General features: G+C 51.5%; 55 protein-coding genes, 2 rRNA genes and 1 riboswitch (2 of these 58 cut by a window edge). Of the genes, 13 read left to right on the forward strand and 44 right to left on the reverse strand.

The window, feature by feature from the left end:
• The 3 genes from QU597_RS24670 to QU597_RS24680 all read right to left on the reverse strand — a co-directional run.
• Positions 1-1,205 (reverse strand): 23S ribosomal RNA (locus tag QU597_RS24670) (it extends 1,721 nt beyond the left edge of the window).
• 244 nt (positions 1,206-1,449) lie between these two features.
• Positions 1,450-2,997: ribosomal RNA gene (locus tag QU597_RS24675) — 16S ribosomal RNA — on the reverse strand.
• The 16S and 23S rRNA genes sit together here, the layout of an rRNA operon.
• A gap of 426 nt (positions 2,998-3,423) precedes the next feature.
• Positions 3,424-4,299 carry a nucleotidyltransferase-like protein gene (locus QU597_RS24680; RefSeq protein ID WP_310830234.1) on the reverse strand — a complete coding sequence of 292 codons (876 nt, stop codon included), beginning with the start codon at positions 4,297-4,299 and terminating at the stop codon, positions 3,424-3,426.
• 129 nt (positions 4,300-4,428) lie between these two features.
• Between QU597_RS24680 and QU597_RS24685 the strand changes: the two genes are divergently transcribed.
• Complete coding sequence (locus QU597_RS24685) at positions 4,429-4,788, forward strand: DUF2614 family zinc ribbon-containing protein (protein ID WP_310830235.1); 360 nt, start codon at positions 4,429-4,431, stop codon at positions 4,786-4,788.
• 116 nt (positions 4,789-4,904) lie between these two features.
• Here the strand turns inward: QU597_RS24685 and QU597_RS24690 are convergent, their stop codons facing one another.
• The 18 genes from QU597_RS24690 to uptA all read right to left on the reverse strand — a co-directional run bounded on the left by QU597_RS24690 (position 4,905) and on the right by uptA (position 19,275).
• Positions 4,905-6,626, reverse strand: coding sequence for a glycosyl hydrolase family 18 protein (locus tag QU597_RS24690; RefSeq protein ID WP_310830236.1), 1,722 nt, complete (start codon positions 6,624-6,626; stop codon positions 4,905-4,907).
• A gap of 207 nt (positions 6,627-6,833) precedes the next feature.
• Entirely contained in the window at positions 6,834-7,265 is a 432-nt protein-coding gene (perR, locus tag QU597_RS24695) for a peroxide-responsive transcriptional repressor PerR (RefSeq protein WP_054943413.1), read from the reverse strand.
• Positions 7,266-7,393: 128 nt separating this feature from the next.
• Positions 7,394-9,259, reverse strand: a complete 1,866-nt coding sequence (locus tag QU597_RS24700; protein WP_310830237.1) for a DUF4097 family beta strand repeat-containing protein — start codon at positions 9,257-9,259, stop codon at positions 7,394-7,396.
• Between the two features lie 41 nt (positions 9,260-9,300).
• Positions 9,301-9,771, reverse strand: a complete 471-nt coding sequence (locus tag QU597_RS24705) for a GNAT family N-acetyltransferase (protein WP_310830238.1) — start codon at positions 9,769-9,771, stop codon at positions 9,301-9,303.
• Positions 9,772-9,863: 92 nt separating this feature from the next.
• Complete coding sequence (gatB, locus tag QU597_RS24710; RefSeq protein WP_310830239.1) at positions 9,864-11,309, reverse strand: Asp-tRNA(Asn)/Glu-tRNA(Gln) amidotransferase subunit GatB; 1,446 nt, start codon at positions 11,307-11,309, stop codon at positions 9,864-9,866.
• Between the two features lie 43 nt (positions 11,310-11,352).
• On the reverse strand, positions 11,353-12,810 hold the full coding sequence (gatA, locus tag QU597_RS24715) for an Asp-tRNA(Asn)/Glu-tRNA(Gln) amidotransferase subunit GatA (protein WP_310833409.1): 1,458 nt from the start codon (positions 12,808-12,810) through the stop codon (positions 11,353-11,355).
• A gap of 23 nt (positions 12,811-12,833) precedes the next feature.
• Positions 12,834-13,121 carry an Asp-tRNA(Asn)/Glu-tRNA(Gln) amidotransferase subunit GatC gene (gatC, locus tag QU597_RS24720; protein WP_310830240.1) on the reverse strand — a complete coding sequence of 96 codons (288 nt, stop codon included), beginning with the start codon at positions 13,119-13,121 and terminating at the stop codon, positions 12,834-12,836.
• A gap of 317 nt (positions 13,122-13,438) precedes the next feature.
• On the reverse strand, positions 13,439-13,822 hold the full coding sequence (locus QU597_RS24725) for an ATPase (RefSeq protein ID WP_206102031.1): 384 nt from the start codon (positions 13,820-13,822) through the stop codon (positions 13,439-13,441).
• Positions 13,823-13,991: 169 nt separating this feature from the next.
• Entirely contained in the window at positions 13,992-14,762 is a 771-nt protein-coding gene (locus QU597_RS24730; protein ID WP_310830241.1) for an ABC transporter permease, read from the reverse strand.
• Positions 14,759-15,673 carry an ABC transporter ATP-binding protein gene (locus QU597_RS24735; protein ID WP_310830242.1) on the reverse strand — a complete coding sequence of 305 codons (915 nt, stop codon included), beginning with the start codon at positions 15,671-15,673 and terminating at the stop codon, positions 14,759-14,761. Before QU597_RS24735 ends, QU597_RS24730 begins: the two co-directional genes overlap by 4 nt.
• Positions 15,673-15,864, reverse strand: a complete 192-nt coding sequence (locus tag QU597_RS24740) for a PLDc N-terminal domain-containing protein (protein ID WP_310830243.1) — start codon at positions 15,862-15,864, stop codon at positions 15,673-15,675. Before QU597_RS24740 ends, QU597_RS24735 begins: the two co-directional genes overlap by 1 nt.
• Before the next feature lie 57 nt (positions 15,865-15,921).
• Entirely contained in the window at positions 15,922-16,143 is a 222-nt protein-coding gene (locus QU597_RS24745) for a hypothetical protein (RefSeq protein WP_310830244.1), read from the reverse strand.
• Positions 16,140-16,466 carry a YxlC family protein gene (locus QU597_RS24750; RefSeq protein WP_310830245.1) on the reverse strand — a complete coding sequence of 109 codons (327 nt, stop codon included), beginning with the start codon at positions 16,464-16,466 and terminating at the stop codon, positions 16,140-16,142. Before QU597_RS24750 ends, QU597_RS24745 begins: the two co-directional genes overlap by 4 nt.
• On the reverse strand, positions 16,456-16,989 hold the full coding sequence (gene sigY / locus QU597_RS24755; RefSeq protein WP_206102036.1) for an RNA polymerase sigma factor SigY: 534 nt from the start codon (positions 16,987-16,989) through the stop codon (positions 16,456-16,458). Before sigY ends, QU597_RS24750 begins: the two co-directional genes overlap by 11 nt.
• Positions 16,990-17,052: 63 nt before the next feature.
• On the reverse strand, positions 17,053-17,274 hold the full coding sequence (locus QU597_RS24760; RefSeq protein ID WP_310830246.1) for a hypothetical protein: 222 nt from the start codon (positions 17,272-17,274) through the stop codon (positions 17,053-17,055).
• A gap of 185 nt (positions 17,275-17,459) precedes the next feature.
• Positions 17,460-18,092 (reverse strand): MBL fold metallo-hydrolase, encoded by a 633-nt coding sequence (locus QU597_RS24765; protein ID WP_310830247.1) that lies wholly within the window; start codon positions 18,090-18,092, stop codon positions 17,460-17,462.
• A gap of 5 nt (positions 18,093-18,097) precedes the next feature.
• On the reverse strand, positions 18,098-18,664 hold the full coding sequence (locus QU597_RS24770; protein ID WP_236337004.1) for a thioredoxin family protein: 567 nt from the start codon (positions 18,662-18,664) through the stop codon (positions 18,098-18,100).
• Complete coding sequence (uptA, locus tag QU597_RS24775; protein ID WP_310830248.1) at positions 18,661-19,275, reverse strand: undecaprenyl phosphate transporter UptA; 615 nt, start codon at positions 19,273-19,275, stop codon at positions 18,661-18,663. The genes QU597_RS24770 and uptA overlap by 4 nt, the downstream gene beginning before the upstream one ends.
• Before the next feature lie 333 nt (positions 19,276-19,608).
• Here uptA and QU597_RS24780 point away from each other — a divergent pair, with 333 nt between their 5' ends.
• Complete coding sequence (locus QU597_RS24780) at positions 19,609-19,893, forward strand: autorepressor SdpR family transcription factor (RefSeq protein ID WP_310830249.1); 285 nt, start codon at positions 19,609-19,611, stop codon at positions 19,891-19,893.
• Between the two features lie 4 nt (positions 19,894-19,897).
• Positions 19,898-20,551: an SdpI family protein gene (locus QU597_RS24785; protein WP_310830250.1), complete on the forward strand. Its 654-nt coding sequence runs from the start codon at positions 19,898-19,900 to the stop codon at positions 20,549-20,551.
• On the opposite strand, the gene QU597_RS24790 is transcribed toward QU597_RS24785, so the two are convergent.
• The 3 genes from QU597_RS24790 to QU597_RS24800 all read right to left on the reverse strand — a co-directional run bounded on the left by QU597_RS24790 (position 20,526) and on the right by QU597_RS24800 (position 24,908).
• Positions 20,526-22,769, reverse strand: a complete 2,244-nt coding sequence (locus QU597_RS24790; protein ID WP_310830251.1) for an O-antigen ligase family protein — start codon at positions 22,767-22,769, stop codon at positions 20,526-20,528. The genes QU597_RS24785 and QU597_RS24790 overlap by 26 nt on opposite strands.
• A 196-nt stretch (positions 22,770-22,965) precedes the next feature.
• A complete protein-coding gene (locus QU597_RS24795) occupies positions 22,966-24,159 on the reverse strand; it encodes a class I SAM-dependent methyltransferase (protein WP_310830252.1) in 1,194 nt (397 codons plus the stop codon).
• A 71-nt stretch (positions 24,160-24,230) separates the two neighbouring features.
• Positions 24,231-24,908: a DUF6483 family protein gene (locus QU597_RS24800; RefSeq protein ID WP_310830253.1), complete on the reverse strand. Its 678-nt coding sequence runs from the start codon at positions 24,906-24,908 to the stop codon at positions 24,231-24,233.
• A gap of 288 nt (positions 24,909-25,196) precedes the next feature.
• Here QU597_RS24800 and QU597_RS24805 point away from each other — a divergent pair, with 288 nt between their 5' ends.
• Entirely contained in the window at positions 25,197-25,742 is a 546-nt protein-coding gene (locus tag QU597_RS24805) for a helix-turn-helix domain-containing protein (RefSeq protein WP_310830254.1), read from the forward strand.
• Positions 25,743-27,050: an MFS transporter gene (locus QU597_RS24810; protein ID WP_310830255.1), complete on the forward strand. Its 1,308-nt coding sequence runs from the start codon at positions 25,743-25,745 to the stop codon at positions 27,048-27,050.
• Positions 27,051-27,141: 91 nt separating this feature from the next.
• On the opposite strand, the gene QU597_RS24815 is transcribed toward QU597_RS24810, so the two are convergent.
• Both QU597_RS24815 and yyaC read right to left on the reverse strand, forming a co-directional pair.
• Positions 27,142-27,930, reverse strand: coding sequence for an alpha/beta fold hydrolase (locus tag QU597_RS24815; protein ID WP_310830256.1), 789 nt, complete (start codon positions 27,928-27,930; stop codon positions 27,142-27,144).
• Between the two features lie 70 nt (positions 27,931-28,000).
• Positions 28,001-28,531, reverse strand: coding sequence for a spore protease YyaC (gene yyaC, locus QU597_RS24820; RefSeq protein ID WP_310830257.1), 531 nt, complete (start codon positions 28,529-28,531; stop codon positions 28,001-28,003).
• Between the two features lie 196 nt (positions 28,532-28,727).
• On the opposite strand from yyaC, the gene QU597_RS24825 reads away from it, so the two are divergent.
• Complete coding sequence (locus QU597_RS24825) at positions 28,728-28,952, forward strand: DUF1128 domain-containing protein (protein WP_310830258.1); 225 nt, start codon at positions 28,728-28,730, stop codon at positions 28,950-28,952.
• Between the two features lie 103 nt (positions 28,953-29,055).
• Here QU597_RS24825 and QU597_RS24830 read toward each other — a convergent pair whose 3' ends face one another.
• Positions 29,056-29,775, reverse strand: a complete 720-nt coding sequence (locus tag QU597_RS24830; RefSeq protein ID WP_310830259.1) for a pirin family protein — start codon at positions 29,773-29,775, stop codon at positions 29,056-29,058.
• A gap of 467 nt (positions 29,776-30,242) precedes the next feature.
• Here QU597_RS24830 and QU597_RS24835 point away from each other — a divergent pair, with 467 nt between their 5' ends.
• Both QU597_RS24835 and QU597_RS24840 read left to right on the forward strand, forming a co-directional pair.
• Entirely contained in the window at positions 30,243-30,746 is a 504-nt protein-coding gene (locus QU597_RS24835) for a YtxH domain-containing protein (RefSeq protein WP_310830260.1), read from the forward strand.
• A 148-nt stretch (positions 30,747-30,894) separates the two neighbouring features.
• Positions 30,895-31,227, forward strand: a complete 333-nt coding sequence (locus tag QU597_RS24840; protein ID WP_206102052.1) for a DUF5665 domain-containing protein — start codon at positions 30,895-30,897, stop codon at positions 31,225-31,227.
• A gap of 254 nt (positions 31,228-31,481) precedes the next feature.
• Here QU597_RS24840 and QU597_RS24845 read toward each other — a convergent pair whose 3' ends face one another.
• From QU597_RS24845 to QU597_RS24890, 10 genes are all read right to left on the reverse strand, one after another.
• Positions 31,482-32,252 (reverse strand): sigma-70 family RNA polymerase sigma factor, encoded by a 771-nt coding sequence (locus QU597_RS24845; RefSeq protein ID WP_054943437.1) that lies wholly within the window; start codon positions 32,250-32,252, stop codon positions 31,482-31,484.
• Positions 32,249-32,701, reverse strand: a complete 453-nt coding sequence (rsbW, locus tag QU597_RS24850) for an anti-sigma B factor RsbW (protein ID WP_206102053.1) — start codon at positions 32,699-32,701, stop codon at positions 32,249-32,251. Before rsbW ends, QU597_RS24845 begins: the two co-directional genes overlap by 4 nt.
• A gap of 18 nt (positions 32,702-32,719) precedes the next feature.
• Positions 32,720-33,058 (reverse strand): STAS domain-containing protein, encoded by a 339-nt coding sequence (locus QU597_RS24855; RefSeq protein ID WP_310830261.1) that lies wholly within the window; start codon positions 33,056-33,058, stop codon positions 32,720-32,722.
• 104 nt (positions 33,059-33,162) lie between these two features.
• The gene (locus tag QU597_RS24860) at positions 33,163-34,827 is read right to left on the reverse strand and encodes a hybrid sensor histidine kinase/response regulator (RefSeq protein WP_310830262.1); all 1,665 of its coding nucleotides are present in this window, start codon (positions 34,825-34,827) and stop codon (positions 33,163-33,165) included.
• A gap of 17 nt (positions 34,828-34,844) precedes the next feature.
• The gene (locus QU597_RS24865) at positions 34,845-35,714 is read right to left on the reverse strand and encodes a CheR family methyltransferase (RefSeq protein ID WP_370656214.1); all 870 of its coding nucleotides are present in this window, start codon (positions 35,712-35,714) and stop codon (positions 34,845-34,847) included.
• An 84-nt stretch (positions 35,715-35,798) separates the two neighbouring features.
• A complete protein-coding gene (locus tag QU597_RS24870; RefSeq protein ID WP_310830263.1) occupies positions 35,799-39,467 on the reverse strand; it encodes a response regulator in 3,669 nt (1,222 codons plus the stop codon).
• Positions 39,464-40,636 (reverse strand): SpoIIE family protein phosphatase, encoded by a 1,173-nt coding sequence (locus tag QU597_RS24875; RefSeq protein ID WP_310830264.1) that lies wholly within the window; start codon positions 40,634-40,636, stop codon positions 39,464-39,466. Before QU597_RS24875 ends, QU597_RS24870 begins: the two co-directional genes overlap by 4 nt.
• 223 nt (positions 40,637-40,859) lie before the next feature.
• Positions 40,860-41,207: a YflT domain-containing protein gene (locus tag QU597_RS24880; protein WP_310830265.1), complete on the reverse strand. Its 348-nt coding sequence runs from the start codon at positions 41,205-41,207 to the stop codon at positions 40,860-40,862.
• 95 nt (positions 41,208-41,302) lie between these two features.
• Positions 41,303-41,836: a hypothetical protein gene (locus QU597_RS24885; protein ID WP_310830266.1), complete on the reverse strand. Its 534-nt coding sequence runs from the start codon at positions 41,834-41,836 to the stop codon at positions 41,303-41,305.
• Positions 41,837-41,894: 58 nt separating this feature from the next.
• The gene (locus QU597_RS24890) at positions 41,895-42,401 is read right to left on the reverse strand and encodes a DUF948 domain-containing protein (RefSeq protein ID WP_054943446.1); all 507 of its coding nucleotides are present in this window, start codon (positions 42,399-42,401) and stop codon (positions 41,895-41,897) included.
• A 186-nt stretch (positions 42,402-42,587) separates the two neighbouring features.
• Here QU597_RS24890 and QU597_RS24895 point away from each other — a divergent pair, with 186 nt between their 5' ends.
• Complete coding sequence (locus tag QU597_RS24895) at positions 42,588-42,755, forward strand: DUF1328 domain-containing protein (protein ID WP_082452101.1); 168 nt, start codon at positions 42,588-42,590, stop codon at positions 42,753-42,755.
• A gap of 374 nt (positions 42,756-43,129) precedes the next feature.
• Positions 43,130-43,507, forward strand: a complete 378-nt coding sequence (locus QU597_RS24900; RefSeq protein WP_310830267.1) for a hypothetical protein — start codon at positions 43,130-43,132, stop codon at positions 43,505-43,507.
• A 194-nt stretch (positions 43,508-43,701) separates the two neighbouring features.
• Here the strand turns inward: QU597_RS24900 and QU597_RS24905 are convergent, their stop codons facing one another.
• The gene (locus QU597_RS24905; protein WP_310830268.1) at positions 43,702-44,781 is read right to left on the reverse strand and encodes a C40 family peptidase; all 1,080 of its coding nucleotides are present in this window, start codon (positions 44,779-44,781) and stop codon (positions 43,702-43,704) included.
• Positions 44,782-44,991: 210 nt separating this feature from the next.
• Complete coding sequence (locus QU597_RS24910) at positions 44,992-45,816, reverse strand: cation diffusion facilitator family transporter (protein WP_370656282.1); 825 nt, start codon at positions 45,814-45,816, stop codon at positions 44,992-44,994.
• Positions 45,817-46,001: 185 nt separating this feature from the next.
• On the opposite strand from QU597_RS24910, the gene QU597_RS24915 reads away from it, so the two are divergent.
• Positions 46,002-46,187, forward strand: a complete 186-nt coding sequence (locus QU597_RS24915; RefSeq protein ID WP_054943450.1) for a hypothetical protein — start codon at positions 46,002-46,004, stop codon at positions 46,185-46,187.
• A 106-nt stretch (positions 46,188-46,293) separates the two neighbouring features.
• Here the strand turns inward: QU597_RS24915 and QU597_RS24920 are convergent, their stop codons facing one another.
• Both QU597_RS24920 and QU597_RS24925 read right to left on the reverse strand, forming a co-directional pair.
• Positions 46,294-47,919, reverse strand: coding sequence for an ABC-F family ATP-binding cassette domain-containing protein (locus QU597_RS24920; protein WP_310830270.1), 1,626 nt, complete (start codon positions 47,917-47,919; stop codon positions 46,294-46,296).
• A 119-nt stretch (positions 47,920-48,038) separates the two neighbouring features.
• Positions 48,039-49,034, reverse strand: coding sequence for an MBL fold metallo-hydrolase (locus QU597_RS24925; RefSeq protein WP_310830271.1), 996 nt, complete (start codon positions 49,032-49,034; stop codon positions 48,039-48,041).
• A 160-nt stretch (positions 49,035-49,194) separates the two neighbouring features.
• On the opposite strand from QU597_RS24925, the gene QU597_RS24930 reads away from it, so the two are divergent.
• Both QU597_RS24930 and QU597_RS24935 read left to right on the forward strand, forming a co-directional pair.
• Entirely contained in the window at positions 49,195-50,328 is a 1,134-nt protein-coding gene (locus QU597_RS24930; protein ID WP_310830272.1) for a virulence factor, read from the forward strand.
• Positions 50,329-50,430: 102 nt separating this feature from the next.
• A riboswitch (Lysine riboswitch) is annotated at positions 50,431-50,642 on the forward strand.
• Positions 50,643-50,804: 162 nt separating this feature from the next.
• Positions 50,805-52,283 (forward strand): amino acid permease, encoded by a 1,479-nt coding sequence (locus tag QU597_RS24935; protein ID WP_310830273.1) that lies wholly within the window; start codon positions 50,805-50,807, stop codon positions 52,281-52,283.
• 68 nt (positions 52,284-52,351) lie between these two features.
• On the opposite strand, the gene QU597_RS24940 is transcribed toward QU597_RS24935, so the two are convergent.
• From QU597_RS24940 to QU597_RS24950, 3 genes are all read right to left on the reverse strand, one after another.
• Positions 52,352-53,485, reverse strand: coding sequence for a transglutaminase domain-containing protein (locus QU597_RS24940; protein ID WP_310830274.1), 1,134 nt, complete (start codon positions 53,483-53,485; stop codon positions 52,352-52,354).
• 325 nt (positions 53,486-53,810) lie between these two features.
• Positions 53,811-56,195: a glycoside hydrolase family 95 protein gene (locus tag QU597_RS24945; protein WP_310830275.1), complete on the reverse strand. Its 2,385-nt coding sequence runs from the start codon at positions 56,193-56,195 to the stop codon at positions 53,811-53,813.
• A gap of 99 nt (positions 56,196-56,294) precedes the next feature.
• A protein-coding gene (locus QU597_RS24950) for an ABC transporter substrate-binding protein (protein ID WP_310830276.1) crosses the window boundary here: on the reverse strand, positions 56,295-57,401 show its 3' portion. The gene runs 645 nt beyond the window's last position; only the last 1,107 of its 1,752 coding nucleotides appear in the window; the start codon falls outside the window, past its right edge; the stop codon is at positions 56,295-56,297.

Raw genomic sequence — 57,401 nt, forward strand, 5'->3', positions numbered from 1 at the left:
CTTCGGTGGTGTGTTTAGCCCCGTTACATTTTCGGCGCAGAGTCACTCGACCAGTGAGCTATTACGCACTCTTTCAATGGTGGCTGCTTCTAAGCCAACATCCTGGTTGTCTGTGCAACTCCACATCCTTTCCCACTTAACACACACTTGGGGACCTTAGCTGATGGTCTGGGCTGTTTCCCTTTTGACAATGGATCTTAGCACTCACTGTCTGACTCCCGGCAAGAAGTTAATGGCATTCGGAGTTTGACTGAGCTTGGTAACCCTTGCGGGCCCCGCACCCAATCAGTGCTCTACCTCCACCACTCCATTCACCGAGGCTAGCCCTAAAGCTATTTCGGGGAGAACCAGCTATCTCCGAGTTCGATTGGAATTTCTCCGCTACCCCCACCTCATCCCCGTATTTTTCAACATACGTGGGTTCGGGCCTCCAGTGCGTGTTACCGCACCTTCACCCTGGACAGGGGTAGATCACACGGTTTCGGGTCTACGTCCACATACTAAATCGCCCTATTCAGACTCGCTTTCGCTGCGGCTCCGGCTTCTCACCTTAACCTTGCATGTTAAACGTAACTCGCCGGTTCATTCTACAAAAGGCACGCCATCACCCCTAAAACGGGCTCTGACTTTTTGTAAGCACACGGTTTCAGGTTCTATTTCACTCCCCTTCCGGGGTGCTTTTCACCTTTCCCTCACGGTACTGTTTCACTATCGGTCGCCAGGTAGTATTTAGCCTTAGCAGATGGTCCTGCTGGATTCATACGGGGTTTCACGTGCCCCGCACTACTCGGGATCCGTCTCGGAGAGAACACAGTTTAGGTTACAGGGCTTTTACCTCTATCGCGGGCCTTTCCAGACCTCTTCACCTACCATATTCCTTTGTAACTCCATGTGAGACGTCCCACAACCCCAAGGGGCAAGCCCCTTGGTTTAGGCTGTTCCGCGTTCGCTCGCCGCTACTGACGGAATCACTATTGTTTTCTCTTCCTCAGGGTACTTAGATGTTTCAGTTCCCCTGGTCTGCCTCTACACACCCTATGTATTCAGATGTGAGTAACTGCGAATTACCACAGCTGGGTTTCCCCATTCGGACACCCCCGGATCAAAGCTTGCTTACAGCTCCCCGAGGCAGTTTCGTTGTTCGCCACGTCCTTCGTCGGCTCCTGGCGCCTAGGCATCCTCCGTGTGCTCTTATTAGCTTAACCAATGCGTTCTCCCGAAGGAAAATCGCCAGCATCGCTATAATTGAAACTTGTTTACACAAGTTCAGCTTAAAGGAATATTCTAAAACGCAAATTCGTTTCGGTATCCAGTTTTCAAGGATCAAGGTACTGCTGAGAGCTTAAACTCTCAAAACTGACCAACGAGTGAGTAACAGGCCTAAACCTGAGTTTTGGAAGCTGAGCTTCCGATTTGAATGTTTCCGTTGCAGGAAACGATTCTCCATAGAAAGGAGGTGATCCAGCCGCACCTTCCGATACGGCTACCTTGTTACGACTTCACCCCAATCATCTACCCCACCTTCGGCGGCTGGCTCCCTTGCGGGTTACCCCACCGACTTCGGGTGTTGTAAACTCTCGTGGTGTGACGGGCGGTGTGTACAAGACCCGGGAACGTATTCACCGCGGCATGCTGATCCGCGATTACTAGCAATTCCGACTTCATGCAGGCGAGTTGCAGCCTGCAATCCGAACTGAGACCGGCTTTGCTGGGATTGGCTCCACCTCGCGGTTTCGCTTCCCGTTGTACCGGCCATTGTAGTACGTGTGTAGCCCAGGTCATAAGGGGCATGATGATTTGACGTCATCCCCACCTTCCTCCGGTTTGTCACCGGCAGTCACTCTAGAGTGCCCAGCCTTACCTGCTGGCAACTAAAGTCAAGGGTTGCGCTCGTTGCGGGACTTAACCCAACATCTCACGACACGAGCTGACGACAACCATGCACCACCTGTCTCCTCTGTCCCGAAGGCCGCCTCTATCTCTAGAGGATTCAGAGGGATGTCAAGACCTGGTAAGGTTCTTCGCGTTGCTTCGAATTAAACCACATACTCCACTGCTTGTGCGGGTCCCCGTCAATTCCTTTGAGTTTCAGTCTTGCGACCGTACTCCCCAGGCGGAGTGCTTACTGTGTTAACTTCGGCACCAAGGGTATCGAAACCCCTAACACCTAGCACTCATCGTTTACGGCGTGGACTACCAGGGTATCTAATCCTGTTTGCTCCCCACGCTTTCGCGCCTCAGCGTCAGTTACAGCCCAGAAAGTCGCCTTCGCCACTGGTGTTCCTCCACATATCTACGCATTTCACCGCTACACGTGGAATTCCACTTTCCTCTTCTGTACTCAAGCCATCCAGTTTCCAGTGCGACCCCAGGTTGAGCCCAAGGTTTAAACACCAGACTTAAATAGCCGCCTGCGCGCGCTTTACGCCCAATAATTCCGGACAACGCTTGCCCCCTACGTATTACCGCGGCTGCTGGCACGTAGTTAGCCGGGGCTTTCTTCTCAGGTACCGTCACTCCGGTAGCAGTTACTCTACCGGACGTTCTTCCCTGGCAACAGAGCTTTACGATCCGAAAACCTTCATCACTCACGCGGCGTTGCTCCGTCAGGCTTTCGCCCATTGCGGAAGATTCCCTACTGCTGCCTCCCGTAGGAGTCTGGGCCGTGTCTCAGTCCCAGTGTGGCCGTTCACCCTCTCAGGTCGGCTACGCATCGTCGCCTTGGTGAGCCGTTACCTCACCAACTAGCTAATGCGCCGCAGGCCCATCCCTTAGTAGCAGATTGCTCCGCCTTTCATCCTTTCCTCATGAGAGAAAAGGAATTATCCGGTATTAGCTACCGTTTCCGGTAGTTATCCCAGTCTAAGGGGTAGGTTGCCTACGTGTTACTCACCCGTCCGCCGCTAAGCTTACCCCGAAGGATAAGCTCCGCTCGACTTGCATGTATTAGGCACGCCGCCAGCGTTCGTCCTGAGCCAGGATCAAACTCTCCAAATTGGTATTTAGAAAGAGCGATTGCTCATTTTGAAACATCTGACGAGAATTTGCATTCTCTAATTTTGGATCTCACCGAAGTGATTTCCGATACTCACTCGTTGTTCAGTTTTCAAAGATCAAATTCTCTTTTTTTCGTTGTCGTTGCTTGTCAGCAGCGACCTTTATAATATATCATGCAGCCCTCGTTTTTGTCAACATCTTTTTTTGATTTCTTTTTTTCGTTGATCATCGTTTGCTTTTCAGCTTTACGATGTGTCGGAGGGACGAGTTATAATTTAACACAGTATTAACACAGGAGTCAACTCTAAATATTGCCAATGGTTATCTGCCCATTCTGGTTAAGGGCAAATAAAAAAAGAGAGCGAACATCCTCTCCTTATCTTGGCCTATTAAGCTTAATTAATTCCCTGGTGAGCTGCTATATATTTATAGTGTGTATCGAACCGTATGCCCTTCAGAAGCATCATCCGCCCAAGAGGTGATTTCCCTAATCAGGGAACGGGATACCATCTTACGAAGCACGAGCGGCAATTCGGCTCCAAGCGGGCTAAGACCTGAATGCTGCAGCAGTTCTTTGATACTCCATGACTCATTGCGGCTCCCGAGAATATCCAGCAGCATAGTACAACAGTCAGACATCTTCGACATAATTGCAAACTCACAGGCAAGCAGAATGAGCTCTACTCTTTGCTCAAGCGTTTCGGTGCTGACCGTCAGCTCTTCATAGAGCTTGTGAACGGAGGTATTCAGGCTTTTAACCTGCTCCCAAACTGCCGGATCGGGAAAACACCCCGCTTCACTGACTTCAATCCGGGCCCAATGATACAAAGCTATAAGTACACAGTTGTATGCATCCATGGTAAAGCCTGCTTCACTGTAACGCTTGGATTTCACATACATATGCAGGAAGCGGGCAAATTCCATAAATAAGACCCGTTCCTTGAGCGGTCCCTGGAATTGTGTGATCTCCCGGCGCATCTCTCCCAAAATCCCTTTGGGGTCCCAAATAACTTCTCCAGCTATAAGGCTGGTAAGGAGTTCATTATTATCACCCGCCATCACAGCCCGCTCCAAAGCAGATATACCGACGTGTACAGACTGTGTTCGTCTCTCACCGGCTATGGTATGGGTTATAACCCGTTCTTTCTCTTGTTCCTCGTGCAGCATCAATACCACCATATCAAAATCGTGGAGCAGCGCGCTCTGAAACGGAGCATTGCCCTTCTGCCGCAAAGCTACGGCCCCCAGAACATTCTCATCGAACGTTTCTCCACTCAATAGGGTCAAATTGGATAGTTCCATACTTCCCTCCATCAAATTTGGCGATTTTGCGTCCAGTCAGTTATAATTCTCTTAAATATTAATATTCTACATATTCATGGCAGTTCCTTCTGGACGTCCGAACTATATTTTAGTTAGGAGCAAATACTCATGAAGATGAAATCGGCTAAAATCAATGCTTTTCGCACTTGGGGATTACTGCTCACCATGCTTGGAATGGGCCTCATGATTCTTGGAACGGCCGGAATTGTATTCTGGGGCTCAGCAGGTAAAGTATTTGCTGCGGTAGGACTCGTTATCGGTCTGATTTCGATGATGGCCAGTCTGGCAATATACTTTTGGGCAGGTATGCTGTCTACGAGTGCGGTTCAGCTGGAATGCCCGGAATGCCACAAGCTGACCAAGATGCTGGGCAAAACTGACCGCTGCATGTTCTGCCACACCATCCTCACCCGCGATCCGGCACAGGCAACCATTACAGCAGAGCAGTTAGAGAGCCAGCAGCAATAATGAATCAGCATTATGCAAGTCCATCTTCAATATTATCTTCTCCTCCGCTGAAGAATCGCTGAATACCAAAAACAAGGGGCTCCGTTTCAGGAGCCCCTTGTTTTTTTTGAGAAACCCTATTTACTAATCTCCTGCAAAGCCTCCCACGCCTCAAGTGTCCCAAAGCTGCGGGTCCAGGATGCTACTCCCCCAAGTCCAAACGACTTAGCGAGCTCAACTCTCGATTTCAGGGACACCTTATCCTCAATCCAAATTTTGTGAAGCGCACCGTCTTCCTTGTATTCGACATAGTTCTGGCCAGAGTCATTGTCAAACTTAGGCGTCAGTTTTTTCTCGGACAGAATCTCCTGAACGGAAGACATGCCGACAGCCTTAGAGCTGACTTTCGTCTCTCCCTTTTCCGTGGTCTCTGTCCAGATGCGGGTATACAGCGGAACACCGAGAATCAGCTTCTCAGCCGGCACCTTATCTTCATCAAGAATGCGGCTTATAGAGCTCTCCACCCAAGGCAAAGATGCTACAGAGCCTGCTGTGGGGCTGGATGCCCAATGCTCGTCATAAGCCATTACAATGAGAAAGTCCGCTACCGAACCAAGCGCCTTCCGGTCCAGGAACAATGACCACATTTCACTGTTAGACTTGGGTGTGACGTCTATGGAGACAATCAGGTTTTTGGCCTGGGCCATCGGCTTCAGCTCCCGCATAAACTGCGTGACATTCTCTCCATCCTTCGTATAAACGTTCTCGAAATCAATATTTATCCCGTCCAGATCATACAGATCTGCATATTCCAGCATCTGAACGATTGTAGTCATCCGTTTCTCATAGGTTGATAACGCCTGCGTGGTAAGATCCGCCTCGAAACTGTTGCTCAGCAGTCCCCACACCTCCATACCTTGCTTGTGAGCCCATTGCACATAGGCACTATCCGCCTGGCTGCGTACATTACCCTTCACGTCTACAATCCGGAACCAGGTCGGGCTGACAACGTTAACTCCAGGCAGTTCACCGAAATTTGCAGGGTTAGGCTTGCGCTCATATACGGCCTCCCAGAACATGTTCACTGGTTTCCCTTTCCAGCTGCGCTCTGCACGGGAAGGCTCAGATACCTTCTGTTCCACTGTCTTCTGCCCGTCTGCTGTAATGTCGCCAGCCTTCACATACCCGGTATAACCGCTGCTCATCTGCACATACAGCCAGTCCTTATTATCCGCATTCCAGATTCTGACGATTGTTCGGGGGGCCATATCCGCAATAATTGGAGCGTGAATTGACGCTTCACTGCGCAGCGCCTTCGTCCGGCCGCCCTCCTCGCCTTTAACTGTGCCAAGCGGTACACTTTCTCCGGCAGTCATCAGCAGAACAGCACCTGTACTAGTATCTTCCTCAATTTCAAAGCCATACAATTCCTCAAGGGTATCGGCCGGAAGGTACGTCACTCCATCCTTTTCTTCAGGAGCAAGCCGGAGCTGGATCGGCTCATTATTCAGACTCGCGGAGGTTGAATCCTCTTGCATATACAGCAGGTCATTATCCGTAGAGAGAATAACCGACTTGCTGGCTTCCTCATACCGGATCGCCGAATCAACATATTTTTGTAAAAGGGGAAGCGGTAAAAGCAGACCGTCACCGGTCCCTGCGGCAGAATAGCCGGTTAGTTCACCCTTAACGAACACAGGCTTCTCAAGGCTTTTCCAATCCGGATCGATATGCGCACGGTTTGGCAGTACATAAAAAACAATCCAATAGGCGGCTGCGGCAATAATAACAAGCCCTAATAAACGGCGAAAGCGGCTTCCGCGCTTGTTAATGCGTCCCTGTCTCTGTCTGCTATCCAAAATATTTATCCTCCAAAACTATCAATTAAATTTAAGTGCAGGTAGTCAATCTTAAGTATACGTTATGTTCATCCTTTTGGTTGCGCTAATCTGCTGGAAGTCCAGGCATTAAATGGCCTCAGTACTCAATAAAAAAACGTGTGGCTTCCGTCACCGGATTCCGCACGTCATAAATTTTGCCTATTAAGCTATGCTACTCTTGGTCCCTCAATGCCGTTTCTCGCTGCAGCATTTACAAACCCCGTACAATTCTAAGCGTAATCCATGAATTTTGAAGCCTGTTGCCTGTTCGGCAGAATGCTCAACCTCATGGAGTGAAGAATAACTGAAATCTTCGATTTTACCGCATTCTTGGCAGATGACATGGTAATGATCGGACACATTGGCATCAAAACGGCTGGAATTATCACCGTAGGTTAACTCGCGTACCATACCGGCTTCCATGAACATTTTCAGGTTATTATACACTGTCGCCACACTCATGCTCGGAAACTGCGGCTCAAGCGCACGGTAAATATCGTCTGCCGTAGGATGATTCAACGCTTCCATCAGATACGTAAGAATCGCATGACGCTGGGGTGTAATACGGACACCGGTAGTCTTCAATTGTTCCAATGCATGTTGCACGCCACTACCCATCAATTCCACCACCTCTAAATTAAATACCATAATAAAATAACTATACTGCAATTGTAGAACCCGGATTTGAATGTTGTCAACGTGCCAAGTACATTATATTGATTATTATATAATAAAAATTACTTTTTTCAATATTTCCTCACATTTAGGTTGCTGTTCCCTTCAACATGCAGCTTAAACTCGCCGGTCCCTACTTCGCCGGAAATTGTCTTTTTGTCGATGGTAAGCTCAGGGAAGTCCGTGTTAATATCCCCGTAGCCGCTTGATCCGTCTACTTTGTAATTGCCTGCCTGGGGCAGATACAGATCAATGTCTCCCACCGCGCTGTACACATCCCAGTCCCCGCCAAAAAACTCGGAGCGGATAGTAACTTTGCCGTTCAGCGATTCGGCGTGCAGCTTCGCTCTTGCACCGTCAATCTCCAGATTGCCGTTCTTGCTGGCAAGATTCACTTCATCTCCGCTGCCTGTTACCGAGATATTGCCTACAGCCGTAGACAGCTTCAGAGCACCTGTAACATCCCAGGCATTCATCTTTCCGCCGCTGGTGGTCAAATCCACACTTCCCTGCACTGTCCGGGCACGAACCGCACCGTTCAGTGTTTTCCCCTTCACATTCCCGAATATACGGTGCAGAATGAGCTCTCCGTTCCCTGTCTCTAGCAGAATATCCTCGATTGCTTCCACGTTCTGCAGAGTGATGCCGCCATTCATCGTCCGGACATCCAGATTAAAGCGGCGGTCCTCCGGAAGCGAAATCTCAAGGTCCATCCGCGGCTGCCGTTTGCCGGAGTCACCATAGGTTTTATATTGAGGGGTGATTTTTATGGTTGGCCCCTCGGTTACTTCTACGAAGGATTGCTCCGATATCGCTTCAGCCTGCGCTCCTTCCAGCTGGTCCACCCATACAGTAGATGTAATCTCGATATCTTCTACCGGGGCGCGATGAATGAGAATATCGCCATTGATGCCATCAACAGCGATTTTGGAGGTGCTCAGCTCGACGGGTATAATCAGCGGAGCTTTTTCAAACCGGCTGCCTTTGGCTTCGCCGTAATCTACTGCCGACACAGTCAGATTCATGCTGACCCGGTTCCATAAATGAAGGTAATGCTCTTGTTCCGCTACGATAAATACGCTGGCACCCAGTATAACTGCCGACAGCAACCCCCGCAGATCCATTCTGGCCCTTGGACCTTTGGGCACAGAACCTCTGCGGCGTGCTAAAAAGGAAATGAGCAGATACTCCACACCCCATAACACAGGGATCAACGGCCACCATTTTAACAGCAGCAGCATGTTATCCGTATCATTCCGCCAATCCAGCAGCAGGAGTACCCCCACCACTGTGAGCAGCATAGCTGCAGTATATCTGCCGACACGCCGGGGGCGCCGTTCATTGCTTTTGCGGATAATCAGCCCTTTAGCAATTTCGCGTGCTCCCAGCCACAACCCCCCACATATCAAAAGTCCCGCAATTACTTCACTCGCGTACATCTCGATGAATTGCTGCAGCCAGACCGGTTTTTGCCGGAAAAGGAACATCAGCGCCCCGCCAAACAGCAGCATGAGTCCAAAAGAAATACCCGGCTCGCTGATAAGGGCACGATGCCTAGAAGGTTTAGTTGTTGTTATTGGCAGTTCAGGATCGGTCTCCTCAGGGAAGCGAAGAATCCGGTCTACCGATTGCAGCACATCATACACATTATAGAAATAAATGACAGGAATCAGCAGGGCCAGTAAAATAAGCAGCGGCACATTAATCTGCATGCCAATGGATGAGAAATACAGCATCGCCGCGATGTCCAGCAGTATGATGAAGATGAAAGAAATCCCTTTGCGGAGAAGCCCGAAATAGAGATGTCCGGTTCCGGGAATCAGAGCCGCCAGCAGCCCGGCAATAAATTTGCGCTTGCGGGTGCGCTTTTTCTGGCGCGGAGGTATTATAGGGGGATTGGGCACCATGACGGATTCATCCTTCTGCTCGGAACTCATCTCGGGAGTCCTCCTTCCATAAAGTTTATGTTGTTTCCTGTTCAAAGCTTACCACTCCGATAAAATTCGATCAGCTCTACGCCCGGAGCCACTTCCTCAACACCGGCAGGAATAAACCCATGCTTCGTATAGAGTGTAACGGCCGGAGTATTAAGCTTGCCCGTAGATACAATGAACTGTGCCATCCGGGAGTAATGTTCAAAAATAAATTCCAGCAGGCCTCCGGCCACCCCCTTGCGGAAATGATCCGGATGTACCATCATCCGGGTTACCGTCAATTTGCCAGGTGACTCTTCCAATACAGCAACAGCGCCCATCAGATCACCACTGTCGTCAAAGCAGCCGTAGAACTCTTCTGTAGATCCTGCCAGCATGTCTCTCGTCTCCAGCAGCGGCGGAATCTCGTTAAAGCCTATCAGCTCAGCTTCCAGCCGGTAGGCCTTGTGCTGCAAGCTCCAGAGCTCGCTTAATGTGAAGGCATCCTGCAGGTCCAGCTTAATTATTGTATCCATCCGTACAGTCCCCTTATATGCTGTTCAGGGCCTGCCGTTGCCGACAAGCCCTGAACTTTTAGATCCTATAATAAATTACCCAAAAACCGGGTCTAGCTGTTAAGCACTTCAGCCAGCAGCGTATTCACCAGACCCGGATTAGCTTTACCTTTACTCTCTTTCATTACCTGTCCTACCAGGAATCCGATCGCCTTCTGTTTACCCGCTTTGTAGTCCTCTACGGATTGCGGATTCGCAGCGACGACATCTTCAACGATTTTTTTGATTGCACCTTCGTCGCTGATCTGCACCAGGCCCTTTTCCTCAACGATCACGGCAGGCAGCTTTCCGCTTTCCAGCATTTCTTTGAACACGGTTTTGGCAATCTTGCTGCTGATGGTGCCGCCTGAAATCAGGTTAATCATCTCACCTAATCCCTGCGGAGTGATTTTCACCTGCGGCAATTCAAGGTTATTGCTGTTCAAGTAGCCAAGCAAATCGCCCATCATCCAGTTGGCAACTGCTTTGGCGTCCTTGGTATAGGCTAGACTGCCCTCAAAGAAATCAGCCAGCAGCTTGGAGGATGTCAGTACGCCAGCATCATAGGCAGTAAGTCCGAATTCCTCACTGTAGCGGGCCTGCCGCGCATCAGGCAGTTCCGGAATCGTCTGACGGATCGATTCTTTCCAGGCATCGTCAATGTGCAGCACAATCAGATCCGGGTCAGGGAAGTAGCGGTAGTCATGGGCTTCTTCCTTGCCGCGCATGGACAGGGTTTTGCCCTGGGCTTCATCCCAGCGGCGGGTCTCCTGCACCACAACACCGCCGTCGTCAAGGATTTCTCCCTGGCGGAACTGTTCATATTCGAGGCCGCGAAGCACACCGCGGAAGGAGTTCATATTCTTCAGCTCGGCACGGATGCCGAATTCCTCCTGACCCTCAGGACGCAGGCTGATGTTGGCGTCGCAGCGCATCGAGCCTTCCTCCATCTTCACATCGGACACATCGCAGTACTGCATGATTGCGCGGATTTTCTCCAAATAAGCACGGGCCTCTTCAGGCGAGCGCAGATCAGGCTCGGAGACGATTTCAATCAGAGGTGTTCCTACACGGTTGAAATCGACGAGCGACGCAAAGCCGCCGTCCACGTGGGTCAGCTTACCGGCATCTTCCTCCAGATGAAGACGGGTAATGCCAATCCGCTTCGTTTCACCGTTCACTTCAATATCGATCCAGCCGTTCAAACCGATAGGCTGGTCGTACTGTGAAATCTGGTAAGCTTTGGGCGAATCGGGGTAAAAATAGTTCTTGCGGTCAAACTTGCTGACGTCCCCGATCGTGCAGTTCAGCGCCATCGCCGCTTTCATTGCGTATTCCACAGCCTGGCGGTTAAGTACCGGCAGTACACCGGGATGCCCGAGACAAACCGGACAGGTATGGGTATTGGGCGGAGCACCGAATTCCGTGGAGCAGCCGCAAAAGATTTTGGACTTGGTATGAAGCTCCACATGAACTTCCAGCCCGATGACCGTTTCGTATTTAGACATAAATGATCTCATCCCTTAAAAGTTTTGTGAGCCAAAAACGCTTATCCGGCGGGAATTACAGCTGTGGGCGCTCTTTATGATAGTCTGTATTTTGTTCAAAGGCATGCGCAACACGCAGCACGGTGCTCTCGTCAAATTCCTTGCCGATAATCTGCAGGCCGACAGGCAGTCCTCCGGCAAAGCCGCAAGGAATGCTGACCGCAGGAATACCTGCGAGATTGACAGGAATGGTCAGAATATCGTTCAAATACATCGTCAGCGGATCTTCCGTCTGAGAGCCCAGCTTAAAGGCAGTCGTCGGAGCCGTCGGCCCGATAATCACATCATACTTTTTAAAGACCTCATCGAAGTCCTGCTTAATCAAGGTACGCACCTTCTGCGCCTTAAGATAATAAGCATCATAATATCCGGAGCTCAGCGCATAGGTTCCCAGCATGATCCGGCGCTTCACCTCAGGCCCGAAGCCGCGGCTGCGGGAATTGTGGTACAAATCAAGCAGACCGCCGCCTTCATCGACGCGGACGCCATAACGGACACCGTCGAACCGGGCCAGGTTGGAGGAAGCTTCCGAAGAAGCAAGCAGATAATACGTTGCTACCGCATATTCTGTATGCGGCAGAGAGACTTCTTCCCAGACGGCGCCAAGGCCTTCCAGCACCTTCAGTGCGGAGAGTACCGTCTCGCGGACAGATGCATCAACGCCTTCACCGATGTACTCTTTCGGCACCCCGATGCGCAGTCCGGAAACGTCACCGGTCAGTGCGCTGAGATAGTCGGGAATATCAACTTTGGCCGAAGTGGAATCCTGGGCGTCATATCCCGCGATCGCTTGCAGCACATAAGCGGAATCCTCAACGTTACGGGTAAGCGGGCCAATCTGGTCCAGTGAGGAGGCAAAGGCAACCAGGCCATAGCGTGATACCAGCCCGTAAGTCGGCTTAAGGCCAACCACTCCGCAGTACGAAGCGGGCTGGCGGATCGAACCGCCGGTATCCGAACCAAGCGCAAACAATACCTCCCCGGCAGCTACCGCAGCTGCTGAGCCGCCGCTGGAACCGCCTGGAACATGCTCCAGATTCCACGGGTTACGCACAGCCGCATAGGCGGAGTTCTCATTGGAGCCGCCCATGGCAAACTCGTCCATATTCAGCTTGCCGATCGTTACCGCATCCGCCTGGCGCAGCTTGGAAACAACGGTTGCATCATAAATCGGCTGGAAATTATCTAGAAACTTACTGGCACAGGTAGTGCGCAGCCCTTTGGTGACAATGTTGTCCTTGATCCCGGCAGGAAGTCCAAACAGCAGGCCGCGCGCTGCACCGGAAGCCAGCTTGTCATCCAGCGCCCGCGCTGACTGGCGTGCCCCCTCCTCATTTAGCGTTAGAAATGCGTGCACTTTACCGTCACGCTCTGAGATGGCGGCCAGCGATTGTTCGGTCAGCTCACTGACGGAAAGTTCTTTGCTGTGCAGCATGTTATGTAGTTCAGGCAATCGATATTGAAACAGGCTCAACATTCTTCCTCCTTTCGGTATAGTTATTCCAGTACAGCGGGAACTTTGAAATGTCCGTCTTCGTCTTCCGGCGCGTTAAGCAGAGCTTCTTCCTGGGACAGGCTCTCTTTCACGATATCATCACGCATAACATTGCTGACCTGCAGCACATGCGTGGTGGGCTTCACATTCTCCGTATCGAGCTCATTCAATTTCTCAGCATATTGTAATATAGCATTCATTTGTTCAGTAAAAGTAGCCTCTTCTTCCGGGCTTAGTTGCAGTCTGGCCAGCTTGGCCACATGCTGCACATCTTTGACAGTAATGCTCATAAGGAATATCCCTCCTGTTTAAAGGGCTAAAGCGCCCGGATAACGTTTTTAATTATATTGTAGAAGCCTGGACAATTCAATGCGCTTGTCATTTCATAAGGCTATCCTAGCAGAACAGCCCCACCAAAGTGGGGCTGTGTCCATGCTGCTCATTACTTCTATAATTAGCATCCTATGATTTCTGTTTAAACAAGAAGAAACGGCTTTGCCGTCCTGTTCAGGACGGTATCCGTTTCTGCGAGAAATAGAAGGATAATTTATTAAGTAAAACATATTAATTCTTACATTTCAAAAAAGCCGGCTTTCGCCGGCCTCCCTTAAATCCAAGCACGAAGATTCACCTGTTTGATGAATTCTGCCTGGGACAAACCTTCTTTGGGCGCTGTTTCCGCTTCTTCCGTTTCCGCATCCTCGCCGTTCATTAGATGATGAAACAGCTTCTCATTGTGCGTCGACAAAGCATAATCGATCAACGCCTCGTGCGTAGCTCTCTCCGCTTCCGCCACCAGCAATTGTTCTTCCGCCTCAATATCCTCAGCGGTAACGTAAAAATTTCTGTTGGCCTGAGGGACACGGATGACGTAATCAAATGCATTGTCTGGATTGCGGTCATAAGCAATCAGGTAGCCGTAGTCTCCGATAGGAAGACTCTGTTCAAAAGCATCCGCAACAATGACAATCTTCTCTCCTAACCGCAGCATCGTCCTACCTCCTGCTTCAAAATCTATCAAGGTTCTACTTGTTTCAACAGTCTACTAAAAAAAGCTAGAGCTGTCCAGCAGCAGGAGGGATGTTTAATGAAAATTCACAAATATTTTCTGAAAACGAGCGGGAGCACTCGTTAACAGCCACAAATTCAGCGTTATTCTATCAGTCAGGCAATTTATTCCTGCCCATTAGCATTGCAGCCCCGGCTATACAAGCAAGAATCAGCAGTACGGCTGACAGTACCGGTCCAAGCCAGGCAACACTGCCTTCCGTTAGCTGTCCGGCTGATAAATCAGGCAAAGCCGCCGGCAGCCAGTCAAAGTCCGACGGGAGCAGGCTGTAGAGCAGTGACATTACCGCTGCGGACAGGAGCGCAAGAAAGGCAGCGGCCGGCCCGCGCATAAAAGCACTGAAGAGCAGGGTTAATGAAACAGCACTAAGCAGCCATAAACTGTAAAGGCCCGTAGCTGCCAGACAATCACTTACAGAAAGTGAACCCATTAGCTGTACGGTATAGTAGCCTGCTGCTGCGGCACCAAGTCCTAGAGCAATGAAGAGCACGGTTAAATGTGCCGCCCATTTGGCAAGAATAATCACCGCCGGAGCGATCGGCTTGACCATTAGCAACTCAGCCGAGCCGCTGCTCCGTTCCCCGGCCAGACTGTTCATGGCAGCCAGCGCAAGCACCAGCATGCCGATGGTCCCGTACTGTCCAAGCGCCTGTGCCATCACTGCTGCAGCACCCGGCATTTCATAGCCTTCCAGCATTCCGGGCGGCATATCTCCTGATGCCTTAAGAATATCCGGAAGGTAATACGTAGTAAGCGGCTGCATAATGCCCAGAATAATGAACACTACCGGGATCCATACCAGCCGGTAGCTTCGGAGCGACTCCAGCATTTCCTTCGAGTAAAGCGTCCAGAACTTCCTCATGATCCCACCACTTTCATAAACAGATCCTCCAGTGTAGAGGATCCGGCTTCAAAATGCAGCAGCGGAATGTTAAGGCCGGCCGCCTCCTGCAGTATGGTCCGGCGCGCCAATGCAACGTCAGCGACATTAAAGACGGCATTTCCTCCTGATATTTGCGACGCTTGAATAAACGGCTTCAGGGCAAGACTCTCCAGCCACCCGGCAGCTGCACTTCCAGTCTCCACAGACAACCGGATCACTGGCAGGCTGTATTGCAGGCGGAGCTGTGACAGTTCTCCCTGCACTGCGATCGTACCCTGATTCATCAAAATAACGTTATTGCATATTTCTTCGGCATCGTGCAGCACATGAGTAGAGAAAATAACGGTGGTCTCCCCGCGGATTTCCCGCAGCAGCTCCATCACTTCCCTGCGGCCGATCGGATCAAGCGCCGAGACTGGCTCATCAAGCAGCAATAGCTTGGGCCTGTGAACCAGCGCCTGTGCCAGGCCCAGACGCTGCTTCATCCCTCCGGAGTAGCCGCCAATGCGCCGGCGGCCAGCAGCGGCAAGGCCTACCCTCTCCAGGGCTGCAGCAGATACCTTAGCCGCCTCCCGGGAAGGAATGCCGCTCAGCTTGGCCGCGAAGACCACGTATTCCAGCCCGCTCATCCAGCGGTACATAGCCGGTGATTGCGGCAAATATCCAAGCTCCTTACGGTAATCGGTTCCCGGCGGACTGCCGTTAAAAGAAATCTGACCCGCGGAAGGCGGCAGAAGCCCGGCAAGCATCCGCAGCGTTGTTGTCTTTCCCGCACCATTCGGACCCAGCAGGGCAACACATTGCCCCGCTTCGATTTCAAAGCTGATATTGTCTACTGAGCGTTGCTTGCCGTAGCTCTTGCTTAATCCTGTCACTTCAAGCAGCGTCATCAGCTTTCCTTCCTTCCAATTGTAAAATACGCTATGCTGCCCAGAAGGTTGCCGAAGAGCAATAGGAGCACCCATAGCCACTTTGGCCCCCGGACCTGTTCCGCCTTAGCCAGAGAAAACAGTCCGATAATTGCCAGCAGAGCCTGTAAAGCCACCAGCGGCCAAATCAACCCCCAGTTCACCTCGTCCATGATTCATACCTCCAAAACTCCTTATTGTATTCCGCTAAGCTAGTTAAGACTGCCAGGTCAGCGCTTCTGACCCGTTCTCCATCGGTCCGGCAAAATGACAACCAGCAGATACACTATTATCGGAGTAGGCGCCCCGGTCAGCCCCCACAGACCCCAAAACCACGCCATCTTTCCTTTATCCCGCTTACGCGCATCGCGGAAAAGCCAGGTTCCCTGCAGCAGCAGCACAGCCGCGATACAAGCCCACAGCCAATAAGGCACGTCCTGCAGCTCCTTCACTGTTCCCCATCCTCCCGTCGCAGTCTGAACCGTGTTACTGCATAACCGCCGAGTGCAGCTAGGGGGAAGGCTGCCTGGAGTATCCAATAGATTACAGGTGCATTGCCCAGAACAGTCAAGATTATCATGAGCAGGAACAATGCCACAAACCAAAACAGCAGCAGCTCCTTACGGCTCTGACGGCGCCGGCGAAGGGCTTCCGCGGCAAGAAACTGCTCCACTGCCGGCAAGGATGGCGGGGAGATATCGTCATACTGCGCATCCAGGCGTTCAAGCCCGGCTGACAGCTTATTCAGCAGTTCCTGATCTATATCATTTCTCATCCTCTTTCAGCTCCTTTCGCAGTTGATGAAGACCTGCAGACACACGCGATTTAACAGTGCCGGCAGCAGTCTCAACAATAATGCCAATCTCCTCATAGCTATAGCCGTAATAATGTTTCAGCAATACAGCAACCCTCTGGGGTAATGGCAGCCTGGAAAGCGCATCAAGCACTTCACTCCACTCCATATTGCGGCTCTCAAACCGCCAGCGGATGGCTGCCGCACCCTGCTCCTGGCGGAACCACTGCGTCTCCCGCTTCCAGCGCCGTTTCCGGTCAATATATAACCGGGTAGCAATCGTGATCAGCCAGGAGGAGAACGAAGAGGACCCGTTATAAGTACCGATCTTCTCCATGCAGCGCACCATGGTATCCTGGGCAAGCTCTTCCGCCAGAGAGGGATCCATAGTAGCTTTAATTAAATATTTGAACAAGAAGGTATAATGTTCCCGCAGCAGCTCAGCCAGCGCCGAAGCATCGCCCTGCTGCGCCCGCTTGATCAACTCCAGCGTCCCGTCGCTCATTGGCCCCTACATTCCCTTCTTCATTCATTCACTTCTGTAATACGAACAGGTACAGCAAATCGTTCATTCACGGTCCAGATAATTTTGCAGCTCCCACAATCTGCGCCGCCAAGGCTGAATACTCCCGTGTCCGCCGGGAAACCTCCAGAAATACAATCTGCTCCGTATCTTCTCTCCGCCTGAAGCATCATTAACAGCCGGGGGATAAAATACGATATCTCCGGCGCTCTCTCCCGTTGTTTTCTGCTGTCCCTTATCCAGACGATAGTATATATCGTTCTTCAATGCTCTGCCTCCCATGCGAAATAAACCTGTATATAAACAAAAAAAGAACGCAAACCGGGATTAATTTCCGCAGTCTGCGTGCTTCGCGAGGTAAATGTTACATTTAATTAACAGTATTGTAGCAACTTTGTATCTTTCTGTCCATCTCTATTTTCCCGCTTTTTGTCGCATAGTATAGAATTGCATCACTGCGCAGGCACATACGGGTTGTTCTGCCGCTCGAAACCGATGGTCGTCCGCGGGCCGTGTCCCGGGTATACCTTCACTTCTTCGTCCAGGCGGTAGAGCTTTCCGCGGATGGAATCGATCAGATCCCGCTCCCGGCCCCCGGGCAGATCTGTGCGTCCTACACCGAGCTTAAACAGGACATCCCCGGAAAACAGGTCATTCCCGCACAGGAAGCTGACGCTTCCCGGCGAATGGCCCGGGGTGTGAAATACACGGAAGGTGAGTCCGAGCAGTTTCAGGGTTTGACCCTCTGCAAGGTCATATTCCGCCGGTGCTGTACTTATCGGAGGTGAGGCATCCGGCCACATCAGTGAACCGTTCAGCTTGGGGCTGCCGAGCCATTCACTCTCCAAGGCATGTAAGTATACCGGGCAATTCTTCGCTTTACGGATTTGATCGACACCGCCGATATGGTCAAAGTGGGCATGCGTCAGCAGGATCGCTTCGATTTCCATACCTTCTGTAGCACGCACAAGCGCAGCCGGATTCATGCCGGGGTCGACAATCACGCCGCGCTGCGGATCAGCTCCGGTTAACAGATAGGCATTGGTCTGGAGCGGTCCCAGATTATAGGAACGAATATTCAGCATACAGATCAGAAGCCGGAAATCAGGCTGCGCAGCTCTTTGGCAATAACTGCGTGTGACTCCGTTCCTTCCCCGTAGGCCTGCCCCATTGCCTTGCGTACTTCCGCGATTTTGCTCTCATAGTCGGCTGCTTCCCTGTCCGGGTTCTCCTGTTTAAACGTGCGCATCAGTGACTGCACATGTTCCGGACGGGGCCCCCAGTGACCCAGAACATAACCGCCGGTATCAGCAAAAATGACAACAGGCACGGATCTTCCGCCCATGGTCAGAAAATCATCCATAACTTCCTGGTTTTCTTCCAGAATCAGCACTTCAGTCTTGATGCCCGCGGTCTCCAGAATCCGGAACACGACCGGCACATTGCGCACAACATCCCCGCACCAGTCTGCAGCCAGAATAAGCACGCGCAGGTCATCGCGGTGGTTCAGGCTCTCGAAATATTCACGGTCTTCCCCGTTGTCCCAGGCAAATTTCTCGTACCAGGATTCAAAGGCCTGCTGATTTTTGGTCATGCTCTCTACGAACTGGCGCGGAGTCAGGCCCTTACCGAATTTATGAGCTACATTCTGTTTCATACTGCACTACCTTTCTTTTTGGATTTGTACCATTTGAACAGGAAGTATACAACGATAATAGCAATTGCGGCCAGAATCAGCTCATGGGTATATTTAGCGGCGACCTCATCAATCGTCTCCCATTTATCGCCAAGGGTATAGCCCAAATAAACAAAGAGGGTGCTCCACGGTATTACTGCAAGTGTTGTGAGCAAGGTGAATTTACCCAGCGGCATGCGTGAAATTCCGGCAGGCACAGAGATGGCGTGGCGGACAACCGGAATAAAGCGCGCGGTAAAGATGACACCAGTGCCGTACTTTTTGAACCATTCCTCGGAATGGTCGATATGTTTTTTCTTGATAAAAATGTACTTGCCGTACTTCTCCAGTACAGGCCTTCCGCCATAACGGCCGATCCAGTATACAAAAATCTGGGCAATTACTCCGCCAACCGTACCAAAAAGAATCGCTCCAAAAAAATTAATATCGCCTTGTGAAACCAGATAGCCGCCGTACGCGAGCACAATTTCACTCGGAATCACTTCAATCATCAGCCCGATCATAATCCCAAAATAGCCAAGACTTTGAATCCATTCAAACAAATGCGAGATCAGATCAGAAATAAAGTGCATATGCAGCTCCTCCTCCCGTTTTATACAGAGTCTATCCGGCTGAGAACCCGGCCTTCCTCTGCTCTATGTACCCAGCTTCTCCTAGCCTATTCTAGCATATGCAGGCTTACGACTTCTACTTGAGGCCAAGCTGCGGCGGCCGCCTGGGTCTGAGTCTATAAATATAAAGCTGAGCAGCACCGATCAAGGATTGTAATCGCGGAAAATAATGGGCCAGATTCCTTGTCCGGATACGGCTCTTTTGACCAAACGCATCCAGGTATTGACAGTTGATAAATTCAATGCGATTATACATTTAGATAATTATTTAAATATCGAAAGGTTGGATAGAGAATGAACGAATCTTTCAAGGCGCTCGCTGATCCAACCCGAAGACAGATTATCCGGCTGCTGCGAGAAAAGGACCGGACCGCCGGAGAAATCGCCGACTATTTTCAGATGACCAAGCCCAGCATCTCGCATCACCTCAATGCCCTGAAGCATGCGGGTCTGGTACAGGATGAGCGCAAGGGACAGTTTATTGTGTATTCGCTCGATACGACTGTGCTTGAAGAGGTGCTCGGATGGTTCCTGGAATTAACCGGCACAGGGAAAAACAGTTCTGACAAGGAGGACTAGTATTATGAAGGATTTCAAATGGAAATGGCAGGACACGCTGATTGTAATTTTCGGAGGGCTCGCACTGGGCTATGCACTGATCAATTACAGCAAACTGCCCGCTCAGCTTCCTTCCCAGTTCAGCATCACCGGAGAGGTCAACTCCTACTGGCCCAAAGGCTCGATCATTGCACTCGGGGCATTTATGGGCCTTATTTTCCCTATTGCTATGCAGTTCATCCGCCGGATTGATCCCAAGAGAGAAAACTACAGTAAATTTGAAGATGCTTATAAAATGATCCGCCTGGCTGTAGGAGTACTGTTCGATGCCGTCCTGGTGCTTTCTGTAGCCAAGGGCCTGGATGAGCATTTTGCGGCAGGTAAAATAGCTATCGCGGCTATCGGAGTATTATTTATAGCACTCGGCAATTACATGCCGCAGATTAAAGATAACTATTTCACAGGCATCCGGACACCGTGGACGCTCGCAAGTCCTGAGGTGTGGCGGAAGACCCACCGGTTCTCCGGGTATATGTGGACGATCGGCGGAGTGCTGATTGCGCTTGGCGCTTTTATGCCGAAGACCCTGTCTATCAGCCTGATTATCACTGCCCTGCTGATCGCGACGATCATTCCCTATGTTTACTCCTGGCTCATTGCCCGGCAGATGAAGGTATAAGCCGGGTTAAAACGAATGCCGCAGACAGCTGCTTGCTCGCGTAAACCGCTGCAAGCAGCTCCTTCAGCTCCATATTCAGCATATCCGCCGACTCGTTAAATTCGAACCGGCGGTCATTGTGCTGCCTGCCTTTACTACGCTCCTGTAATGCCAGCAGACGGTATTGCCTCAGCAGCTCCAGCCCGGCAGAAGCGCTGGCTGCAGCTCGCTGCTGATCCCCCTTTAACAGATTCCGCCGCCCCAGCTCCAGCATGCCTTCTGCCGCTTTTGCCTGCTTGGCAGCATTAAAGCTGTCAAGCTGCAAGCTTCTCCGCACCCAGTACAGCGCCTTCCCGGGATCATCGCCTGTCATATACGACCCCGCCAGTGCCCAATGTAAACCAGGGTTCTCCGGAGCATAAATCAGACTGCTCCGCAGCAGATCTATTCCCTGCTCTCCCGGAAGCAGCCGCGCGAGACTCACAGCAGCCTTGGGATCGCACGGATTCCATGCAAGGGATTCCCGCAGCAGCGTTATCTGAGCCGCAGGCTCAGCGGTCCGGACTGCCTGACTATACAATCTTTCGCCCATCATCATCTGAAAGGAAAGCCAACTGAACGCCAGACAAATACAGATTAGGATTAGCCGCACCCCCGCCCGCTTCGCCCCCATGAAGCCGCGGATATGAGACCGGCGGTTAAAGGCTGGTTGTACGCGGACAGGCGGTGTTTCAGAGGCCGCGGTTACGCGCTGCCGGGATTCGGCATGCGCCATCGCCAGCAGCAAAAACAGCAGCAGCCAGCTCAGGCCGTAGCTCCAGTCGAAATCGGCCGCGGCATGCAGGACGATCACCAGCAGCGGAGGCAGCAGCCTTGGGGCGTTCCTGCCGGTCATCCAGACCGCTGCCAGCAGCAAGAGCAGCAGAACGGCAACACCGGCAATTCCGAGGTTCAACAGGAAGTCGAGATAACCGCTATGCACCTGGCTGCCCACATAGGGGCGGGACTGGGCGGCGAGGTACGCGCTGTGCCACGTCTCGCCCCCCTGCCCCAGCCAGGGCGCTTCCCCCGCGAGCTTCCAGGCATCGCGGTACATCAGTCCGCGAGCACTGACCGTCGAGGACGGTCCGCTGATCCGCTCGCGCAGCTGGCCGAGGACGGCGGTGCCCGCCGCCGTCCAGAGCGCCGCCGCCAGCAGCAGCAGCGCGGCCCGGATCCCGCCTGCCGCACGCCGGCTGCGGCGGCACAGCCACAGGCCGGCCAGCAGCGCGCCGGCCCAGAACCCGGCCAGCAGCAGCAGGCCGGGCAAGGGCTCTACCGCCAGCCCGGTGCGGGCCAGCTGGCGGTAGAGCAGCGCCGCGGCGGCTACGGGCGCGGCGCCGGCGGCAAGAAGCGGCGCGGCCAGCCGCCGCTTCCAGAGCAGGGCTGCGGCGGCCGCGCAGGCCGCAGCGAGCAACGCGCCGCGCGACTCGCTGAGCAGCAGCGCGGCGGCGTACGGGAACAGAGGCAGCATACGCAGCGGCTGCCTCGCGGCACGGAACGCGCGGTGTTCACCGCGCGCGTGATGCCGCGCAGCGGCATCACCGGAGGCGAGCGCAAACATCCGCTCCAGCAGAAAAACTGCCATCACGGCGCCAAAGGCGTTCGGGTACTGGAGCAGCCCGCCCAGTCTGGCCCCCGTCGCACTGATTTCCGGCGATGCCGTATGGGCAACAGCAAAGCGAAGCGGCAGTCCGCCGCATACAGCCAGCAGAGCACTGAGGCTGAACGTTATTCCCAGCCCGTGCCAGACTACTGTTAGCAGCCGGGATCCCCAGCGGGTACCCGCGCACAAAAAAGCAAAAAAGGCAAAGCTGGCATAGAGTCCCCAGCGCAGCAGCTCATTGACAGTGCCTTGCACGGATAAGGGGCTGTGCAACAAATGAAGAGCATACAGCACAACAATCAGCAGCGGGCCACTCAGTACGATTTTCGCCGCGGTCCCGCCGCTTTGGTATCCTCCATTGATATAGATTGAACTTGTAGTTTTTCTATTTTGGGATTGGCTGTGACGACAGAGAATGTATGAACTTCCAGCAACAGCAGCACACAGTACAAACCATACGGCCAGCATTCCATACATCTCCCGGGCAAAAAACATCCCGCGCAGCAGACAAGCCGCCGCTGCGGCCGTTATCACCAGTATCCCGCTCCCCCAAGCCGCAACAACCTGCAGCCGTCCCATTCCCTTATTACTCATCTCATTACTCCCGGATGATCAAGTTGCTAATAAGTATTTCCAGATTCACCCTAAAGCAACAACAAGCGTAGAGAAAACCCTACATACAAACAAACAGGACAGCCGCTCCGGTTGGAGGCATGCTGTCCTGTACGTTTTTATGCGATACTTTCATCAAATCCGCTTAAAGATTACCCGTCCGGCTGTTCCGGCAGCCTCAGCTCTGAGCCGTAGTCTCTGCAGGCAGCAGGTCGGCGCAGACACGTTCAAGGTAAGGCTTGGCCCCGAGAAAATCGCGGAATGCGCTGTATTCGCGCCATTTGGCGGCATTGTCGCCGCCGGTGCTTTTGACGGCACGGATAAGGATGTTCTTCGGGGTATGCTCCATATCGATGAATTCCAGCAGCTGGCTGCGGTAGCCCATAAGGTCCAGCAGTTTGGCCCGGATGGCATCGGTGGCCAGCGCCGAGAAGCGCTCCTTCAGAATTCCATGCGACAGCAGCGGGCTAAGCACTTCATTCTCAATCTGGTTAAACAGCTCATGCTGGCAGCATGGTACAGAGAGGATGACCGAAGCGCCCCAGCGGACTGCTTTTTCCAGAGCAGCGTCCGTGGCAGTATCACAGGCATGCAGAGTTACGACCATATCCACCTGATCCAGCTCATTGTAATCGGCAATATCACCCACCAGGAAGCGCAGCTGGCTGTATCCAAGCTTGGCTGCAAGCTGGCTGCAGTGTTCAATCACATCAGCTTTGAGGTCAAGGCCGACAATATTCAGCTCCCGCCGCTCACGGACAGCCAGATAATGATAGAGCGCAAACGTGAGATAAGATTTGCCGCAGCCAAAATCAACAATCGTCAGCGGCCGTCCGGCCGGCAGATCGGCCAGTACATCCTCAACCATCTCCAGGAAGCGGTTAATCTGGCGGAACTTGTCGTACTTCTTGGCAAGCACCTTGCCTTCGCTGTTCATAATGCCCAGCTCGACCAGGAACGGCACCGGCTCCCCCTCATCCAGCACATACTGTTTCTTGCGGTTATGTGCTAAGTCAGGCGCCTCCTGCTTGCTGGCTGATTTCGTCAGGATCGATACCTTGTATTTTTTGCTGATCAGCACCTGGTAGTCCGCTTCCACGGTACACAGCAGCGCCTGGCGGAATGTTGCCCGCAGCAGCGACATCATTTCTTCGGCAGCTTCCTCCGCAGGGATATTGCGGTGCTCAACCTTCGGTCCGGTATAGTAGGCAAACTGATAATGCAGCTTCCCTTTAAGCTCGACGGGTTTGACCTGCACTTTGGTGTAGGTGACCTCACCTTTGCTGCGCAGCTGACTTAAGGTTGCCGTAATTAAGGTGCGGCTGTTAATCACCTGCACTATTAATGTATTTAAAGATTCCACAGGGTACATCTCACTTTCGCAATTAAAAATGAAGAGCAGGCTCTCCTTAATATCATTATATTATAGCATGCCCGGCGTGCTTAGAGCAGATTCGTCTCCTGCCTAGCGGCAGCGGTGAGCTTCTCCCACTCAGCCTGCCCCTGTCTTACTTCTGCCAGCGGCAGGCCGCCAAGCTCCAAAGCCTCCGGCGCCGTGAGCAGCAGCCGGCCGTAAAGCTCATGCCCTTCTGCCGCAACATCCTCACCCTGCTCCCACAACCGGTACAAACTGTCTTCCGCCTTGGCATAGCGGCCAACAGATTCCAGATACGATAGCAGCAGCCGTTCTGTTTTGACCGGAAGCCGGTAAGCCTCTACTTCATTCAGAAGCTCATCGATTTCCTGCGTCATATGCATTAGATCCCGGTCGGCACCATGAAGGTCAGCGTACAGAAACAGATGCAGTGACCGCATTGACCGGAACAGCGCCGCTTCGGTATTTCCTACTGCCGCATAAATGCCGCCTTCCTCCTTGAGCAGCCGGGCCACACCCTGCAGCTTGTCGGACTCAATGATGCCGCCTAACCGGTACATATCAATAATATCCTCTACGGATAAGGAGTTTAACAGACGGGAGTTCAGGCGGAAATGCCGGCCCAGCAGCTCATCTACTTCCCATAAGGCTTCTGTTGTTTTCTTTTCCTGCTTCAGCGCAAACACTTTGGCCACCATGGCCGTCATATCCTCAATCATCCGGACGATATAATCTCTTCGGAACATCCTGTACACCCTCCCCGAGGCTGCGTCCTGTGCATATTTTCAAAAAAGCCGCAGTTAACAGATTATTAGATTGCTTTAGAATCATCTTAAACCATTCTATCCTTGTGCGCCACCGGGCGTCCCATAGCAAGAAAAGCATCATCGTAAAGAAAATTGAAATCATTGACAGAAAAAGAATACTGCCGATATAATAAGTTTAACCTAACCGATCTGGATTACAGATTGAACTATTATATAGATCGTATAAAACTAATAAACCTAGATTAGCGGATAAGGAGCGTTATGAAAATGAAAGATCCAAAGATTGGGCAAACACAGGAGCATCAGGATTCTGGACAACCGAATGCTCATATCCTGCCTCCACTCTCCATAACAGAGGAGCAGAACAAACTGCTGGAAAGCGCACTGCGGATCAAAATCATGCATGCGCTCGCGGATGAGCCGCTAACCTCCAAACAGGTAGCCGAGAAGCTGCACAAGACCCCCGGCAACATCCACTACCATATTATCAAGCTGTTTGAAGGCGGATTACTGGAGCTCGTCCGCACGGAAGTCTCCGGAGGGATCATTCAGAAATTTTACCGCTCCAAGGGGACCTTCTTCCATTCTGAGAACTTTAGGGGCTTTCAGTTCCGCAATGAAGACAAGATTGAGCATTTCACAACCCGGCTGACCTTATCCTCCGCGGAGCTAGCCGCTTTTCAGCGGGAGCTCATGCAGGTGATCACCGCCTGGGAGTCCAAAATTACTCAGGGTGATGAATATGGTATGGAGTTTGTCATCGGGCGCTTGCCTCATACAGATTCTTCGTCAGAACCGGAGGTGAGTCCCTGAATGAATCCGGTAACTGCAACCGAATCTGCCCGCCGCAATCCCATGCGGAACTTTGCTGCTCTGTTTGCGAATTCGCGTGCTTTCCCCTACTTGTGGCTGGGAAATCTGATTTCCTTCCTTGGCAGCTCGGTGACTATGGTGATTCTGCCTGTTCTGGTCTATTCCATGACCGGCTCCACGAAGACGATGGGCTTTGTAATGGCCATATATATGCTGCCTAATGTGATTATGCTGCCGATATCCGGCCATATTGTGGACCGCTACGACCGGGTCAAAATTATGATGGCGGCCGATATAGCCCGCTTCGTTATTATGGTTGCAATAGCTGTATTCTCATTGATCGGTATATTAAGTATACCTCTGCTGTACGTATTCATGGGATTCTATGGCCTGCTTGACGGCCTCTTCCGGCCTGCATATTCTGCGACTCAGGCTACTGTGTTCACAGCCGATATCCGGATTGCAGCCAATTCACTGACCCAGATGAGCACTCAGACCGTCCGGCTGATCGGCCCTTCTCTCGGCGGGCTGCTTGTTACTCATTTGTCTGCAGGTATCGGCTTCGGGATAGATGCATTTACGTATGTAATCTCCCTGTACTGCCTGATCTATCTTCGCAAAGCACTGATGCTGAGACTGCAGCCGAAACACTCTGCTGACTCCGTTCACACCCTTGAAGCAGCTGCAGCCCCGGCCGCTGCCCCTAACTGGATCGATGATTTCAAAGAAGGCATTGCTGTGCTGCGCAGCCATCCCTGGCTATGGATCACAATCATTACTTTCTCCTTCTTCAATATCTGTTATGCCGGAGTCACCAGCATCCTTATTCCCTGGCTGTTCAAGGTTCACCACGGCTGGCCCCCTTACGTATACGGACTTGCCGTCACCTGCTCCGGTGCCGGAGCCATTATTGCAGGGCTGCTATACAGTCTGCGCCAGAAATGGACCCATCGGGGGATTATGGCCTACGGCGGGGTAATCCTAAGCTGTCTCGCCCTGTTCTTGATGCCGTTTATTCCGAATGCAGCGGCGGCTATCGCCTTATTCGCGGTAGAAGGCTTCGGCCTGATGATCTTCGGCCTGATCTGGGAAATCAGCCTGCAGGAGCTCGTTCCGCAGGAAGCCTTCGGGCGTGTAGCCAGTCTTGACCTGCTGGGTTCATTCGCCCTGCTGCCGGTCGGCTACATTACAGTCGGTTGGCTGGCTGATCTTATCGGCGGCATTCCAACTATTGCGATCTTCTCAGGGCTTGGCTTACTCTGCGCTGCCTTTGTACTCAGCATTCCGGCAATCCGCAAGTTTCAATAGAATGTTTACTACAAGTGCTAATAGAAAAAACAGAGCAGTAATTTCTCCTTAACGGGAGAATTTACTGCTCTGTTCGCTTGGTGACTATATCTTATTTCTTGGTTACCGTTGCATGAACAAAATCTTTGATGACCTCTGCCAGACGTTCCGGTGCTTCATACATACTCATGTGCCCTACCCCGGAAATGGTCGCCTTGGTTACGTTAGCCTTATCCGACGTAAAGGTTCGTTCAGCCGGCACCAGGGTGTCTTCTGCACCGGCTACGAGCAGCACCGGGAGTGCTGTCGCAGAGATCACATCACGGCGGTCAGGGCGTTCCCGCATCGCCAGAGCGGCACCTGCTGCACCTTGCGGCGGTGTCTTGTAGCCGATTTCCTTAGCTCGTTCCAGCAGCTGCGGCGCTGCTCCCGGGGCAAATAATCCGGGTACCAGACTATCCACAAAGGCAGTAATTCCGTCGTTCTGAATGGTGCTGACACTTTTCAGGCGTTTCTCCTTCGCCTCGTCGCTATCCGGGTAGCCCGTGGAGTGAATCAGCCCCAACCCTTTCAGGCGGGAACCATGGCGCTGCGCAAAGGATAGTGTGATATAGCCGCCCAGAGAATGACCGAGCAGATACACCTTAGAAATTTCCAGCGCATTCAGCAAGGAAAGAACATCATCTGCCATCTGATCAATGCTGTATGCACCCAGCGGAGCATCCGATGCTCCATGACCGCGCAGATCGGGAGCAATGACCCGGTAGCTGCTGCTCAGAAACGGAATGACCTGCTCAAAATACGCAGAGCTTCCACAGAAGCCGTGCAGCAGTACAATGACTTCGCCCTGCCCTTGATCACTGTAACAAATATTACTTCCTTCACAACGAACATTTTCCATGACGGCTTCCTTCTTTCTATGTAGTAACTCAATCCGCATTGAGCTTATCTTAATTATTAATCAGATCACATCAACTTGAAACGAGCCCGAAGCCTTTAGCCGCAGCCAGTGCAATCTGCTCAGCCATGACCATTACCCGGTGCAGCGGTGTCGTCTGCAGCGTCCGGTACGGCCGCGGACCATTCACATCAACAATGGCAGCGAGACTGTAGTTCCCTACTTCAGGCAGGCTTAAGCCTACTGACTGTGCCGGACGCAGCGGCTGACTGGCAGCAAAATAAAAGCCGAGCGCAGCCGGCGGGCCCAGGCAAGCATCAATGGCTATAATAAGCTGCCCCTCCGGGATCTCCGCCATTCGTCTGATGAGATTATCCGCATCACAGGGCGCCGGCATCGTGCCGATGACATGCGGAAAACCATACTCCAGCAGCCTGCTGCCGGTCAAGGGACCCAGGGCATCTCCTGTGGACCGGTCCGTCCCGATACACAGAAAGGTGATGCTCTCAGCCGAATGCCGGGCTGCGATCTCCTGGAAGAAGGTACTCAGCTTGCCTGCATCCATTTTGATCCGTTTTCTGCTTTCCTGCTCCCTGATTGCCACCTCTCCTAGCCCCCTTTACATGATGATACCTGCGGTTTATTCCCTTTAATTTAACATGATTTCAGGGGAGCAGACAAAAAAATGGTGTTTCCTTGCCCAGTCATGATAAAATACATCAGAAGAAACGATTATATTGACCTTCGTGGAAGGGCCTATAAACCAAATCATCATACGCAGAAAGGACTGTTTGCACTCCATGGATTTAACACAGCCCAGCCAGGAAAATGTGGAATATATGATTGAGGGCATCAAGAGCAAGCTCAAAATGGCCAGCGCGGCAGCCATGCAGGCATCCGCTTTCTCGGTAGACAACTATGAGGATATTGTTGATATTTATGAGGTAGCCATGGGCAGTGACAGGCTAAGCATCTCCCAGGTGGAGGCGCTTGTATCCGAGCTTGGCCGCCTCCGGAACAAATAAGCACCCCTGATATGAACAGGAGCTCCCCGCCTTACGAACCCATCCGCTGGATGGCCATAAGGCGGGGAGCTTCTTTGCTGTTGATAAGACTATACCTTCATCCTTACGGAAGATCGATCAGAAGAAACTCCGCTTCGCCTTCGCTGCTGGTCCCTTTCAGGGTCAGATCACAGCTTTTGCGGATACGGGCGGCATCGCCGGGCTGCAGATGGAAGATGCCTTCGCTGCAGCCTACCTCCAGATGGCCGGAGATCAGATAAATATGTGTGCGCCTATCCTCCACCTGCGGATAATGAAGTTCCCTGTTCGTCTCGAGTACAGACAGGTAAATCGTGACGTCCTCTCCCAGCTCAAGCGCTCCCTCTGCACCCGTTCCGGAAGCCACGGGCAGCATCGTATTGATTTTCATGTCACGGGGATAAAATTTCGCATCCCAGGTCGGCGGAAGCCCCGGACGGTCCGGAAGCAGCCAGATCTGCAGGAATCGTACATCTTCGCTGGCCGACGGGTTAGTTTCCGAATGATTAATCCCCGTCCCTGCACTCATGACCTGCACGCTGCCTGCCTGGAGATCCGCATGATTGCCTAGGTCGTCCTGATGTTTCAGCACCCCGGAAACAACATAAGTGATGATCTCCAGGTCATGATGCGGATGCTCATGCATCCCTTGCTCCGGCTTCAGCTCATTATCATTATGGGCCAGAAGTAGGCCAAAATGCGCATTGCTTGGATCATCATAATCGGCAAACGAAAAGCTGAACTCGCTGTGTATCCATTCTCTATTCGAAGTGTGGCGCTCTGCTGATGTGACTACTTTAATCATAACTTTTGCACCTCCAAAGATGTGAGTATCCTTATTCTTAACAAGGGAGCTTCCTCCCCGCTTTCTAGGGTGATAGGCGCTTTGATTATGTATTTCTTACCCCCTTCACTTCTCCGTCAATCATTGTATTTCCAATAATATTCCAGCAAAACACGATCGCAGTTTTATAGTCTTGAAGCTGTTTTTTGGAGGTTCATAATCTGCTATCCGCATATTTTGTAAAGTCCCAAATACCGCTGTTCACATGACAACAGCCTCTATTTATTCCATGATCCTCTTCTATGCTTGGGTAATCTTTCCTATGCTGCTCTGCTGTTTCAGCCTATACCTCAACGTTTATATACGAAGTAAGAACGTCAGGCCATCCTGAACCCCAAAAGACGGCAGCAGCCGGGACAGTTATTAATACCGTTGCTGAGTGGCTGTCCGATTTTGGAATACAATATTCTAATGAGGAGTGATTGGTGATGAATAAAGCAGAGACAGAATTCCCGGTAGAAAGCGGAAGCACTTTTTTCAAAGGTATCTTTATCGGAGGGTTGCTCGGTGCCGCAGCTGCGCTGTTGTTCGCACCTAAGCCCGGCCGTGAAATGCGCAGTGACTTGTCCGATAAGATCACACTGGCTACTGACAAAACCAAGGAAGTTGCTGGCGTCGTAACGGACAAGACCAAGTATATTGCCACTACTGTTGGAGAAAAAGCAACGGATCTGGCGAGCACGGTATCGGCTAAAGCCTCCGATATCCTCACCACCGTGAGCGACAGCAAACAGCAAATCGCCGCTACCTTGCAGGAAACCGGCAAAAAAATCGGTGACACTGTATACGAGGCGTCCGGTGATATCGCTTCTGATGTCAAAGATGCCTCCGCCGATGTGGCCGAAGAAGCGACAAACTCTTCTAAAGAGGTTGCAGATGATGCTAAGGATGCCAAAGAGGAAGTTAAGGCTTCCTACAAGTCTTCCTACTAAACTGCTGTGACTTGCGGCTCAATTTAAATTTGAGAACAGCCAGCTCACCGCAGCTGGCTGTTGTTATGCACAATGCAGCTTCATCGCTCAGGAATGAAGCTGCATTTTTATCAAAGCCTTTGCAGGCTAAAGAAAGCGGGGAGACCTTATGGGAGATGCGGGCAGCAAGACCAAAGCATACGAAGTCGATGAGCATCCCTTCGAATTGCGGCATGAGGTCAAGCGTCTAAACGCACGGCTGGATAAGATCGCCGACTCACTGGAGAAATCGGAATTCAAGGATATCCTGGAGAATTATACGGATCCCAAAAAACGGATTATTACCAATCTCATGGCTGGCATATCCAGAGGTCTGGGATTATCGCTCGGTACCTTTGTCATTCTGGGTTTACTCGGCTACATTCTCAGCCTGTTCCTGGATGTGCCTGTTATTGGCGAATACCTTGGAGAAATTAAAAAGTATATTGATGCGAACAGCTGACCCTTCTTGCCCTGGTTCCCCCCGCTTACAGCCCGATAACCGTACGGACTGCAAGCGGGGGGAATTGTTATGCCAAGAAGAATGGACATACCAAGAAGAAACGGCTTTGCTGTCCTGTTTAGGACGGTATCCGTTTCTGCGGGAAATAGAAGGATAATTTATTACTTAAAACATATAAATTCTTATATTTAAATAAGGACATGCCTGATCCGGGAGGATAGGCATGTCCTAATCTTGAGGACTAACGATAAGAATCAATAGGAAGAGTTCGCCATGATCTGTTTCAGCTTCTCTGTCGCCCGCTTCTGGATGCGCGATACACTCATTTGCGAGACGCCCAGCTTCTGGGCGATAGCGCGCTGGGATTGACCATCCTGGAAAGCCAGCAGCAGCACCTGCTGCTCCTGTTCCTTAAGCTGGCCCAGCGCCTGCTGGAGATCCATACGTTTCTCCACAGTTTCGTAATCGTTGGCATCCGAGCTAATCAGCTCGCCTAGTGTGGCACCAGTTTCCTCTTGCGAGAGAGGGGAATCGAGCGATACATAATGATAACATTCCCGCCCGGCCAGTACTTCCACAGTTTCTTCAACGGTAAGATCCAGATAATGAGCAATTTCTTCTACAGCAGGGGAACGTTCCAGTCTGATGGTTAGCTCATCGATGGCCTGCTGAACAAGTGCCCCCTTTTCTTTAATCCGTCTTGGAACCTGTATGTACCAGGATTTATCCCGCAGGAAATTCTTCATATGCCCAATCATGCTTTTCATCGCATAAGGCTCGAAGGGAATTCCCAGACTGATGTCATATTGCTGAAGCAGTCTGATCAGTGCCATCTGTCCTACCTGGTACAGATCTTCATATAGATCCGGACGGTTGCGGGCAATTTTGCCGGCAGCCATCTTTACCATCGGTTCGTATTTACGGATCAGCACGGTGGCAATTTCATTATCTTTGGTCTGCTGGTATTCCCAGATCAGGCTTATCGCTTCATTCATGGACTCTGGGGGAGTCACTTTATCACTCATACTTTCTCCTCGCTGAAATTAAGCCGCTTAGTCAGGGTAACGACTGTCCCTCTCCCTGCTTCACTCACGACGCTAACGTCATCCATGAGTGCTTGCATAAGATAAAAGCCCAGTCCGCCTACCTCAACATCATTCAGCTCTTTATCATGCAGCGTCATGCGTGCTTCAGGTGTATCCAATCCGTCAAAGCTCTCCCCTTCATCTTTGACTGTAATGGATAAGGCACTTGGTCCTACTTCAAAAATAACATCGACAAGCCCGTCTTCCTGACCGTAAGCATACAGCACGGAGTTATTACAGGCTTCTGAAACGGCTACTTTCATATCCTCAATGTCCTCATAGGTAAAGCCCATCTTCGAGGCAATTCCATATAAATTCAGTCTGACGATATCGACATATTCTGCGCTGGCGGGTAACTGAAGAACTACTTTTTGCACGTCATCACTCATCCTTAGTTCGATCCTTTCCTAGTGGGAATTCTCTTGGGGGGCAAAAAATTTGGAAATGCCGGTCATATCAAACAGTTTTTGAATTTGCGGCGGTACTTCTTCGACCGAAAACTTCACATCCATGCCGTGTCTTGCTTTGAGGATCGAGAGCAAAATTCCAATGCCGGTGCTGTCGATATATCTCAAGTCTTTTAAATTAATAACGAGATCAAGCCCCGTATCTCCCACAAGCGGCTCCATCACCAGACGGAAATCTGGAGCGACAGATAAGTCGAGTTCTCCAATCAGATAAACCGTACAAACATTGCCTTCAGTTTCGGTCTTTGCGTGGAACTTTTCGCTTTTATGTGTATTCATAGACAATCTCTCCTGATTAAGTGTTTTCTTTACCAATAACCCTAAAGACCTAGTGTTGAAACAAAAAACGGACATCCTGCTATAAGGTAATTCCTGGATGTCCGCTAAAAGAGGGAGGCATTCCGTTCTATAGTCGCGCTACCATGGGGAGTATAACGGAGGATCATTTGCTTAATACTGCTCAGCTTAAGCGGCTTGCTGATATATCCGTCCATCCCTGCCTCCTTACAGCGGCTCTGGATGCCCTCCATGACATTTGCCGTCATAGCGATAATTACTGCCTTCTCAGCAGACACGCCGCTGCCGGAGCGTATTCTAGCGGTCGCTGTAAGCCCGTCCATCACCGGCATCTGCAGGTCCATAAATATGAATTCATAGGCATTCTGCAGTGCCAGATCCACTGCCTGGCTGCCGTCCTCAGCCACATCGGAATCATATCCCAGCTTGTCCAGCATACTGACCATGAGTCGCTGATTAATCGGGTGATCATCCACGACAAGAGCTTTCTTCCGCGCTTTCGGGTTTTGAACGGCATCATACGACTCATCCACTTGAAAACCTCTGGCGAGCTCATCTTCAGGCACCGACGCCTGAATGGTAAACACAAAGGTTGCACCCTTCTCCTCCATGGATTCTACGCGAATCTCACCACCCATCATCTCGACCAGAGACTTACAAATCGCAAGGCCAAGTCCGGTTCCCCCGTACTTGCGTGTCATGGAGGAATCCAGCTGGGAGAAGGGCTGGAACAGACGGTCGCATTTCTCCGGCGAAATCCCGATTCCGGTATCCTTAACCGTAAATTCTACTATCACCTTATGGTCGTTGGAAGGCAGCCTGGAGGCAACCAGATATACACCTCCATGGTGGGTGAATTTAACCGCATTGGCGATCAGATTCATAAGAACCTGCCGCAGGCGGGCCATATCCCCGTAAATCAGCCTTGGCAGGCTCTGGTCGACGAAATAAGCCAGCTCCAGATTCTTTTTGCCGGATTCCGCAGAGAACAGGCTGAATACCTCTTGGATGGTGGTCTGGAGATCAAACAGCTGTTCCTCCATTTCCATTTTCCCTGATTCCATTTTGGTGAAATCAAGAATATCATTGATCACGGTAATAAGCGTGTCGGCACTTTTACGGATGATCTCCGTGTACTCTTTTTGGTCAGGAGCCAGATCGGTCTCCATCAGCAGGTCGATCATGCCGACGACACCGTTCATTGGTGTGCGGATTTCATGGCTCATCATGGCAAGAAACTCTGTCTTGGCATTGGCGGCAATCTCCGCGGCCTCCTTAGCTTTGATCAGCTCACCGTTGATTTTTTCCAGTTCCTGTGTTTTTTGCTGCAAGAGCATAGACTGCATCTGATGCTTTTTGTTCGTAACATGCATATTGACGAAGCCCTCAATTTTGGACTTCAAAATCTGCGGGATGAAGGGTTTGACCATATAATCAATTGCACCGGCAGAATATCCCGCAAACAAATGCTCTGCTTCTTTGCTGTTTGCGGAGATGAAGATAATCGGAATATCTTTCGTCTTCTCCCGGGCTTTAATTAATTTGGCGGTTTCAATTCCATCCATGCCTGGCATCTGTACGTCCAGTACAATTACTGCGAACTCATATCGTAATAAACTCCGCAGTGCTTCTTCACCGGAATTTGCTTTGACAAGCTTGTAATGCTGACTCTCAAGCACTGCTTCCAGTGCCAGCAGATTTTCAGGACGGTCGTCAACGAGCAGTATATGAATTGGTTCTTGAACCCCCATAGGCCCCTCCTATCCCGTTACTGATTTTTACGGTAGATTTTTTCTACTCTGTCCAGGGGCTCGTAGCTGTCGCTAAACCTGGTGAAATGTATAGATTCCTTGGAACCGAGCACTAGCACTCCGAACCGGCTGAGGCTCTCATGGAACAAGCCATGCACATGGTCGCGGAGCTCATCGTTGAAATAAATCATAACATTGCGGCAAAAGATAACATTGAATTCATTAAATGAAGTGTCTGTCGCCAGATTATGCTCCGCAAAAATAATATTTTTACGCAAGTAAGGCTGCAGAATCACTGAATTGTATTTCGCTGTATAGTATTCAGAGAACGCGCGGGTTCCCCCCGCCTCCATATAATTCTTAGTATACTGCTTCATCTTGCCGATCTCATAAACGCCTTCTTTGGCTTGCTGCAGGGAGCGGGCATTCATATCGGTGGCATAAATACGCGCCTTGTCATAAAGGCCTTCCTCATGCAGCAGAATCGCCATCGAGTACACTTCTTCGCCTGTAGAGCAGCCCGCATGCCAGATTCGGATATACGGGTAGGTTCTCAGCAGGGGTATTACCTTCTGGCGGAAGGTCAAGAAAAGGCCAGGATCACGGAACATCTCCGTGACAGGAATAGAAAGGCTGTAAACGAAGCGTTCGAAGCAGGCACGGTCATGCAGTACTTTCTCCTGCAGAGCGGAGATGCTTGGTACATTCTCGGCATGAACATGATGCCAGATGCGCCGTTTCAAGGACGGCAGCGCATAATTTCTGAAATCATATCCATACAAGCGGTGAACGCCGTTCAGAAGCAGCTCAATTTCAATCTGCTCCAGCTCCTGTTTGCTTTCCGCGCTCTCAGCCTGCTCTTCATATCCCCGTTCCATCGCTGTCATTGTTATCCCTACTTCCTTGATCACGGCCGTATTTCCGGACTGGTAAATTGCTCTTGCTGTAATGCTATTACCCCAAATTTACACTTACGAATACAGCCAAACCCGCATTAGCGAAAGAAGCTGCTCTGTACTGATCGGTTTCTTCATATAATCGGAGGCTCCCGCTTCAATACACTTGGCACGGTCTTCCTTCATGGCTTTGGCTGTCAGGGCGATAATCGGCAGTTTTTGGTACTGCGGCATCTCCCGGATCCGGCGCATTGCCTCATATCCGTCCATTTCCGGCATCATCATATCCATAAGAACCAGATCGAAATCATTCTGTTCAATCATCATATCCAGCGCCTCCCGGCCGTTCTCAGCAAACTTCACCTCCATGTGATACCCTTCAAGCACACTGGAGAGGGCAAAGACGTTGCGGATATCATCATCTACGAGCAGAATTTTTTTACCTTCGAACAGTTCCTCCTTATTGTGCAGCTTTTGCAGAATTTTACGCTTATCTTCCGGAAGATTGGCTTCCACGCGGTGGAGGAACAAGGTGGTCTCATCCAAAAGCCTTTCCGGTGAGCGGACATCCTTGATGATAATGGATTCTGCATACTTGCGCAGTCTTGTTTCCTCTTTGCTGTCCAGATCCTTGCCTGTATAAATAATGATCGGCAAATCATTCAATTCTTCATCGTCACGGATCTGATCCAGCAGCTCAAAGCCGGTCATATCGTCCAGCATAAGATCTAGCACCATGCAGTCATATCTCTGCTTGTGCAGCTCTCTGAGTGCCTCTTGTCCGGTGGATACCGCCGTGATGGCAACATCGTCATGCCCGATAAGCTCCATGATGGACCGCCGCTGAATTTCGTCATCCTCCACAATCAGCAGATGCTTCAGTGTGCTGGCAGTGTAGTTCTCAATTTGCGAGAAGGCACGGTCCAGCGCTTGTCTGGAGGAAGGCTTTCTTAAATAAGCCATAGCTCCCATCATCAGCCCCTGCTTCACCTCATCATTGACAGAGATGACGTGCACAGGAATATGGCGTGTCTGTGACGCGCTTTTGAGCTCGTGCAGAATCGACCAGCCGTCCATAACCGGAAGCTGGATATCCAGGATAACCGCATCCGGCAAAAAGGACTTGGCCATTTGCAGGCCGATATCTCCCTGCAGGGCAACCAGGCCCTTAAAGCCCCGCCCGCGGGCCATATCAAGCAGGATTTTAGCGAAGCTCACATCATCTTCAATAATCAGGATTACTTTATCTTCAGCACTCAGCCCTTCGCGGTCATCTTCCAGGCTGACAGGTGACAGCGGAGCCGGAATGATATCCCCGGTTTTCGCAGGAAGCAGTTCCCCCACATGTTCTGCCAGCGTTGCCGCCTCCTTGGCAGCTGCAGCTTCTACAGCTCCCGGAAGCAGACTGAAGTGCCCTTTGACAGGCAGATACAGGGTGAAGCTGCTTCCCTGTCCCTCACGCGATTCCAGCCCGATGGCTCCGCCCATTAAACGGGCTAATTCACGGCTGATCGACAAGCCCAGGCCCGTTCCGCCATATTTGCGGCTGGTCGTTCCATCCACCTGCTGGAACGCTTCGAATACAATATCCGTCTTGTCGGAAGGAATCCCTATACCGGTGTCCTTCACGGCAATGGCGACATAATCGAATTCGGATGGCAGATAGGCAGGCAGACGGCCAGGAACTGCACGGCTTACCGAGAATTCCACAAATCCCTCACTCGTAAATTTAAAGGCATTCGACAGCAGATTTCGCAAAATCTGCTTAAGCCGATGGCTATCCGTATATAAGGTGTCCGGCAGCGGCTCATCGAAGGATATCCGGAGTGACAGGCCTTTCTTAAGCGCTTGTGGAGCGAAATTCTGCTTCACGAAAACTTTGAGCTCAGTCATCGGGATTTCTTCGTAATTCAGCTCCATCTTCCCGGCATCGACCTTGGACAGGTCAAGAATTTCATCGATCATCTTCAGGAGATCGGCACCTGACATATAAATCGTATGTGCAAATTCCACCTGCTTCTCCGACAGATTGCCTTCTTTGTTCTCCGTGAGAAGCTGGGAAAGAATGAGCAGGCTGTTCAGCGGGGTCCGCAGCTCATGCGACATGTTCGCCAGGAACTCCGATTTATACTTACTCGTAACGGCAAGCTGCATGGCTTGCTTCTCCAGCTGGACACGGGCGTGTTCAATTTCGTCCTTCTTCTCCTCTACCTCCTGAACCTGCTCTTCAAGTGCCTTAGTTTTGGAGACCAGCTCGGTGTTGAAGTGTTCCAGTTCTCCCTGCTGCCGCTGCAGCAGCTCTTCGGAGCGCTTGAGCGCATCCGTCTGCTCCTCCAGGTTCTCATTGGACCGGCGCAGTTCCTCCTGCTGGGTCTGAAGCTCCTCCGCCTGGCATTGCAGCTCCTCTGTGAGCGTCTGAGACTCCCGCAGCAATTCTTCAACCACCATCCGGCGGTTAATATTGTTCAGGATGATACCGAGATTATTGGCAAGCTGGTGCAGAAGCTCACTGTGCAGTACAGTGAACGGTGTAAAAGACGCAAATTCGATTACACCAAGAAGCTCGTCCTCAAAAAGCAGGGGATATATCGAAATATGGTCAGGACGGGAATCGCCGAAGCCTGAGGATACGGAGATATAATCGTCCGGTGCCTGGTTCAGCTTAATCACCTTCTTGTCCAAGGCACTTTGCCCGACAAGCCCCTGGCCTATTTCAAAGCTTGCCTTCGCCTTGATCCCGGTCTCACCGCCATAGTAGCCTGTAGCCGTAAGCAGATTAGGGTTAGCCTTGTCCTTCAGATAGATCGCCCCGAACTGAGCCCCCAGGACAGGCGTGAACTCACTAATGAAGGTCTGCGAGACCTGATCAAGCGAGCTGACGCCGCGCAGCAGATCGGTCACCCGGGCAATATTGGCATTCAGCCAGGCCTGGTCACTTTGCGCTTGTGCGTAAGCCTTTTCCAGCTGTTGCTTCTGTTCAATATCCTCAGCCATCCGCTGAAATACACGGGCCACTTCGCCAATTTCATCCTGGGAGGCTACCTTGATCCGGCGGATCGCCCGCATCTTGCCGTTACCAAAGCTGGTAATCATCATGGACACCACATTAAGGCCGCGCGTAATACTCGGAATGACCCACAGAATAACTCCCAGCCCAAGCAGCAGCCCGGTTATCATAATTAGGGTTACCATTTGAACCGAACGCTCATAAGCCTTCTGGGCGACGGCCGTCTCCTCATTCAACCGGTTGGCATTATAATTCGCCAGTGCATTCAGGCTATCCAGCACCTCTTCCTGGATCGCTTGCCCCTCCTCATTGCGGTAAGTATTCGCATTCTGGAAATAACCGGCCTTGAGCATTTCAAGCGCCTTATTCTGATAGCTCAGATAAGCGGAATACGCATTCTCAATCCGGTTCAGCAGTTCCAGCTCTTGTGCCGAGCTCTTCGAGGATTGCATGGCTTTCAGAAAGGCGTCTGCCTTAGTGACCTTATTCTTAATTTCCGTTTGCTGGGCAGCAACCGACAGGGTATCTTCATTAAGCATCGACGTTGTAAGAATACGCGCCATATCATTCACTTCACCGCGCAGTCCCGAAGTGGAGCGTCCTTTGGTTTCCCTGGCCTGAAAACTATCCAATTGATTACTCATATAATTAAGCCGATCGTATCCGATCAGCGTCAGTGCCAGCATAATGGCCAGCATCGCACTGAATCCGATCAGCAGTTTGGCCTTGATCTTCATTCTTTATCCGTTCCTTCCTTAAGCGAGATCCATACCAGGCATTTGTCATCATCGCGCTCCTGGTTAGAGTCATCTACGAAGAAAACATCGCGCATAGCTTCCTCCCGCCACTCATGCCCTCCGTTCAAATGCTCCGTCATAAACCTCAGCTGATCTTCCTGCTCCCCTTCGGCCATTTCCAGCAGCCCGTCGGTATACAGCACCAAATGCCCTTCCTCTTCAAAGCTGAGGCTCTGGGGCAGAATGTCAATGCGGTCAAACAAACCGACAGGGTGGCAATTGCTCTCCAAGAGAACAGGCTGCTTAGCTTCTCCTTCAAAGAACAGCGCAGGAGGATGGCCGGCGTTCACATAATCAATGCGCTTCATGCGGGTATCAATAACAAGATAAATCGCCGTAAAATAATACTGGACCAGCTGCTTCTCGATATACAGCTGGTTGAAGCGGCGGTTCAACTCCTGGATCACCTTTTCCGGTTCCACATACGTAGTTACTGTATCTTTGAGCACCGAGGCCAGGAACATACAGAAAAGCGACGAGGAGATCCCGTGTCCCATCATATCGAGCAGAATCACGGCGTATCTGCCGTCTCCAAGCGGATACCAGGCATATAAGTCACCCGCCAGTTCAAAAGAAGGCTGGTAAATCGCATGAACCTCAAAGGTCTCGTCCATAACCGGCAGACTGAGCACCGCATTCTGAACAAGCGCGGCCAGCTTCAGCTCATCCTGTATCCGCTGGTCCCGTTCCTTATGCCAATCCTTCTCCCGCTTCAAACGGAGCGCAAGCCGGATACGTGCCATCAGTTCAACCTTGTTTATCGGTTTCGTAACATAATCAACAGCACCTGCATCAAGAGCTTCCGCCAATTTCTTGGAGTCCCCCACAGCGGTAACCATAATAATCGGAATGTCCTTTAAATGATCGTACTGCTGGACTACCCGGCAAGCCTCGATCCCGTCCATCTCCGGCATCATCATATCCAGTAAAATCAGGTCAATGTCTGAAGCACGCTGGCGCCCGTTCTCACCTTCGGCACCGATCCCCAGAAGTTTTAGCATCTCTTTAGCGGACGAAGCCGTTATAAAATTCCGGTAATCTTCTTTTTTCAGAATTTCACGGATAATAATTACGTTAGTCGGATTGTCATCTACGATTAATATTTTCAAAAACCTTCACCTCGCACGAATAGTAGTCCTTCCGTAACAATCCATAGCAGTCTATCACTCTATGATACGATATTTAAACGGCCTCTTTCCAACATTGAATAAATTGGCAAATAAGTTAATGAGTGTTTCCTTATTCAACAAAGTAACCTCCAGCCCCACTACATTTTAGTGGGGCTGGAGGTTACGCTATTGTGCTATAGATCCGGCATGCCGGAGACCGGCGTTATTGTGGGTTTTTTTTGGCGATAACAAGAACCTTACCCAAATCCAGTTCTTTCTCGTAAAAAGTAGCCTCTGCGCTGCTAAAGCCTAACGCTGTAATTTTGAAACGCAAAGCATCCCCGCGCGAACGGAAGAGATTGGCAATCGCGCCAAATAACCCTTCTTCGCCTAAGCCGACCTCATTGATGTTCGCCGCATCAACAATACGGGTTTCACGGTCCTGATCGTGACTAATAACATAAATGTTATCCTTCGTATAGCCGCTGCTGCGCAGCCGGTTCACCTCTTCTATCGCCTGAACACCGTTTTCCAAAAGCTTGGCATACGACTGTGCACTGATTGAACTCATGAGATCACGCTCCTTACGCTTAGATTTGTGAGGTTAGTCTCTTTAAAAAAGACAACTGATAGTTTATTAACCTCACCAGGAGCGTGTGAAACACCTCACGAGGCGTTCGCATCAAATAAGTCAATTCCATCCCATTCACCGGAATGAGCATTGCGGTATATCTTCAGCGCAGCGCTGCCTCTGATATACACATCACCGTCTTCGGCAACATAGTCCGGCGTTCCAAGAAGCTCACCTACATTTCTATCGGCCGGGTTTAGTGCTTCCTCGTTCAGCTTCAGCCCATACTGTCCAGCTTGTGCCGGGGTGACATTAATATAAGTGACTATACCTTCACATATCCCGGCCGACATATCGGCGTATTGGTATTCAAGACATTCCTGCCACGGATCAGGGGCAATGTTAAGCGGCGTCCCCTTAGCCAGCAGCAGCTCCTCCTTACTCATATAAAGCGAAGCTCCGGCTAAAGAATCAAAGCTGTTAATCCGGGGACTGAGAGCCACACTGTGTTCAAAGGCCAGGACCACCTCAGGCTGTACTGAAAAAAAAGCGGCAGGGACATGTTCCTGCTCCACTGGGGAAGCAACATAAGAAGAAAGCAGACTAAGGAATAGAATGATAACGTTCATATGGCCGTCCCTCCTTTCCAGTTTCTAAGATGCGTCCTACACTGTGACTTTCACCGCCTTAATGGCGAAATTTCTGCCAGATCGCTGCTGCCGTATCCACGCCTTTAAGCGCCATTGCTATTTTCCCCGGAGTTTTTTTGGCGTATGCGGCATCATAGGAGTTCACTGTGCGTTCTTCAGCCGGGGTCAGCGGCTTTTCTTCTATAGAGACTGCTCCGGCCTTTGCCTTCAGCTCACGGGATTTGCGGTATTTCTCAATCACAGTTACCGACACCTGCTTGACCGTTAACGTCAGCTCATTCATGACATCCCCAAGATTTTTCACAGTATCCATAATCGGATCAATCTTCTGAATTTTGCCTTGAACATCTGCAGTAATGTCATTAGCATGCCGGACAGTCGTTTTAATCTCATAGGTAAGCTCATCTACAGTCTTTTGCACTTCCTGCAGAGTCTGGCTGACTTTGTCGAGGGATTCCTTTGCTGATTTTAAGGTTTTGATTAAAAAGAAGACGAGTACGGCGAATGCGACAGCAACTAGCGCTACGCTAAGATCAATTATCATTTCAAAAACCCCTTCCAAGTCATAAATTGTCGGCTGACGTTGCCTTAATACTGCATAGTTACCCGTACTCCAGTAGGCCGAAACAAGATGTCAAGCGTCTTAAAGACCAGATCCCTCTCGTTGTTTCAAAGCGGTTAGACCCGTTTAAACAATGACTACACTACCCGATAGAGAGGATGAAATGACATGTTGAAATGGTCAGTAATTCTGCTGGTAATCGCTTTGATCGCCGGTATATTCGGATTCTTTAATATCGTAGGAGCAGCAGTAGGGGTCGCCAAAGTATTGTTCTTCATCTTCCTCGTATTGTTTATCGTATCGCTCTTTACCGGACGCCGAGGAAGATCAATGTAACGCGCTTTACCTCAGCGTTCATAAGATAACGCCAAGCATTACTGGTACTGCAAACCCGGAGTCTCCACATGGAGTTCCGGGTTTGTTCTATGTATAGAGCAATGTATAGAGCAATGTATAGAGCAATCTCCCCCCGTTCTTTGTATATCCTATTCACCATGCAGAACGTATAGCCCTTCCCCGCCTCTTATTCTCCAAGATAAGCAAGCCTCCTGAATGCAAAGAATACCGGGCTGGGCCAGCACATAAAAATAATTTCAAAGATTTATTTGGGCGGTTGGTTCAGCGCCTCCCCTTTTTGTTTACATGCTTATTAGCACAGCACAACATGGAAAAAACCGCTAAACCAAAAACCACACTAGGAGGAACCACAGATGAAAAAATTAGCCAGTTTTACAGTAGCAGTAGGTCTTTTAGCTTCCATAGCAGCTACGGCTTCAGCGGCAGAAGTAACCACTACCTCTACAGACGCGGCGACTGTAACCGGAAGTACCTACGGTACCCAATTCGAGACTGTAATCACACCCGCTGACATTAAACCAGCGACTCCTATGATTATTTTAACAAAAGCTACTCCATTCCATTTCTCCACAGACAGCACAACTCCTGCTGGTTGGCTTAGTGCGCAGACTATCGACACTACCGGTGCCATTAAAACCGACGCATGGGGCAATGAATGGAGAGAAATCTATACCTGGCTGGGCAAAGCCTGGATCAAAGTTCCAGTATCTGCGTATGTAATTACTCCATAATAAAGTTCCGGGAATACAGTGACAACTAAAAACCTCCGGACTTATAGGTCCCGAGGTTTTTTTGTCATGCCGATTACATAGGGAAAGCTGTCCTTCAATAGAAGCTCTACTGAAGGGACAGCCCTGTAAAAAAAACGCTCTAGTTCACCCGTCACAAACTATACTGCCGCCGCTTCCCCTATACTTCTCTATAATCAGCGGATGACCGGGCCTCCGTAAAGGAAACGGTTCATCCAAGAAGCGCTTAAGTTATCCACTCTTACCCCGCCCGAAGATACGGAATACGTATGCAGAATCTTTCCGTCTCCGAGATACATCGCTACATGCGAAATTCTCGCAGTAGATTTATCGATGCCTGCATAAGCAGCAGCCGAGCTGCCCTGGTAATCCATAAAGAACATCAGATCCCCGCGTTTCAGGCCGGAAATATCAGTAACCGTAGTACTGTTCTCCTGCACCCAGGTTCCTTGCTGCCGGGAATCGGCAGGCAGCTTCAAATCCGCTGCATCCATAAAGATCTGCCGGATGAAATCAGAGCAGTCAAAGGTACTGGTGTTGGTTCTGCTGGAGCCGTACTCATACGGAGTCCCCAGATAGCCCATGCCCGCAGCGATGACTTTTTCAATGACCGCCGGTTGGGCCGGAACTGGGGTCGGTGTTGGTACTGGTGTTGGTACTGGTGTTGGTACTGGTGTTGGTACTGGTGTTGGTGCCGGTGTTGGTGTTGGTGCTGCTCCATCCAGCTTGATAAACTGATCTGAAGAGCTGGTGTATCCGATTGTACCGTGGGTAGTCTGCACTCTATACCAGTAGCTGTTTGTTTCTTCGAGTATAACCACCGGATCCTCTTTGTACAGATAGCCCAGCACTTTTCCGCTGGTTGACGGAGTTTCACGAAGCCTCACCGTCGACAGGATTACTGCCGTCTGCACAGGCGCCGGGGCCGGAGCCGAAATCACATTAATATACTGATCTCCAGAACTCGTATACCCCACATCGCCATCCGCCGTTCTCACTTTATACCAATAGCTGTTTGTCTGTTCAAGTATAACAACTTGGTCGCCTTCACTTAAATATTTCAGCACACTTCCGCTTGTGGAAGGGCTTGTACGCAGACGGACCGAAGATTGAATAACACCTGTTAATGTAGTTGATGCCGCGACAGACGGACTCGAAGCCGCGAACGCCTGCTGCGGACTGAACACTCCCCAAGATATTGCCAGTGATGCCGAGATCAATACCGATGCTGCCAGCTGCTTATGTGATCTGATCATAGCGTTCCCCCGCTTAGCATGATGAGAACTCAACAACGGCGCGCGCTACAATTGTTGCTTTCTGCCCTCATTATAGGCGCAGGCGGGAATTGGAACATGCTCCAAATTTCACAAAAAAGTTTGCCAACTTATGGTAAGTAACAGGTCTATAGTCTTGATTCCTCCTTGTATTTGGTGGAAATTACAGCTAATTAGAAAAAAATAAGGGGCTTAGGATTTAGGTTCAACATGAATCTGCACATTCATGATATTATGCCGGCTGCTCATCCGCTCTTCGATCGAGTCGCTGATCTGGTGGCCCTCCATGACGCTGATGCTGGCATCCACTTCCACCACAACATCGACCAGCACATGATTGCCATGAACACGGGCTTTGATATCCTTAATGCCTTCCACCCCCGGCGTTCGGGCAATCGTACTGCGCAAATCCAGCAGCTGAGCCTCATCGAAGCCATCGGTCAACCGGTAAGTGGAATCACGGAAAATATCCCAGGCCGTCTTGGAAATCAGCACACCTACAGCCACCGCGGCAGCAGAATCGATCCACGGGAGACCAAACTGTGCACCAACAATCCCCACTGCCGCCCCGATACTGACCATAGCATCCGAGAAATTATCTTTGGCGGCGGCCATAAGTGCACTATTATTAATCTGTTTAGCCAGCCTTCTGTTATAAATATATACCCCCATCATGGCGATGGCACACACTAAGGCCACTCCGGCAGACCAAAGCTGCGGGATCGCTTTCACCCCTTCGAACAAGGAGCGCACCGCTTCCACGATAACCTGAATGCCGACCATTGCCATAATGAAGGAAGCCAGCAGCGCAGCTACCGTCTCCGCCCGGAAATGTCCGTATGGATGATCGGAATCAGGCGGCTTCCGCGAGATACGCAGCCCGACCAGAACTGCAATTGATGCGACGATATCCGTCAGGTTATTGAAACCGTCGGCAAGCAATGCACTGGACCCGAATAAGTATCCGCTAATCAGCTTGAACGCTGACAGAACCAGATAAGCGGCAATACTGACCATGGCCCCGCGTTCACCCTTGCGTATGTCTTCGTAAATATCGGCCACTTGCTGCCACTCCCTCTTGTTCGATTTCCTTGCACACTCCACTCGGGTATTTCATTCTTTGAATTATTCTTGCCCTTGTGGCGGCATTTAAAAACAATTAGAATGAGGTAAAGGACTTGCTTCATAAGGGGGTTAACATAATGAGCGAAAATAATGAAAAGCCTAAAATCAATCTGGCGGATGCGATCCGCCAAAAGCTGGAACAGAAAAAGCAGCAATCTTCCAACAAACCCGGTTCTTCGTTTCAGGCAGGTTCCGCGAAACCGCTGAAGAGCCAAAACAACAAAAAGCCTAATAATCAACGCCGCCGCACTGGCGGTTCATAGGACTTTTGGTCCGGTGTACAGGTACTGAACATAAACGGCTGCGTTATCCCCGGGGGGATAACGCAGCCGTTTTGCATGAACTCCTAAAAGTTCTTTCCATTATAGTTTAAGCTTCAACAGGGTACATGCGCTGGCGCATTTCCTTAATTTCCGGATTCTCCAGGTATTCATCATAGCTCATGGAGCGGTCGATGATGCCAGTCGGAGTAATTTCAATAATACGGTTGGCGATGGTCTGAATAAACTGATGGTCATGAGAAGTGAACAGGATTGTTCCGTCAAAATCAATCAGTCCGTTGTTGAGTGCTGTGATGGATTCCAGATCCAAGTGGTTGGTAGGCTCATCGAACACCAGTACATTCGCGCCGTTCAGCATCATTTTGGCCAGCATGCAGCGGACCTTTTCTCCCCCGGAGAGGACGCTTGCCTTCTTCAGCGCTTCTTCACCGGCAAACAGCATCCGGCCCAGGAAGCCGCGCAGGAACGTCTCGTCCTGATCCTTGGAGTATTGGCGCAGCCATTCGACCAGGTTCAAGTCAACCCCATCGAAATATTTGGAATTGTCTTTCGGGAAATACGCCTGGGTGGTGGTAACTCCCCATGTGTATTCGCCGGCATCCGCTTCCTTCTCTCCCATGATGATATCAAACAGCAGCGATTTAGGCTGTGAATACGGGCCTACAAAAGCAATCTTGTCGCCTTTATTCACCACAATGCTGAGTTCGTCCAGCAGCTTCTCGCCGTCAACCGATTTGCTCAGGCCGCTGATTGTAAGCAGCTGTTTGCCGGCTTCGCGTTCAGGCTTGAAGTTAAGGAACGGGTATTTACGGTTGGAAGGACGGATATCGTCCAGCGTAATTTTCTCGAGCTGCTTCTTACGTGAAGTCGCTTGCTTCGACTTGGAAGCATTCGCCGAGAACCGCTGGATGAACGCCTGCAGCTCCTTGATCTTGTCTTCCTTCTTCTTGTTGGCATCACGCTGCAGCGTCTGGGCCAGCTGGCTGGACTCATACCAGAAGTCGTAGTTGCCGACGTACATCTGAATTTTGCCGAAGTCGATGTCTGCAATATGTGTGCAGACCTTGTTCAAAAAGTGCCGGTCATGGGATACAACGATAACGGTGCCTTCGTAGTCCATGAGGAAATTCTCCAGCCAGCCGATCGATTCAAGATCCAAATGGTTGGTAGGCTCATCGAGCAGCAGGTTGTTCGGACGTCCGAACAGGGCCTGGGCAAGCAGCACACGTACCTTTTCGTTGCCGCTGAGTTCGGCCATCTTTTTGTCATGCATTTCACGCATAATGCCAAGACCAATCAGCATGGCCGCAGCATCAGGCTCAGCATCCCAGCCATTCAGCTCAGCGAATTCACCTTCAAGCTCGCCGGCGCGCAATCCGTCTGCTTCAGTGAAGTCACTTTTGGCATACAGCGCATCCTTCTCCTTCATAATTTCATAAAGGCGGGTATGCCCCATAATTACCGTTTCCAGCACCTGGTATTCATCGTACTCGAAATGGTTCTGCTTCAGTATAGCCAGACGCTCGCCGGGGGTAATATGCACCTCCCCGATGTTCGCTTCAATCTCGCCGGACAAAATTTTCAGGAAAGTAGATTTGCCGGCGCCGTTTGCCCCGATCAGGCCATAGCAGTTGCCGGGTGTGAATTTTATGTTTACATCTTCAAATAGTGCGCGTTTTCCGTAGCGGAGTGTTACGCCGCTTGTGCTAATCATTAAGCATTACCATCCTTTTCACTTAGGGTTTCGGCTCATTATAGCATAAAATCAAGGCAAATAGCCCGTAAGATCGCTGCAGAACCTGCGGTTTCGGCTTAAAATCTGCTGTTATTTCCTTATTGCCCCGAATAGCGGTCCTCCGGATGCACTACAAGCGTTTCGCCGTAACCCAGCGTACGTATCCGCTCTGGGCTGATTCCCTGGGCTTCCCGGGCCAGCTCCATCCGGTCCAGTGCTTCCCGCGCCGTATCATCGGCCAGCCGGAAGGTGCCAAAATGCATCGGGATCATCAGCTCCGCCCCCACATCGAGAAAAGCCTGCACGGCCTCTTCGGGATTCACATGCTGCGAATTCATGAACCATTCCGGCTCATAAGCCCCGATCGGCATCAGCGCAATATGCAGCTTAAACCGGCTGCCGATCTCCTTGAAGCCCGGAAAGAAGCCGCTGTCCCCCGCAAAATAGAGGTTCGGCGGCAGCTTCCGCTTCTGCCCGTCCCCTTCACCTTCCGGGTGCTTCTGGGGTTCAGCCGGTTCAAGCACATACCCTCCCCAGTGTGAGCTGTTGGTGTCAAACGGCGTCCGCCGGGTCCAGTGCTGGGTCGGCACGAACGTCAGCTTCACCGCTCCAAGCGTCAGCTCCTCCCACCACTGCAGCTCATGGCAGTTTGGAAAGCCCTTGCGGAGCATTTTCCGTTTCAGCCCGGCCGGTACGACAATCGTGGTTCCCGCCTTATAAAGTTTACGGATTGAGGCGATGTGCAGATGATCATAATGGGAATGCGAAATAAGGATCAGATCAACCGGCGGAACCTCATTCAGCGGAATGCCCGGCTCTCCGATCCTTTTCTCAAAGCCAAGCCGCCTTGCCCAGATAGGGTCTGTAATAATATTCATACCTTCATATTGTAGAAAAAAAGTCGAATGCCCGATCCAGGTAATCGTCGTATCCAGCCGGTTCTCAGCCAGATAAGACAGCCTGGGCGGGTGATTCGGCACTTTATAGGTATAGTCCTTCTTCTTGCTCCGGCGTTCTTCACGCCACTGGCGGAATTCCTTGAGCGTTTTATCTGTACTGACGTTATCGATATTATTGTATTTTGCTTTAGCCATAACGGCATCTCTCCTTCATTGCGTTCAGTACAAATTTTACCCATTTTACATCCAGCTTAAGCTGGATAAGAAGTATCCCTTTTGTATTCCGCCCGTACTATGATGTAAAATGCGGGTAAAGACTACGGTGCTTGTACCGTTCAAAAGGGGAGCCTAACGTATGAAGATCACATTTATTGAACCGACTCCAAGTCCAAATACGATGAAGCTTCATCTGGACGAAAGCTTGGAGCCTGGAATACGCAGGACCTATACACCGGAAAGCCAGCGCAGCGCCCCTGCCTGGGCACGGGATATGCTGGCCATTCCCGGAGTAATCAGCATCTATCACGCAGCTGATTTCGCCGCGCTGGAGCGCAAAGGCAGCGCCGACTGGGCGGCGATTCTCCGAGAGGTCCAGAGCCGTTTCGGTGCGGATGGGCTTAGCGCCGACTTCAACCTGGCCGATGAAAATGCAGGTGCCCATTTCGGGGAGTCCCAGGTCTTCGTGCAGATGTTCCGCGGCATTCCGATCCAGATCCGCGTGAAGACCGGCGCTGCTGAGGAGCGCATCGCCCTCGCCGCCCGCTTCACCCAGGCGGTGACGGATGTGGCCAGCGCCGTATTGATCAAGGAGCGCAAGCTCACCGATTACGGCGTGCGCTACGGCGAGCCGGCCGAGATCGCACGCGAGGTCGAGCAAGAGCTGGAGGCGGCGTACCCGCAGGAACGCCTCGACTCCCTCGTGCAGCAGGCTATCGCGCACGGAACTGCCGGCGAGTTCGTCGAGCAGCGGCAGAAGAAGGAACGGGCCGAGCTGCTGCAGGACCTGCAGGACGAGGACTGGCGCGTGCGCTACGCCGCGCTGGAGGATCTGGCGCCGACGCCGGAGCTCCTGCCGGAGCTGCGCACGGCGCTGCACGACCCCAAGCTGCATATCCGCAGGCTTGCGGTCGTGTACCTGGGCGACATCCGCACGCCTGAGGCGATGGAGCTGCTCTATGAGGCGATGGCAGACAAGGCTCCGGCCGTGCGGCGCACGGCTGGAGACACGCTGTCCGACATCGGCGATCCGGCAGCGACGCCGGTCATGACCGCGGCGCTCTCGGATTCCAGCAAGCTCGTCCGCTGGCGGGCAGCACGGTTCCTCTATGAGGTAGGCACTGCTGAAGCTTATAACGCCCTAAGCCTTGCGGCCGATGACCCGGAATTCGAAGTGGGCCTGCAGGCGAGAATGGCACTGGAGCGGATCGCCTCCGGCGAGGAAGCCGCCGGGACCGTTTGGCAGCAAATGTCGGAACGCCGGCGCACCTGACACACTCCTGCCGTAATTTGTTATTGCGTGAGACTTATAAATTGCATTATACTAAACCCTGCTAATGTTCATAATTGTATAAAGATAGCCTCATCATACCTAAGATGAGGTAGAGGTCGCGAATATTATAAGTACGCGCGCTGAGACGTTAAGAGCCGTCAATGAAGCCGCCGAAAGGAATATCCGCCGAAGTCTGTGCCGCCGCTCTTCATGCTGCACAGACTGGGGCCGTTGCCGAACAGGCACGGAACTGTCACAGTGTACCGCAGGTCTCAAGTCCAGCGGATACTGCACTGTGTTGCGCTATCTTAACAGGGAGTATGATGCGGAGCCGTATTTTCAGGAAACCGCAGATCCGTCTGCGGTTTTTTTGCGCCTACAGGATTTGCCGCCCCCTTAACCGGGCGGCGGCAGCGTACACCACTCCCCTTCATGAACAGCAACATTCAGATCAACTCAGAAGGAGTGTCTTATTCATGCAAGCAACACATGATAATCAGCAGTCCGGCAGCCCGAACGGGCCCGCTCTGCGCAAAACATTCAAAGCCAGGCATTTAACGATGATCGCCCTTGGCGGCTCAATCGGAACCGGACTGTTCCTGGCCAGCGGCGGCGCCATTGCCTCTTCCGGACCCGGAGGAGCCCTGCTCGCTTATGCTGCTGTCGGGATTATGGTCTATTTCCTGATGACCAGCCTTGGTGAGCTGGCAACTTACATGCCCGAATCCGGTTCCTTCAGTACTTACGGCACCCGCTTCGTCAGCCCTGCCTTCGGTTTCGCAATCGGCTGGAATTTCTGGTATAACTGGGCCGTTACTATAGCTGCTGAGCTTTCTGCTGCAACAGTTATCATAAAATACTGGTTCCCTGAGAGCTCCTCTACGCTCTGGAGCCTGCTGTTCCTGCTGATAATGTTCGGCCTGAACTTCCTCTCATCGCGCGGGTACGGCGAATCGGAATACTGGTTTGCGATTATCAAAATCATCACCGTTATTGTCTTCCTCGTGGTCGGTGTACTGATGATCTTCGGGATTATGGGCGGAGAAAAAATCGGCTTCAGCAACTTCCAGCTCGGCGGCAGCTCCTTCCACGGCGGCTTCTTCGCATTCGTCGGCGTCTTTATGGCCGCCGGCTTCTCCTTCCAGGGAACGGAGCTGGTCGGCGTAGCCGCCGGAGAAAGCGAGAACCCTCGCCGCAATGTGCCTCTGGCTATCCGCCAGGTCTTCTGGCGCATTATGATCTTCTATATCTTTGCCATTCTCGTCATCGGACTGGTAATTCCGTATACGAATCCGGATCTGCTCCGCGGCGGCATTGATGATATCGGCGTCAGCCCGTTCACCATCGTCTTCAACAAGGCTGGCCTGGCTATTGCTGCATCCGTGATGAATGCTGTCATTCTCAGCTCCGTATTGTCAGCAGGTAACTCCGGCATGTATGCTTCCACCCGCGTCCTGTACGCAATGGCCAAGGACGGCATGGCCCCGCGTGCACTGGGCAAGCTGAACCGCCGCGGCGTACCTGTAGGCGCACTGCTCGTAACTACCGCAGTCGGCATGCTGGCCTTCCTTGCCTCATTCTTTGGTGACGGCGCCGTTTACAACTGGCTGCTTAACGCCTCAGGCATGTGCGGTTTCATCAACTGGCTGGGCATAGCCGTCTGCCATTACCGTTTCCGCCGCGCCTTTGTGAAACAGGGCCACTCGCTGGATGAGCTGCCTTACCGGGCCAAATGGTTCCCGTTCGGCCCGCTGTTCGCCTTCGCGCTCTGCCTGATCGCTGTGCTTGGCCAGAATATGGGTGCCTTCACCGGAGACCGTATTGACTGGTACGGTGTTCTGGTCTCTTATGTCAGCCTGCCGCTGTTTTTCTTAATCTGGGCCGGCTACCGCTGGTTTAGAACAAGCCGCATTATTCCGCTGGAAGAATGTGATCTCAGCACTACTGCCGAATAGACACGCTCAGCAAAAAGGATGCTCCTTCGCCTACCGCGCGGGAGCATCCTTTTTTAGCAATCCAGTGTTTACTTCCAGGTCACAAACACCTTCAGATCGCCGGTATTATCAAAAGCCGAGCTGCTATAGGACAACTGGTTCAGTCCCAGATTATACAGCTCCTGCAGATCATTCTTGAGCCGCTGCCCGCTGCCCCGGTAACGGAACAGAATGGACTGTTTGCCGGAGGCTACGGCCGCCCTGGCAAGCTCCTTCAGTTCTGCGGCAGAGGTAACTACCTGATCTTCTTCATACAGCCTGTAGTCCAGCTGGTCCTGAAGCTTCTGATACACGGACATGTTCTGGCCGCCACGGCCGACCAGTTCAGACAAGGTCTGGGCATAGCCCACGGACGCTGCCGGATAAGATTTGACCCAGCTGTGGTCGCGGCGCATTTGCGCATCTGTTCTCATATAGTACACTGTGCTTACTTCATCACCGGTACTCGGCGACGGATCATCCCAGGTTGTGTCCAGATGATACCAGCGCCCGTCCAGCTGCACCAGATTCCAGGCATGGGACTGCGATACGCCTCCCTCCGGTCTTGCTTTACCTTCAACAATTTTATTAGGTATGCCTGCGCCAAGCAGCAATTTATAGGTAAGCAGGGAATAGCCCTGGCATACTGCGCTGCCGCTTTGCAGCCCTTCGTAGGCGGTATATTTACTATAGGTGTTGTCGTATTTCAAGTTCAGCACAACCCAATCGTGAATCACCTTAACCTTCTGATGATTATCCATCCCAGGTGTAATGATCTTTTGCAGAATTGCTTTTACCTGCTTATTCACATAGGCTGTCTGCTGCAGGGTCTCCCTGTATTCCACCTGAACCGTTACATTCGCAGATCGGCTGCTCCCCCGGTATGAGAAAGCGTAACTGTCTATAATGTAGTACAGATAGGGATCGCTGCCCATCGCCTGGTCAATGGCGCTTTGCACCTTCGGCTTACTGATATTGCCCTCGTAGGTAAAGGTGATATTCTCTCTGCGGTTATTCATTGCCCCGGCCAGCTTTTGGGCCATTTCACTTACAGATTGAAGTGAAGACGAAGCCGCGGCGGCATAGGCCTGCCCCCAGCCATAGTAAAGCGCAGGCGGCAAAGCTGCGAACAGTATCATCCCTCCCAGCATGGTCTTCATCAGCGACAAACGTTTCTTTCCCATTTCTCCCCCGTGCCTCCTGCGAACTTCGAATAGCTATATCACATAGTTTGTACTCTATATTAGATGCCGAAAACTGCTTCTCCACAACCATAATATTACTTATTCTGTTTGTAACCATACAGAGGACAGAAATTCCCTTCTCCGTATACGCTATATTGTTAATATCGGTCTGGAATGCCCGTTAAATAAGCCTTTCCTGCCTGCCGGCTATTTCAACATCCTCATGCTCCCTTTCCACAAAAAAACCGCTCCCGCGCAGATCATCTCTGCGTATGGAGCGGCTTCCATTCTCTTCAATCATCCTGGCTCAATTCATTCAGTTCCGTCAAACGGTTATGAAATAGACTTCTCCAGCTTTAACCGGCAACGGATGTTCCGCCCCGGCCAGAGAGCCGTCAGGAAGCTGAATCTTCAGGGTCTGCGGATATACAAGACGGCATTCTCCATCACGGGACGCGGTGATACGTGCGGATACCAGCACATGATCCTGCCATTCAAGGTCCACTTCATACCCTCCGCGTGCCTTAATTCCGCTGATTTTGCCGTTTTTCCAGGCGTTCGGCAGTGCCGGCAACAGAGTGATTTCACCCAGATGACTCTGCAGGAGCATCTCGGCGATCCCGGCGGCAGCGCCGAAATTGCCGTCAATCTGAAACGGAGGGTGGGCATCGAACAGGTTAGGATAGGCCGAGCGGGACAGCAGCGTCCGGACAAAACTGTAGGCCGATTCGCCTTCCTTCAGGCGTGCATAGAGGTTGATCAGCCAGGCACAGCTCCAGCCGGTATGTCCGCCCCCCGAGGCAATCCGCTTCTCAAGCGACAACCGGCTGGCTTCCAGCAGTTCCGGTGTATCCCGTTCATTAATCAGATCTCCGGGATACAGGCCATATAAATGAGAGACATGACGGTGCCCCGGCTCCGATTCTTTGAAATCCTCGATCCATTCCTGCAGACGTCCGTCCTCACTAATCTGCAGCGGCATCAGCCGGGACAAGGCTTCCTCCAGCTGAAGCTGAAACTCGTTGTCCTCCTCCAGAATCTGTGCTGCCTGCAGGCAATGGCTGAACAGCTCACGGATAAGGGTCAGGTCCATTGCCGAACCCATAGAGATGCTGCAAGGCTCACCTTCTGCCGTTACAAACCGGTTCTCCGGAGAAGTAGACGGATTGGTTAAGAGCAGACCCTCCGGTCCTTCGACCAGCCAGTCCAGGGCAAACAGCGCCGCCCCCTTCATCAGCGGGTAAGCCGTTTCCTGCAGGTAGGAGGTATCCGGATTATAGGCATAATGCTCCCACAGATGACGGCTCAGCCACACACCGCCCATCGGCCAGAAGGCCCAGCTGGCATCCCCGCCTGACGGCACAGAGCTACGCCACAGGTCAACATTGTGATGGGCTACCCAGCCGCGGGCGCCGTAGTGCACTGCAGCCGTTCTGGCTCCGGTCTCACTGAGCTCCCGGATCAGATCAATAAGCGGCTCATGAAGCTCGCTGAGATTGCCCACCTCTGCCAGCCAGTAATTCATCTGGGTATTGATATTAGTCGTATAGTTGCTGTTCCAGGGCGGTGTCACATGCTCGTTCCAGATCCCCTGCAGATTCGCCGCCTGCGAGCCGGTACGGGAGCTGCCCATCAGCAAATAACGGCCATACTGGAACAGCAGTGCCTCAAGCTGAGGATCCTCTTGTCCAGCCTTATAGGCGGCCAGCCGCTCATCTGTCGCACGTTCAGCCGCTTCCCAGCCTCCGAGGTCAAGGTCTACCCGCCGGAAGAGTGCCTGGTGATCGGCAGTATGCCGCTGTTGCAGCTCTTCATATGTCACCGCTGCTGCCGCTGTCAGCCGCTGTACACAGCTCTCCGCAGGGCTCAGAAGCCCCGCCGGGCTTGCCTGGCGGCTGCTCTTCAGGTGGGCGGCCTTACTCTTCAGCTCTGCATAGTCCGAAGCAGCAGCAAGCAGCAGCTGCACCTGATCAGCGCCGGAGATCACAAGCTTCCCGTCCCGGAATTCAACCTTGCCTCCGGAAGTGAGAACCTGAAGGTGCAGCTCGAAGGCTATACCCAGCCCCTCCTCGTATTGAATGGCGTTTGGATGGTCCTGATGGTAGTTATCAGCAATGTGCGTTGGGCAGCGGCCTTCCAGCACCAGCTTCCCTTCGCCCGCATCCTTCACGGTATGCTGCAGAGGGCTGTTCAGGGTAAGCGTCAGATTCAGCCCGCCTTTAGCCTCGCTTGTTTCCTGTATGACTAACACACCGTCAGGGGCGCTGATCCAGGCCTCACGGGTAAAGGAGCCTGCTTCTGTCCGAAAGGTTACCGTGGCAATGCCGCTGTCCAGGTCCAGCTCCCGGCTGTATCCTGTGCAGTTCTCCGCCCCCGGCTGTTCCAGATAAAGATTACCGAGCGGCATATAAGCTTGGCCATTCACACCGAGCATGCGGGCATTAATGAGCTTTTCCGCTTCAAGATAGCTGCCTTCCGATACGAGACCGCGTACCTTCTTCAGATAACGTAGGGCCTCGTAATTATTCGTGTCCCGGGGGAAACCGGACCATAACGTATCCTCATTCAGCTGGAACTGTTCTCTTGCCGTACCGCCGAACACCATGGCTCCCATATGCCCGTTTCCAAGCGGCAAAGCTTCCTCCCAGATAGCTGCAGGCTGCTTGTATCTCAATTTCCAGGGACGCTCTACTAAGTTCTCATGCTTCATGCTATAACCTCCATACCGATTCAATATACAGCAAAAGACCCGGACAAATGTCGGGTCCTTGCTGTTGCATTAGTTTTGTTTAAGAGGGAGGACCGCTGCTTACAGATCTTTACCGGTCCACAGGGATACTCTCTTCTTCACGAGTTCAGTGTATTCTTTCTCCATGTCTTGAGCACCGGCTTTGTCGAGCTCAGCCAGGAAAGCATCGTAAACCTTGTCGAAGTCTGCTGGTTTGGACAGGATGGCTTCAGGAATACGTTTGCGGATAATATCTTGAGTCTTTTTGAAGATAACCTGGTATTGACCGTCAGTTGGAACCGGCATGTTGTACAGAGCGCCCCATTCTTTAGTAGGGAATGCATCTTCACCAGGGAACAGATCTTTCCAAGTTGTAGCGTTGTAAGCTTTCAGTGATTCTTTTTCAGCATCGGAGTACGAAGCTACGATTTGTTCAGGGAAGTTCGTAGTATAGTAGTTACCTGTGGAATCCTTCACGCCGTCACCATAGTGTGCACCAAAGATATTGTACTGGCCGATACCAGTTTCTTTTGCAAAGTTAGCGGCATCATTGGATTTTCTGTCTTGAATATCAGCAGGGATTTCACGTTTTCCATCAGCATTTACAGTGTACTGTTTGCCTTCAACACCCCAGTTTTTCAGGATCTGGGCTTCTTCAGAAGACATCCAATCCAGCCATTTAATGATGCGGACAGGATCTTTAGCAGCGGTTGTGATCGAAATACCGGCAGCATCAATACCTGTAGTCTGGAAGGAGTGGTCTTTGTACTGATCGGACAGGGTTACAGGGAAGTGAGCATAAGTATACTCGTCTTTACCTGCTGCCTTCAGAGCATTTTCACCATCTTGGTATTCCCATTCCTGGGAGATCAGACCGAGTACGCGGCCGCTGGCCACTTTAGCTTTGTATTGGTCATCTTTTTGTACGAAGGTATCTTTGTCAAGCAGACCTTGAGCGTACATGCCATTCAACCAACGGAAATATTCTTTTTCTTCAGGGCGTTTGTAGTGAAGCTTAGCTTCATAAGTTGTAGGATCTACATAATATTCACCATCATCCGGTGCGCCTGTTGTCAGGAACGCAGGGTTGGTAACGGTGATCATGATTTTCCAGTCATCCGCATTCAGTGTGAGCGGAATAGTAGGCTGTCCATCGGTTTCCGGATGCAGAGCTACATAATCCTTCAG

This window comes from Paenibacillus pedocola, from assembly GCF_031599675.1.
GTDB lineage: Bacteria > Bacillota > Bacilli > Paenibacillales > Paenibacillaceae > Paenibacillus_AQ > Paenibacillus_AQ pedocola.

What these genes read in the sequence shown, in the direction of transcription:
- QU597_RS24680 (WP_310830234.1), bottom strand. Translation starts at nt 4,299, where the DNA reads ATGGAACTATCCAATTTGACCCTATTGAGTGGAGAAACGTTCGATGAG.
- QU597_RS24685 (WP_310830235.1), top strand. Translation starts at nt 4,429, where the DNA reads ATGAAGATGAAATCGGCTAAAATCAATGCTTTTCGCACTTGGGGATTA.
- perR (WP_054943413.1), bottom strand. Translation starts at nt 7,265, where the DNA reads ATGGGTAGTGGCGTGCAACATGCATTGGAACAATTGAAGACTACCGGT.
- QU597_RS24700 (WP_310830237.1), bottom strand. Translation starts at nt 9,259, where the DNA reads ATGAGTTCCGAGCAGAAGGATGAATCCGTCATGGTGCCCAATCCCCCT.
- QU597_RS24705 (WP_310830238.1), bottom strand. Translation starts at nt 9,771, where the DNA reads ATGGATACAATAATTAAGCTGGACCTGCAGGATGCCTTCACATTAAGC.
- gatB (WP_310830239.1), bottom strand. Translation starts at nt 11,309, where the DNA reads ATGAGATCATTTATGTCTAAATACGAAACGGTCATCGGGCTGGAAGTT.
- gatC (WP_310830240.1), bottom strand. Translation starts at nt 13,121, where the DNA reads ATGAGCATTACTGTCAAAGATGTGCAGCATGTGGCCAAGCTGGCCAGA.
- QU597_RS24725 (WP_206102031.1), bottom strand. Translation starts at nt 13,822, where the DNA reads ATGCTGCGGTTAGGAGAGAAGATTGTCATTGTTGCGGATGCTTTTGAA.
- QU597_RS24730 (WP_310830241.1), bottom strand. Translation starts at nt 14,762, where the DNA reads ATGAGGAAGTTCTGGACGCTTTACTCGAAGGAAATGCTGGAGTCGCTC.
- QU597_RS24735 (WP_310830242.1), bottom strand. Translation starts at nt 15,673, where the DNA reads ATGACGCTGCTTGAAGTGACAGGATTAAGCAAGAGCTACGGCAAGCAA.
- QU597_RS24740 (WP_310830243.1), bottom strand. Translation starts at nt 15,864, where the DNA reads ATGGACGAGGTGAACTGGGGGTTGATTTGGCCGCTGGTGGCTTTACAG.
- QU597_RS24750 (WP_310830245.1), bottom strand. Translation starts at nt 16,466, where the DNA reads ATGAGAAATGATATAGATCAGGAACTGCTGAATAAGCTGTCAGCCGGG.
- sigY (WP_206102036.1), bottom strand. Translation starts at nt 16,989, where the DNA reads ATGAGCGACGGGACGCTGGAGTTGATCAAGCGGGCGCAGCAGGGCGAT.
- QU597_RS24765 (WP_310830247.1), bottom strand. Translation starts at nt 18,092, where the DNA reads ATGCTGAATATTCGTTCCTATAATCTGGGACCGCTCCAGACCAATGCC.
- QU597_RS24770 (WP_236337004.1), bottom strand. Translation starts at nt 18,664, where the DNA reads ATGAAACAGAATGTAGCTCATAAATTCGGTAAGGGCCTGACTCCGCGC.
- uptA (WP_310830248.1), bottom strand. Translation starts at nt 19,275, where the DNA reads ATGCACTTTATTTCTGATCTGATCTCGCATTTGTTTGAATGGATTCAA.
- QU597_RS24780 (WP_310830249.1), top strand. Translation starts at nt 19,609, where the DNA reads ATGAACGAATCTTTCAAGGCGCTCGCTGATCCAACCCGAAGACAGATT.
- QU597_RS24785 (WP_310830250.1), top strand. Translation starts at nt 19,898, where the DNA reads ATGAAGGATTTCAAATGGAAATGGCAGGACACGCTGATTGTAATTTTC.
- QU597_RS24790 (WP_310830251.1), bottom strand. Translation starts at nt 22,769, where the DNA reads ATGAGTAATAAGGGAATGGGACGGCTGCAGGTTGTTGCGGCTTGGGGG.
- QU597_RS24795 (WP_310830252.1), bottom strand. Translation starts at nt 24,159, where the DNA reads ATGTACCCTGTGGAATCTTTAAATACATTAATAGTGCAGGTGATTAAC.
- QU597_RS24800 (WP_310830253.1), bottom strand. Translation starts at nt 24,908, where the DNA reads ATGTTCCGAAGAGATTATATCGTCCGGATGATTGAGGATATGACGGCC.
- QU597_RS24805 (WP_310830254.1), top strand. Translation starts at nt 25,197, where the DNA reads ATGAAAGATCCAAAGATTGGGCAAACACAGGAGCATCAGGATTCTGGA.
- QU597_RS24810 (WP_310830255.1), top strand. Translation starts at nt 25,743, where the DNA reads ATGAATCCGGTAACTGCAACCGAATCTGCCCGCCGCAATCCCATGCGG.
- QU597_RS24815 (WP_310830256.1), bottom strand. Translation starts at nt 27,930, where the DNA reads ATGGAAAATGTTCGTTGTGAAGGAAGTAATATTTGTTACAGTGATCAA.
- QU597_RS24825 (WP_310830258.1), top strand. Translation starts at nt 28,728, where the DNA reads ATGGATTTAACACAGCCCAGCCAGGAAAATGTGGAATATATGATTGAG.
- QU597_RS24830 (WP_310830259.1), bottom strand. Translation starts at nt 29,775, where the DNA reads ATGATTAAAGTAGTCACATCAGCAGAGCGCCACACTTCGAATAGAGAA.
- QU597_RS24835 (WP_310830260.1), top strand. Translation starts at nt 30,243, where the DNA reads ATGAATAAAGCAGAGACAGAATTCCCGGTAGAAAGCGGAAGCACTTTT.
- QU597_RS24840 (WP_206102052.1), top strand. Translation starts at nt 30,895, where the DNA reads ATGGGAGATGCGGGCAGCAAGACCAAAGCATACGAAGTCGATGAGCAT.
- QU597_RS24845 (WP_054943437.1), bottom strand. Translation starts at nt 32,252, where the DNA reads ATGAGTGATAAAGTGACTCCCCCAGAGTCCATGAATGAAGCGATAAGC.
- rsbW (WP_206102053.1), bottom strand. Translation starts at nt 32,701, where the DNA reads ATGAGTGATGACGTGCAAAAAGTAGTTCTTCAGTTACCCGCCAGCGCA.
- QU597_RS24855 (WP_310830261.1), bottom strand. Translation starts at nt 33,058, where the DNA reads ATGAATACACATAAAAGCGAAAAGTTCCACGCAAAGACCGAAACTGAA.
- QU597_RS24860 (WP_310830262.1), bottom strand. Translation starts at nt 34,827, where the DNA reads ATGGGGGTTCAAGAACCAATTCATATACTGCTCGTTGACGACCGTCCT.
- QU597_RS24865 (WP_370656214.1), bottom strand. Translation starts at nt 35,714, where the DNA reads ATGACAGCGATGGAACGGGGATATGAAGAGCAGGCTGAGAGCGCGGAA.
- QU597_RS24870 (WP_310830263.1), bottom strand. Translation starts at nt 39,467, where the DNA reads ATGAAGATCAAGGCCAAACTGCTGATCGGATTCAGTGCGATGCTGGCC.
- QU597_RS24880 (WP_310830265.1), bottom strand. Translation starts at nt 41,207, where the DNA reads ATGAGTTCAATCAGTGCACAGTCGTATGCCAAGCTTTTGGAAAACGGT.
- QU597_RS24885 (WP_310830266.1), bottom strand. Translation starts at nt 41,836, where the DNA reads ATGAACGTTATCATTCTATTCCTTAGTCTGCTTTCTTCTTATGTTGCT.
- QU597_RS24890 (WP_054943446.1), bottom strand. Translation starts at nt 42,401, where the DNA reads ATGATAATTGATCTTAGCGTAGCGCTAGTTGCTGTCGCATTCGCCGTA.
- QU597_RS24895 (WP_082452101.1), top strand. Translation starts at nt 42,588, where the DNA reads ATGTTGAAATGGTCAGTAATTCTGCTGGTAATCGCTTTGATCGCCGGT.
- QU597_RS24900 (WP_310830267.1), top strand. Translation starts at nt 43,130, where the DNA reads ATGAAAAAATTAGCCAGTTTTACAGTAGCAGTAGGTCTTTTAGCTTCC.
- QU597_RS24905 (WP_310830268.1), bottom strand. Translation starts at nt 44,781, where the DNA reads ATGATCAGATCACATAAGCAGCTGGCAGCATCGGTATTGATCTCGGCA.
- QU597_RS24910 (WP_370656282.1), bottom strand. Translation starts at nt 45,816, where the DNA reads ATGGTCAGTATTGCCGCTTATCTGGTTCTGTCAGCGTTCAAGCTGATT.
- QU597_RS24915 (WP_054943450.1), top strand. Translation starts at nt 46,002, where the DNA reads ATGAGCGAAAATAATGAAAAGCCTAAAATCAATCTGGCGGATGCGATC.
- QU597_RS24920 (WP_310830270.1), bottom strand. Translation starts at nt 47,919, where the DNA reads ATGATTAGCACAAGCGGCGTAACACTCCGCTACGGAAAACGCGCACTA.
- QU597_RS24925 (WP_310830271.1), bottom strand. Translation starts at nt 49,034, where the DNA reads ATGGCTAAAGCAAAATACAATAATATCGATAACGTCAGTACAGATAAA.
- QU597_RS24930 (WP_310830272.1), top strand. Translation starts at nt 49,195, where the DNA reads ATGAAGATCACATTTATTGAACCGACTCCAAGTCCAAATACGATGAAG.
- QU597_RS24935 (WP_310830273.1), top strand. Translation starts at nt 50,805, where the DNA reads ATGCAAGCAACACATGATAATCAGCAGTCCGGCAGCCCGAACGGGCCC.
- QU597_RS24940 (WP_310830274.1), bottom strand. Translation starts at nt 53,485, where the DNA reads ATGGGAAAGAAACGTTTGTCGCTGATGAAGACCATGCTGGGAGGGATG.
- QU597_RS24945 (WP_310830275.1), bottom strand. Translation starts at nt 56,195, where the DNA reads ATGAAGCATGAGAACTTAGTAGAGCGTCCCTGGAAATTGAGATACAAG.